At 62.2% G+C, this 56770-nt stretch carries 56 protein-coding genes, 2 pseudogenes and 1 other annotated feature (1 of these 59 cut by a window edge); of the genes and pseudogenes, 32 read left to right on the top strand and 26 right to left on the bottom strand.

Annotation, left to right across the window (positions count from 1 at the left end):
• From GGR03_RS11125 to GGR03_RS11140, 4 genes are all read left to right on the top strand, one after another.
• A partial coding sequence (locus GGR03_RS11125; RefSeq protein WP_183208040.1) for a diguanylate cyclase occupies window positions 1-579 on the top strand: 579 nt, incomplete at its 5' end.
• Window positions 576-842: a hypothetical protein gene (locus tag GGR03_RS11130; RefSeq protein WP_183208042.1), complete on the top strand. Its 267-nt coding sequence runs from the start codon at window positions 576-578 to the stop codon at window positions 840-842. The genes GGR03_RS11125 and GGR03_RS11130, both read left to right, overlap by 4 nt.
• 214 nt (window positions 843-1056) lie before the next feature.
• On the top strand, window positions 1057-1494 hold the full coding sequence (locus GGR03_RS11135; protein WP_183208044.1) for a transporter substrate-binding domain-containing protein: 438 nt from the start codon (window positions 1057-1059) through the stop codon (window positions 1492-1494).
• A 56-nt stretch (window positions 1495-1550) separates the two neighbouring features.
• Window positions 1551-2453: a cation efflux transmembrane domain-containing protein gene (locus tag GGR03_RS11140; protein WP_210292112.1), complete on the top strand. Its 903-nt coding sequence runs from the start codon at window positions 1551-1553 to the stop codon at window positions 2451-2453.
• 170 nt (window positions 2454-2623) lie between these two features.
• Here GGR03_RS11140 and GGR03_RS11145 read toward each other — a convergent pair whose 3' ends face one another.
• A complete protein-coding gene (locus GGR03_RS11145) occupies window positions 2624-3259 on the bottom strand; it encodes a hypothetical protein (RefSeq protein WP_183208046.1) in 636 nt (211 codons plus the stop codon).
• Window positions 3260-3516: 257 nt separating this feature from the next.
• On the opposite strand from GGR03_RS11145, the gene GGR03_RS11150 reads away from it, so the two are divergent.
• Both GGR03_RS11150 and GGR03_RS11155 read left to right on the top strand, forming a co-directional pair.
• A complete protein-coding gene (locus GGR03_RS11150) occupies window positions 3517-3852 on the top strand; it encodes a hypothetical protein (protein WP_246367902.1) in 336 nt (111 codons plus the stop codon).
• 236 nt (window positions 3853-4088) lie between these two features.
• Window positions 4089-4322 carry a DUF6894 family protein gene (locus tag GGR03_RS11155; protein WP_183208048.1) on the top strand — a complete coding sequence of 78 codons (234 nt, stop codon included), beginning with the start codon at window positions 4089-4091 and terminating at the stop codon, window positions 4320-4322.
• A gap of 379 nt (window positions 4323-4701) precedes the next feature.
• Here the strand turns inward: GGR03_RS11155 and GGR03_RS11160 are convergent, their stop codons facing one another.
• The 4 genes from GGR03_RS11160 to GGR03_RS11175 form a co-directional block, all read right to left on the bottom strand.
• Window positions 4702-5190 carry a pseudoazurin gene (locus GGR03_RS11160; protein ID WP_183208050.1) on the bottom strand — a complete coding sequence of 163 codons (489 nt, stop codon included), beginning with the start codon at window positions 5188-5190 and terminating at the stop codon, window positions 4702-4704.
• A complete protein-coding gene (locus GGR03_RS11165; protein ID WP_183208052.1) occupies window positions 5187-6239 on the bottom strand; it encodes a cytochrome-c peroxidase in 1053 nt (350 codons plus the stop codon). The genes GGR03_RS11160 and GGR03_RS11165 overlap by 4 nt, the downstream gene beginning before the upstream one ends.
• A gap of 1091 nt (window positions 6240-7330) precedes the next feature.
• Complete coding sequence (locus GGR03_RS11170) at window positions 7331-9652, bottom strand: P-loop ATPase, Sll1717 family (RefSeq protein ID WP_183208055.1); 2322 nt, start codon at window positions 9650-9652, stop codon at window positions 7331-7333.
• Between the two features lie 110 nt (window positions 9653-9762).
• A complete protein-coding gene (locus GGR03_RS11175) occupies window positions 9763-10425 on the bottom strand; it encodes an SOS response-associated peptidase (protein ID WP_183208057.1) in 663 nt (220 codons plus the stop codon).
• Between the two features lie 190 nt (window positions 10426-10615).
• Here GGR03_RS11175 and GGR03_RS11180 point away from each other — a divergent pair, with 190 nt between their 5' ends.
• The 3 genes from GGR03_RS11180 to GGR03_RS11190 all read left to right on the top strand — a co-directional run bounded on the left by GGR03_RS11180 (window position 10616) and on the right by GGR03_RS11190 (window position 11898).
• Window positions 10616-11350 (top strand): Crp/Fnr family transcriptional regulator, encoded by a 735-nt coding sequence (locus GGR03_RS11180; protein ID WP_183208059.1) that lies wholly within the window; start codon window positions 10616-10618, stop codon window positions 11348-11350.
• Between the two features lie 91 nt (window positions 11351-11441).
• The gene (locus GGR03_RS11185) at window positions 11442-11675 is read left to right on the top strand and encodes a DUF6894 family protein (protein ID WP_183208061.1); all 234 of its coding nucleotides are present in this window, start codon (window positions 11442-11444) and stop codon (window positions 11673-11675) included.
• A gap of 16 nt (window positions 11676-11691) precedes the next feature.
• The gene (locus tag GGR03_RS11190) at window positions 11692-11898 is read left to right on the top strand and encodes a hypothetical protein (protein WP_183208062.1); all 207 of its coding nucleotides are present in this window, start codon (window positions 11692-11694) and stop codon (window positions 11896-11898) included.
• Between the two features lie 593 nt (window positions 11899-12491).
• Here the strand turns inward: GGR03_RS11190 and GGR03_RS24280 are convergent.
• Together GGR03_RS24280 and GGR03_RS11200 are read right to left on the bottom strand one after the other, a co-directional pair.
• Window positions 12492-12746, bottom strand: a complete 255-nt coding sequence (locus tag GGR03_RS24280; protein ID WP_183209168.1) for a WGxxGxxG family protein — start codon at window positions 12744-12746, stop codon at window positions 12492-12494.
• Window positions 12747-12891: 145 nt separating this feature from the next.
• Window positions 12892-13116: a hypothetical protein gene (locus tag GGR03_RS11200; RefSeq protein WP_183208064.1), complete on the bottom strand. Its 225-nt coding sequence runs from the start codon at window positions 13114-13116 to the stop codon at window positions 12892-12894.
• Window positions 13117-13577: 461 nt separating this feature from the next.
• Between GGR03_RS11200 and GGR03_RS11205 the strand changes: the two genes are divergently transcribed.
• The 3 genes from GGR03_RS11205 (at window position 13578) to GGR03_RS11215 (ending at window position 15836) form a co-directional block, all read left to right on the top strand.
• Entirely contained in the window at window positions 13578-13982 is a 405-nt protein-coding gene (locus GGR03_RS11205; RefSeq protein WP_183208066.1) for a lysozyme inhibitor LprI family protein, read from the top strand.
• Between the two features lie 105 nt (window positions 13983-14087).
• Window positions 14088-14645: a hypothetical protein gene (locus tag GGR03_RS11210; protein WP_183208068.1), complete on the top strand. Its 558-nt coding sequence runs from the start codon at window positions 14088-14090 to the stop codon at window positions 14643-14645.
• A 792-nt stretch (window positions 14646-15437) separates the two neighbouring features.
• Window positions 15438-15836, top strand: a complete 399-nt coding sequence (locus GGR03_RS11215; protein WP_183208070.1) for a response regulator — start codon at window positions 15438-15440, stop codon at window positions 15834-15836.
• Between the two features lie 45 nt (window positions 15837-15881).
• Here GGR03_RS11215 and GGR03_RS11220 read toward each other — a convergent pair whose 3' ends face one another.
• On the bottom strand, window positions 15882-16391 hold the full coding sequence (locus tag GGR03_RS11220; RefSeq protein ID WP_252920218.1) for a MarR family transcriptional regulator: 510 nt from the start codon (window positions 16389-16391) through the stop codon (window positions 15882-15884).
• 91 nt (window positions 16392-16482) lie between these two features.
• Window positions 16483-17511, bottom strand: a complete 1029-nt coding sequence (gene lov, locus GGR03_RS11225) for a blue-light-activated histidine kinase (protein ID WP_183208072.1) — start codon at window positions 17509-17511, stop codon at window positions 16483-16485.
• Between the two features lie 161 nt (window positions 17512-17672).
• Between lov and GGR03_RS11230 the strand changes: the two are divergent.
• The 3 genes and pseudogenes from GGR03_RS11230 to GGR03_RS11240 form a co-directional block, all read left to right on the top strand.
• A pseudogene (locus GGR03_RS11230) lies at window positions 17673-18138 on the top strand (transposase); the annotation flags it as partial.
• Window positions 17945-18060: a sequence feature (AL1L pseudoknot), on the top strand. Its footprint overlaps the pseudogene before it by 116 nt.
• 174 nt (window positions 18139-18312) lie before the next feature.
• Window positions 18313-19827 carry a CopM family metallochaperone gene (gene copM, locus GGR03_RS24750; protein ID WP_252920219.1) on the top strand — a complete coding sequence of 505 codons (1515 nt, stop codon included), beginning with the start codon at window positions 18313-18315 and terminating at the stop codon, window positions 19825-19827.
• A 1361-nt stretch (window positions 19828-21188) separates the two neighbouring features.
• Window positions 21189-21740, top strand: a complete 552-nt coding sequence (locus tag GGR03_RS11240; protein WP_183208074.1) for a DUF2380 domain-containing protein — start codon at window positions 21189-21191, stop codon at window positions 21738-21740.
• Between the two features lie 37 nt (window positions 21741-21777).
• On the opposite strand, the gene GGR03_RS11245 is transcribed toward GGR03_RS11240, so the two are convergent.
• From GGR03_RS11245 to GGR03_RS11255, 3 genes are all read right to left on the bottom strand, one after another.
• On the bottom strand, window positions 21778-22455 hold the full coding sequence (locus GGR03_RS11245; RefSeq protein ID WP_183208076.1) for a response regulator: 678 nt from the start codon (window positions 22453-22455) through the stop codon (window positions 21778-21780).
• On the bottom strand, window positions 22452-23813 hold the full coding sequence (locus tag GGR03_RS11250) for an ATP-binding protein (RefSeq protein WP_183208078.1): 1362 nt from the start codon (window positions 23811-23813) through the stop codon (window positions 22452-22454). The genes GGR03_RS11245 and GGR03_RS11250 overlap by 4 nt, the downstream gene beginning before the upstream one ends.
• Before the next feature lie 83 nt (window positions 23814-23896).
• Complete coding sequence (locus GGR03_RS11255) at window positions 23897-24559, bottom strand: pyridoxamine 5'-phosphate oxidase family protein (protein WP_252920220.1); 663 nt, start codon at window positions 24557-24559, stop codon at window positions 23897-23899.
• 222 nt (window positions 24560-24781) lie between these two features.
• Between GGR03_RS11255 and GGR03_RS11260 the strand changes: the two genes are divergently transcribed.
• The 3 genes from GGR03_RS11260 to GGR03_RS11270 are packed head-to-tail and all read left to right on the top strand — an operon-like array spanning window position 24782 to window position 28229.
• Window positions 24782-26305 (top strand): ABC transporter substrate-binding protein, encoded by a 1524-nt coding sequence (locus GGR03_RS11260; RefSeq protein ID WP_183208082.1) that lies wholly within the window; start codon window positions 24782-24784, stop codon window positions 26303-26305.
• A gap of 47 nt (window positions 26306-26352) precedes the next feature.
• On the top strand, window positions 26353-27339 hold the full coding sequence (locus tag GGR03_RS11265; RefSeq protein WP_183208084.1) for an ABC transporter permease: 987 nt from the start codon (window positions 26353-26355) through the stop codon (window positions 27337-27339).
• Window positions 27340-27398: 59 nt separating this feature from the next.
• Entirely contained in the window at window positions 27399-28229 is an 831-nt protein-coding gene (locus GGR03_RS11270; RefSeq protein ID WP_246367904.1) for an ABC transporter permease, read from the top strand.
• 182 nt (window positions 28230-28411) lie between these two features.
• Here GGR03_RS11270 and GGR03_RS11275 read toward each other — a convergent pair whose 3' ends face one another.
• From GGR03_RS11275 to GGR03_RS24895, 8 genes and pseudogenes are all read right to left on the bottom strand, one after another.
• Entirely contained in the window at window positions 28412-28720 is a 309-nt protein-coding gene (locus tag GGR03_RS11275) for a hypothetical protein (protein ID WP_183208088.1), read from the bottom strand.
• 48 nt (window positions 28721-28768) lie between these two features.
• Complete coding sequence (locus GGR03_RS11280) at window positions 28769-29404, bottom strand: SGNH/GDSL hydrolase family protein (protein ID WP_183208090.1); 636 nt, start codon at window positions 29402-29404, stop codon at window positions 28769-28771.
• 71 nt (window positions 29405-29475) lie between these two features.
• Window positions 29476-30333, bottom strand: a complete 858-nt coding sequence (locus tag GGR03_RS11285; protein WP_183208092.1) for an alpha/beta fold hydrolase — start codon at window positions 30331-30333, stop codon at window positions 29476-29478.
• A gap of 272 nt (window positions 30334-30605) precedes the next feature.
• Window positions 30606-32288 carry an SMI1/KNR4 family protein gene (locus tag GGR03_RS11290; RefSeq protein ID WP_183208094.1) on the bottom strand — a complete coding sequence of 561 codons (1683 nt, stop codon included), beginning with the start codon at window positions 32286-32288 and terminating at the stop codon, window positions 30606-30608.
• Window positions 32289-32404: 116 nt separating this feature from the next.
• On the bottom strand, window positions 32405-33070 hold the full coding sequence (locus GGR03_RS11295; protein WP_183208095.1) for a GAD-like domain-containing protein: 666 nt from the start codon (window positions 33068-33070) through the stop codon (window positions 32405-32407).
• 47 nt (window positions 33071-33117) lie between these two features.
• The gene (locus GGR03_RS11300; RefSeq protein WP_183208097.1) at window positions 33118-34143 is read right to left on the bottom strand and encodes a DUF1963 domain-containing protein; all 1026 of its coding nucleotides are present in this window, start codon (window positions 34141-34143) and stop codon (window positions 33118-33120) included.
• 248 nt (window positions 34144-34391) lie between these two features.
• On the bottom strand, window positions 34392-42281 hold the full coding sequence (locus tag GGR03_RS24290; protein WP_252920221.1) for an autotransporter domain-containing protein: 7890 nt from the start codon (window positions 42279-42281) through the stop codon (window positions 34392-34394).
• Window positions 42282-42638, bottom strand: a pseudogene (locus GGR03_RS24895) (hypothetical protein); the annotation flags it as partial.
• 299 nt (window positions 42639-42937) lie between these two features.
• On the opposite strand from GGR03_RS24895, the gene GGR03_RS11310 reads away from it, so the two are divergent.
• The 11 genes from GGR03_RS11310 (at window position 42938) to GGR03_RS11360 (ending at window position 50374) form a co-directional block, all read left to right on the top strand.
• Window positions 42938-43876 carry an AraC-like ligand-binding domain-containing protein gene (locus GGR03_RS11310; protein WP_183208101.1) on the top strand — a complete coding sequence of 313 codons (939 nt, stop codon included), beginning with the start codon at window positions 42938-42940 and terminating at the stop codon, window positions 43874-43876.
• A 320-nt stretch (window positions 43877-44196) separates the two neighbouring features.
• Complete coding sequence (locus GGR03_RS11315; protein ID WP_183208104.1) at window positions 44197-44466, top strand: ankyrin repeat domain-containing protein; 270 nt, start codon at window positions 44197-44199, stop codon at window positions 44464-44466.
• 600 nt (window positions 44467-45066) lie between these two features.
• Window positions 45067-45492, top strand: coding sequence for a DoxX family protein (locus GGR03_RS11320; RefSeq protein ID WP_183208106.1), 426 nt, complete (start codon window positions 45067-45069; stop codon window positions 45490-45492).
• A 322-nt stretch (window positions 45493-45814) separates the two neighbouring features.
• Window positions 45815-46174 carry a hypothetical protein gene (locus GGR03_RS11325; RefSeq protein WP_183208108.1) on the top strand — a complete coding sequence of 120 codons (360 nt, stop codon included), beginning with the start codon at window positions 45815-45817 and terminating at the stop codon, window positions 46172-46174.
• Window positions 46175-46651: 477 nt separating this feature from the next.
• The gene (locus GGR03_RS11330; protein WP_183208110.1) at window positions 46652-47077 is read left to right on the top strand and encodes a hypothetical protein; all 426 of its coding nucleotides are present in this window, start codon (window positions 46652-46654) and stop codon (window positions 47075-47077) included.
• 305 nt (window positions 47078-47382) lie between these two features.
• Entirely contained in the window at window positions 47383-47775 is a 393-nt protein-coding gene (locus GGR03_RS11335; RefSeq protein ID WP_183208112.1) for a hypothetical protein, read from the top strand.
• Between the two features lie 131 nt (window positions 47776-47906).
• Window positions 47907-48440 carry an SH3 domain-containing protein gene (locus tag GGR03_RS11340; RefSeq protein WP_183208114.1) on the top strand — a complete coding sequence of 178 codons (534 nt, stop codon included), beginning with the start codon at window positions 47907-47909 and terminating at the stop codon, window positions 48438-48440.
• 350 nt (window positions 48441-48790) lie between these two features.
• On the top strand, window positions 48791-48976 hold the full coding sequence (locus tag GGR03_RS11345; protein WP_183208116.1) for a hypothetical protein: 186 nt from the start codon (window positions 48791-48793) through the stop codon (window positions 48974-48976).
• A gap of 87 nt (window positions 48977-49063) precedes the next feature.
• The gene (locus GGR03_RS11350; RefSeq protein ID WP_183208118.1) at window positions 49064-49249 is read left to right on the top strand and encodes a DUF3606 domain-containing protein; all 186 of its coding nucleotides are present in this window, start codon (window positions 49064-49066) and stop codon (window positions 49247-49249) included.
• Window positions 49250-49327: 78 nt separating this feature from the next.
• A complete protein-coding gene (locus GGR03_RS11355; protein ID WP_183208120.1) occupies window positions 49328-49546 on the top strand; it encodes a hypothetical protein in 219 nt (72 codons plus the stop codon).
• Window positions 49547-50185: 639 nt separating this feature from the next.
• Window positions 50186-50374, top strand: a complete 189-nt coding sequence (locus GGR03_RS11360; RefSeq protein WP_183208122.1) for a hypothetical protein — start codon at window positions 50186-50188, stop codon at window positions 50372-50374.
• 1437 nt (window positions 50375-51811) lie between these two features.
• Here the strand turns inward: GGR03_RS11360 and GGR03_RS11365 are convergent.
• From GGR03_RS11365 to GGR03_RS11390, 6 genes are all read right to left on the bottom strand, one after another.
• On the bottom strand, window positions 51812-52036 hold the full coding sequence (locus tag GGR03_RS11365; protein WP_183208123.1) for a hypothetical protein: 225 nt from the start codon (window positions 52034-52036) through the stop codon (window positions 51812-51814).
• Window positions 52033-52344, bottom strand: coding sequence for a DUF6074 family protein (locus GGR03_RS11370; protein ID WP_183208124.1), 312 nt, complete (start codon window positions 52342-52344; stop codon window positions 52033-52035). Before GGR03_RS11370 ends, GGR03_RS11365 begins: the two co-directional genes overlap by 4 nt.
• On the bottom strand, window positions 52337-53554 hold the full coding sequence (locus GGR03_RS11375; RefSeq protein WP_183208125.1) for an AAA family ATPase: 1218 nt from the start codon (window positions 53552-53554) through the stop codon (window positions 52337-52339). The genes GGR03_RS11370 and GGR03_RS11375 overlap by 8 nt, the downstream gene beginning before the upstream one ends.
• On the bottom strand, window positions 53551-53799 hold the full coding sequence (locus GGR03_RS11380) for a hypothetical protein (RefSeq protein ID WP_183208126.1): 249 nt from the start codon (window positions 53797-53799) through the stop codon (window positions 53551-53553). The genes GGR03_RS11375 and GGR03_RS11380 overlap by 4 nt, the downstream gene beginning before the upstream one ends.
• Window positions 53796-54104, bottom strand: a complete 309-nt coding sequence (locus GGR03_RS11385) for a hypothetical protein (RefSeq protein ID WP_183208127.1) — start codon at window positions 54102-54104, stop codon at window positions 53796-53798. The genes GGR03_RS11380 and GGR03_RS11385 overlap by 4 nt, the downstream gene beginning before the upstream one ends.
• 80 nt (window positions 54105-54184) lie before the next feature.
• Window positions 54185-54376: a DNA-binding protein gene (locus GGR03_RS11390; RefSeq protein WP_183208128.1), complete on the bottom strand. Its 192-nt coding sequence runs from the start codon at window positions 54374-54376 to the stop codon at window positions 54185-54187.
• An 83-nt stretch (window positions 54377-54459) separates the two neighbouring features.
• Here GGR03_RS11390 and GGR03_RS11395 point away from each other — a divergent pair, with 83 nt between their 5' ends.
• From GGR03_RS11395 to GGR03_RS11405, 3 genes are all read left to right on the top strand, one after another.
• Window positions 54460-54858, top strand: coding sequence for an Arc family DNA-binding protein (locus GGR03_RS11395; protein WP_210292114.1), 399 nt, complete (start codon window positions 54460-54462; stop codon window positions 54856-54858).
• A 1-nt stretch (window position 54859) separates the two neighbouring features.
• Window positions 54860-56050, top strand: a complete 1191-nt coding sequence (locus GGR03_RS11400; RefSeq protein ID WP_183208129.1) for a tyrosine-type recombinase/integrase — start codon at window positions 54860-54862, stop codon at window positions 56048-56050.
• A gap of 322 nt (window positions 56051-56372) precedes the next feature.
• Window positions 56373-56770, top strand: partial view of a Panacea domain-containing protein gene (locus GGR03_RS11405; RefSeq protein WP_246367908.1) — the 5' portion only. 151 nt of this gene lie beyond the right edge of the window; 398 of the gene's 549 nt are visible here — the first part of the coding sequence; it begins with the start codon at window positions 56373-56375; the stop codon falls past the right edge of the window.

Below are 56770 nucleotides of genomic sequence, written 5' to 3' on the forward strand. Positions count from 1 at the left end.
CTCGAGCGGCTGGCGAGAACCGACCCGCTGACCGGAGTAGCCAACCGGCGCGGGATGAAGGAACTGCTGGAGCGTATCTGGGACGATAAAAACGCCTGCCCCTCAGGTGCCGCCATACTCATGCTTGATATCGACCACTTCAAGCACCTGAACGACAACCTCGGCCATGCGGAAGGTGATCGTTGTCTGATCAAGGTGGCGGGGATCATCCGGGAGAGTCTGCGGCGCGACAGTGATCAGGTGGCCCGCTATGGCGGTGAGGAATTCCTGATCCTCCTTCCCGAAACGGATGTGATCGGGGCCCTTAAAGTGGCTGAACGCATTCGCCGAAGCGTTGAGACCGCCTCGGTGTCCAACCCGGTGTCCGGCGTTTCTGGCCACGTTACCGTTAGCATCGGAATTGCGGTCACTGCGCCGGGCGCAAATGTTTCGTCGGAACAGCTTCAGCATCAGGCAGATGCTGCGCTGTATCGCGCCAAGCGGGCCGGTCGCAACCGGACCGTCCTCCATCAGCCTGGCGAGGCCGGCAATCAGGCGCTGTCCCCGACATCAGCTGTATGGAATGCAGCCTCAACATGATCCGCCGGCTGCTCTCCCGCCTCTTCAGACCCTCCGCCCAGATCCGGCAAGAGGTGACGGTGCTCCTGGCGATGTACGGCACCAAGGGTGCATGGCTGGAGGCGCGCGATCGCATGCGTGCAGCGCAGAAGGATGCGCGCTGGGTGGATGACGGGGTGGTCCGCCACCGCCGCCGCTACTGGAACAGCGTCATGCGCGAGATCGAGCGGCAGACGGGCTACCGGCATCAATCTGAGACGGCGAGACGATATTTGGATCCTTAGCTTTCGGCCGTGAAGCGAACGGCCTCGTGGCCGGGCCAATGCTATTCTTCCTGCTCGTCCTATGTCCTGCGGAGCAACGGCCTAATAGGGCCGGCACTCTGAACCGGGCGGCACATTAGTGACGGCATCAGGCGCTATGGCTTTGGCGAAATGTTCGAGGATTTCCGATGTTCGCGCTGGAGCCGTGACCCGCGCTGCACGGTCCGCAATTGCCATGGCAATTTTTTCGGCCGTTGCGGCCTGTGACCTGCCGCGCGATCCGGACGGCACTGCGGAGAGGGTACGCGGGGGCAATATGGTCGTGGGGATCATTGAAGGCTCCCCCTATGCGGCCCTCCCCGACCAGGCTGCGCAGGGCGAGGAGGCCACCCTCGCTCTGGCAGTTGCCCGTGCATTGGACGCCAAGCCCGTATGGATCCGCGGCACGGGCGAGAGCATTTTTGCTGCACTGGAGTCGGGAGACGTCGATCTGGCTATCGGCGGCATCGCGGCATCCACCCCATGGTCGAGCCACGCGGCGCTGAGCACATCGATTGGCACAATGGAATTGGCTGGGGAGACGGAAGATCGAGTCTTTGCCCTGCCACTCGGGGAGAACCGCTGGCTGCTCGAGGTCAACCGGGTCGTTCGCAAGGCACAGTCGGACCGATGAGGCCGCACGAACGCCTGCCTGACGAACAGCGGAAGGCCTTGCACCGGGCGATACGCTTGGAATGGTGGACGCTGGCTTGGATGGCCTCGATCATTGCGCTCCTCGCTTTCGTGCTCGGCTCGTCGCAGGCGATGCGGACGGCGTGGATCGAGGACATTCTGAGCCTTCTTCCGCCTGCGGCTTTCCTGATCGCCGAGAAGTTCTCGCGGCGCACGCCGAGCCGGCGCTTTCCCTACGGGCTGCAGCGCTTCAACTCGATCGCGTTCTTGGCCAGTGCCGTTGCGCTTACCGTTCTCGGCGCCCTGCTCCTTGCAGAATCCGCATTGAAGCTGGTGACGGCCGAACATCCGACCATCGGCTCGGTCGCCATTTTCGGCGAGGAGATCTGGCTCGGTTGGCTGATGATCGCGGCGCTAATTTACAGCTGTGTGCCTCCGGTGATCCTCGGCCGGATGAAGCTGCCGCTGGCGAAGCAGTTGCAGGACAAGACACTGCACACCGACGCCGACATGAACAAGGCGGACTGGATGACGGGCGCGGCCGCGATTGGGGGCATCGTCGGCGTAAGCCTAGGCTTCTGGTGGGCGGACGCGGTTGCGGCACTGATCATTTCATTCGACGTCCTGCGGGACGGCCTGCGAGCTCTGCGCATTTCCACCGTCGAACTGGCCGATGGCGCACCGCGCAGGATCGACGCGCCCGACTTGGCGCCCGTCGTCGACACCCTCACCGCTCAACTCGATCTGTGGGGACTGCGCGTTCAGCGGCATTTGCGTACCACCGGCCGCTTTGTCACCGGCGAGATCGTGGGACCGGACGCCGGTCTGGTGACCGCCGAGATGCTCGCAACGCTGGAGGAGATAGACTGGCGCCTAATCGACCTTTCACTGCGCCCGACGGACGATTCCGCCTACCCGATCTTCGATGAGGAGGAGCATTTCTTGACCTCCCGCCTGTAGCAATCGCAGCGACTGCGGCCTGCCGGAAACCTCCGTCCTAAACCGCCACGTCCCCGTCCTTCCGCTCCCCCCGCGCTACGATCCGCAGCACATCGTCTGGCAGCGGCCGCTGCAGCGCCGAGGCCTCTGCCCAATCCGCCACATCCACACGTCGATCTCCTCCGGCTCCGTCACTCCTGAACCTCGGCATTCAGCATCTTCGCGATCTTCCTGCGCTCGCGATGGGAGCGGATCTGCACAGTATCTGCGGTCTCGGGCCGCATGGTTGCGTTCCCTCCTTCCCAAGATAGCTTGAACCATCGGTTCGCTCCCACGGGGAGATCTTCAGATCCATAAGTGGCGATCACACGGACATCGAAGCGCTTCAGCCGCTCCCACTGGTCCGTCCCAAGCTCCGGAGTCTGAGAGCTCGCCCGTAGTGCGTGCTCAATGATGCCCCGGAACGTCCCCATGTTCCTGACTTTGCCTGCATCAAGAGGACCTTGCCGGGTCCGCAGGTTCAAGTCCGTGGGCTCTTCCCACTCCTCGATCCCGTCGAGTTCTGTCACCGGGCACATCCGTCGCTCGTCGGCTGTTTCGAGCACCACAATGATGCTCTGCACATAAATGGCGTCGCTGCTCATGTTGCTGACAAGGCATGGAGCATCGAGGGTGGCGCCCCCGCCCCGGTTGATCAGGATCTTCGGGCGGGTCTGCCGGACATAACTGCGGACCAAAATCTGCAGGTAGCCGATCCAGACGATCAGCATGGCCCCGCTGATCGCGATGCTGATCATCTCATGGTTGGATTTGATCCACTCGATCACTTGCCGTTCTCCACCTGAGGTCGGGGAGAACACGCAGGAGAAGCCGTTACCGAACCTCAGCCGAACTGCGCTGGCTTGCCTCCCCCACAGCGGGGATAGAAAGCGCAACGGCGTCCGTTCGGTTCCTCGCCACTTCGGCACCGTCGCGCCACCCTGGGCTTCCTTCACTGACGGCTATTCACTTTCCCGATGCTCCGTAAACAGAGTGGGGTCTGGAGCCGTTGTCGACCTGCTATCGGGCTTTGGAGAACCCTCGGATGAGTAGAAAGCGAAAGAAGATCTATGCGGCACTGGTCGATGGTGCGACGGAAGGTCTTGCTGGCAGGGACCTCTACGACTTCGTCCAGAAGCGTTGTCCGAAGACGTCGGGGAAGAAGATCGTCCGGGCCTCCCTTTTCGGGTTGACCGACCCGCACCTCAAAGACCGCAACATCCTCAACGTGATCTACGACCTGGCAATCAGGCATCGAATGGATGAGGTTCGGCCAGACGAGGATCATGATGATGATGACCCTAACCAGGCATTTCCGCCGGGTAAAAAGCTCGGCACGCGCAAGGATAAAGAATCCTCCGCCGTACCGGCGGCAATTTGATCCGCAGCGGAAGGGACGGACAGAAATGATCACGCGTGACACGCTTGCCGGCCTCGAAGCCGGTGTCATTACGGATGCCGAGGCTCTGGAGCAGACCGGGGCCCAGCATGTCGACGAAGTCTACGAGCAGTCGGGGGAACCCCCACAGGCCACCGATCAAAGTGGCGCCGAACTGCTCGCACAGAAGTTGGTCGACGATTGGGTACCTTTGAATTGGATCCGCTCCGGAGGGTCGCATGGCGCGATACTATTTCGACATCGACGATAGCGGTCTCGCCGTCCCTGACGAGGAAGGCGTCGAGCTCCAGACTCTCGATGCGGTGCGAGAAGCCGCTATCGATGCTCTCCCCAAGATGGCTTGCGACGCTTCGCCTGAAGGGGACCACCACGTGATCAGCATCAGCGTGCGTGATCGGGCTGACCAGCCGGTCTTCCACGCGTCGCTGACGCTCGACGCGGGGTGGCGATGAGCAGCAATCCCGGAACGCGAGATGGATGACACGGGGAAAGACCTTGCCGCCAAGATTGCTGCCGCCGAACGAGAGCGGGCGGTGTGGGCGGAGGGACGGAAAGCGTTTCGCGCCCGCGGCGCGGCGGCTCTCAATCCGCACTCACCGCGCTCACCTGATCACACTCTATGGACAGAAGGATTCGATGCCGCGCGGGAGACCACGACGGAGCCGGAGTGGTAGTATTTCCAGAAGACAATCTGCCAGCGCAGAAAGCCCGCCCGGGATCCGGGCGAGCCAAGTCTGCTAGCCGCCCTGAGAAATCCTTACGCCTGGGCGAGCATCGGGCAGTGTTGGACGCAACTCGTCGCTCAGCGCGGTGATGTGCCGGAGGCGTGTGTCACTCGCCGGCCTGAACTTCTTCGAAGAGCTTCGCAAAGACAGTCTTCGCTCGGCCGGGCGCCTTGGCCGCGGCTTCCCTCGCCTCGTCGAGATTCGACAGATCGTCGCCGACCTGGATCAGCGCGACCATCCCCATCGCGTAATGCGGCGTGCAGTGGATGCCGTACACGCCCTGCTGCTCGACGGTGTAGACGACCTCCTCGTTCATCCCGCCTTCCAGCGTCTCGGCTTCCGCCGGCATCATGCCCTCGACGCTCACCGCGTTGTGGCTGGGGTCGACCGGCACGAACCGTACCGTGTCGCCCGGCATGGCTCGGACCAGTGCGGGCTCGAACACCATGATGCCGCTCTCGCCGCGATTGAGCATCTCGACCACGTGCTCCTCGGCGGACGCGGTGGCCGGGCTCGTCGCGAGTCCGGCGAGCGCGATGAAGCCCGCGGCGAGAACGTGTCTCCCGGCGGAGACGATTGCGTGGGCCGCGGTCATTGGGGCGCTCCCATGTATTCCGGCTTCGGCGTGTCGATCGTGCTCGGCGGCAGGATCGGATACTCGATCGTCGGCTGCTCGCCGGTGAGAGTGCGCAGGAAGGCCGCGACCGCCGTCACGTCGTCGGCCGCCATCTCGGTTCCGAGCTGGCTGGTGCTCATGATCGCGACGGCCTGCTCGAGATCCCAGGACTGCCCGCTGTGGAAGTAAGGGGCGGTCAGCTCGACGTTCCGGAGCGGAGCGGCGCGGAAGACATACTCGTCGTCGGCGGTCTGGGTGACAGCGAACCGGCCCTTGTCGTCCAGCGGCAGCATGCTGGCGCCGGGGCGTTCGACAACGCCGAACGGGAAGTAGTCCTGACCGCCGAAATTCGAGCCGCTGTGACAGGCGCCGCAGCCGCTGTCGATGAACACCTGCAGACCGTGGGTCTCCTGGTCGTCGAGCGCATCGTCGCTGCCGGCCAGGAACTGGTCGAAGCGCGAGTTCGGAGTAATCAGTTGCGACTCGAAGGCCTCGATGGCGACCGCCATGTTGTCGAAGGTGACTGGATCGTCTTCGCCGGGGAACGCCGTCTGGAAAGCGCTCACGTAGTCGGGCATGCTCTTCAGCGTGGCGACGACGCGATCCGGCGTGCTTGCCATCTCGACACCGGCCTGCACGGGGCCCTTTGCCTGTTCGCGAAGATCGGGGGCCCGCCCGTCCCAGAACTGCGCGATGTTGAAGATGGAATTAAGGACGGTCGGGGAGTTCCGCGGCCCCTTCTGCCAGCCGTGCCCGATCGAGGTCGGCACGTTGTCGGCGCCCCCCGTCCCGATACTGTGGCAGGTGTTGCAACTGATGATGTGGCTGCTCGACAGGCGCGGATCGAAGAACAGCATCCGTCCGAGTTCAACTCTCTCCGGCGTCACGGCCTCGCCGCGTACTTCGGTAACCTCAGCCGGCACCGCTCCGAAGAGCATGGCAGCCGTCTCGCGTAATTCGTTGGCGCCGGCAGCGGTTGCCAAGGCGGCAAGTCCTACGCCCAGTAGGACGGTCCTGCTGTTTAACATCGTATCACTCCTTCTATCTCGCATCTGCGAGTGCAGCGTACGGAACTCCGCTACGCATTGACCTAGATCAAAAACCGCAGGGGTTGCGCCAACCACTATGCTGACGTCGCCGACGCGTGGAACGCGGTGCATCGGGAATGGGCGTGAAGAAGGTGCCGATCGCATCTCCACACTCGGCGACCTGGTCGACAAGGGCTGGGCCTGACGTGGATTTGCGAGGGCTGTGGCCGCGATCTTGACCTGACACTCGCCCGCGCGATCAAGTTATGGGGCCGCGATCAGCGATACGTTGGGCGGCACCCGCCGGTGAAGTGCGCTCGCTGCGGCAGCCGGGATATCAGTTGCCGCGTCCGGGCGAACACGACCATCAAGCAGAGCACCGGGAGGCCTTTCGAACCGTCATGATCCGCCGGCTGCTCTCCCACCTCTTCAGACCCTCCGCCCAGATCCGGCAGGAGGTGACCGTGCTCCTGGCGATGTACGGCACCAAGGGCGCATGGCTGGAGGCGCGCGATCGCCGGCGAGCGGCGGAGAAGGATGCGCGGTGGCTCGATGACGATGTCGTCCGCAACCGCCGCTGCTACTGGAACAGCGTCATGGGCGAGAACGAGCGGCAGACCGGCTATAGGCATCGGCCGGACCCTGAGACCGGGTATCGGGTCCGACAGAGCGTAGCCGTCTTTCATGGCTGCATGCGACCGGGTCCGACCTACATTCTTGCGTCCGCGCGTTCGAGCGCCCCAAGAACCAGGCAGAGCGCCTTGAGACAGTGTTCTCTGCGACAGCCAGGAGCCGCTGGTGGCTGTGAGGGTGCCGACTCCGATCGGAGCGACTTGCGCCGGACCTTGCCAAGCCTCGCCTCTGGGAGGCCTTTTCCAACCTCGTGTCCTGTGCTAAGACTCCGCCATTGACCTCTTCCCGTGCGGTAGAGCAACTTCCTGGATAGCGAGGATGCCATGTAACGGGTTATAAAGCGGGCGAAAGTCGGTTTTAGCAACCAGCTCCCTGACAGGGATACGTCGCAGAAAATAAAAGGGTCGCCCGCGCGACCCTTTTTCGTATCTTACGCCAGGTACCGGGCCGAGCGGCCTCTACTCAAAAGCCACGAACAGGGCCGGGTTGATCACGTAGTTTGCATCCGGGCCTGCTAGGCGCACCTCGGCGTCGAGACGGCGCTGGTTGTAGTCGTAGTCATAAATATACCGCTCGTGGTCATGCCGATCTACCAGTCCGACCACGCCGTACCACAATAGAAGGTTGAACGCCCGCCCCACGTCGGCTTCGTTTATCCCAAAGTCTCGCAACTTCCCGATTATGTCGTCGCGGCCGGTGTGCCGACTGGATCCAATTAGAGCATAGAACAGCTCGGATGTGATGCCCGACACGTCCCTGACCTCGTAGCCAAAATCATCGACGAGATAATTGCTGTGCTGCTTGACAGCGTCGACGCAGTCCTCTTCCGTAACGGTGTTATGCCCCCTGTTAATGGCATTCGATATCGCAAAGTCAATGATATTGATGAGAAAACGCGGGCGCATAAGACAGTGGTCTACAAAATACTCAAAACTGTCTTGGCCGCCTACAGTAGCGACGAATGATTTTCGCCACAGCGCCTCAAATGTCGCGCTGACCTCGCCCGATGATGACTTCAGTCGTAGATAGATGACTTGCTTAAGTTTCGCGCGGTCGGTCCAATCGATGCGCACACTGCCTGCCTTGCCCTTGTCAGGAGTATTTGAGAGAAGAAGCTCAAATATATCATTTCTTAAAAAGACGACAGACTGAAAGTTTCTGTCAACCGTCGCGAAATCCCTTTTGATCTTATCAAGAGTCTCCACAAGTATCCGAACCAGCCGAACGTCAAATTCGCTGACCCCGTCTGCTGGCCAACCTTTGTCGATGTTATCGAACAGCAGGTACAGCTCGCTATGGGTTTTAGTATACTTCGAAATTAAGCCCTTAAGCTGTGGTATGCCGCCCCGAAAAACGATGTTCGTTAGTCGATCCGGCGTAAGGCTCTGGGATCGGCGTTTCGCGTCTGCGATCTCGTTTATAACAAAGGTTCCTAATCGGTTTATCCGGGACGTGAAGTCGCCGCTGTCCTCGATTTTGAATTCTTCGAGTGTACGCGCAATTTCGATAGACGCCTGCATTGCCTCGGTGTCGAACTTCGATCTGTAATCGAGATTTCTCTTTATAGAATGAAGAACTTCCGAAAGGATGATGAAATACCAGAACGCTGCGAGCGTATGATCAAAAGCTCCAACATCAACGATTTTAACTAGCTGCTCCCGGAACAGGCTGAGCTGATGCGACTCGGGCTTTAGGTCTGTGACCACAGCGTCTCGACCTGGACGAACCCGATCTCTGACCATGAAGAAGATGGCCGTCTTCCCCGACCCCTTCCGACCTGCTACCACATTGATTTCACCCCGAAGAGTTCTAATAAACTCGGACGTTTCAACAAAATACTCCTCCAGCGTTCTGAATTCGTTTTCCGCCGCCGAGCTTCCGAGTTTAATTCGCTGAAGCGACGACTTCTTTACTGACGATTTCCTACCCCCAAAACTTTGAGCTGCAATGCTGGCTTGTTGGGCAAACTCTTTTACAACTTCGCTTGTGTTTTGTTCACTGCTGACAGTTTTAATAAATTCTCGGAAATCGGCAGGTCGGGCCTCCTGACGTGCCCCGTGTTGAATAATGAGAGTCTGTCGCCCTAGTCCGTGACCAAGCCCGGCCAAGAAAGCGGCTCGCAGGTTATGTTGATCCGCGTCCTCGATGTGGCTGGCAAGAATGGGAATTATTATACCGGATGAGGCTGTCGTCTCCCCAATGGCCCAAACAGTCGAAAACCGTGCAACCTCGGCGGGATCGTAGCTTCTGAAGAAGGCCCTAGATTCCTTCACCGAGGAAACGATCTCCATTATGAAATCTGTTTTACGGAGGGAGTTCAGGAAGAATAATGGCTGCTGATGATTGATCGGTTTGGAGTACAAATCCACCAAATTATTTTTTGGAAGTATCTCTAATTTAGAAGATAATTCTTGGCTGTTTTCATAACTTTGATACCCGATGTTGTCGAATATGCCCTGCCGCTGCACATTATGCTGCGCGTTCGCAAAGGACGCATTGACTACAGGGGCTAGGGACTTGCCGCTTCCAATGGCGAAACCGGCCTCGTAGTAAACATTCGCGTTTGGAACGGTAACATCGACAATCGTGACGTCTGTAGTGAGGATGCCTTTTCGCACCTCCTCAGGAATCTCGGCTCCGAAGATCTCCAGCTGCGGCCAGATGGAGATATTTAGTCGTCCGGCTCCGTTCACAGACTGCGCCGCCGCAGCAATGGGGCCAACGAGGTCGTGTGGCTGTCCCGGATACGCGAAGAAAGCGGTCTTGTGAAAGCTGGCCATTAATCTTCGTCCATCGAATCTGTGTTCAATGAACAAAGCACTTTACCCGCTCGGCTTCTAGCCCGGCTTGCGGGTGAAAAAATCGACCTCGCCTCGGCTCCGCCGCCGTTCTAGGCAGCCGCCTCCCCGTCCTTCCTCTCCCCCCGCGCCACGATCCGCAGCACGTCGTCCGGCAGCGGCCGCTGCAGCGCCGACGCCTCTGCCCAATCTGCGCGCATCCAGATGTCGATCTCCTCCGGCTCCGTCAGGATGACTGGCATCGCCTTCGGGTGGATCGAACCGACAACCGCGTTCGGCTCTGTCGTCAGGAAGCCGTAGAGGTCGGCGTTGACCTCCCCCTCCTTCATCTTCCGCACGCTGGTCCAGTTCGTCCAGATGCCGGCGAACACCATCAGGGGGCGGCTCTCGTCGCCGGCAAACCAGGTCGGCACCTTCTTGCCGTCGATCGTGTCGTACTCGCAGAAGGAGGTCAGCGGCACGACACAGCGGTTTGCCGGACCGAGCCAGCGGCGCCAGTGCGGGCTGTTGGTCCGCCGGATGTTCGTAACCCCGGGGTCGGTCTTCTTGCCCTCGAGCGCGAACTTCGGTGACGGCATGCCCCAGCGCGCCATCGTCATCTCCCGTTCGCCGTCCTCGCCGTTCCGGACGACCGGCGCCGTCGTGTCGGGAAAGACACCCGGCAGCGGCGGCATGTTGCCGGTCCGGTCCCGCATGGCGCGGGTGAACTCGATGATGGCCGTCTGACCCTTGGTGATGGAGTAGAGGTTGCACATTCCAGAATGAGAGCACGACCCACAGCTATCGTCGAGGCGAGCCCGGCTAGCTACCGTTATCAGCCTGGCCGTACCAACGGAGGATGGAGAGGCAGAACAGATTAGCGGCCCGGTCCACTTAACATCCGGTCGGTATTTGAACACCCTTGGATGCTATGGTGGTCTTCACACCTTCCCGATTGGACACACCATGCTCTCGAGTTCGGCTCCTGCCGAAATTCTCATTAAACGACTTCATCGCTCGACGGGCCTGGACGAGACGGAACTGGCGGACCTGCGAACACTGCCGGCGACGCTCCGTGAGATTGGCAAGAACGAGACGATCAGCCGGGAGGGCGACCGCGTCCATCAATGCGTGCTGATCATCGACGGCTTCCTTGCCAGGTTCCTGGACACGCGTGAGGGCAAGCGCCAGATCCTGTCGTTCTACGTGCCCGGCGATATTCCGGACCTGCAGTCACTGCATCTGCCAACCATGGATCACAGTCTCGGCAGCATCGCACCTTCCAGGATCGCGATGATCCCGCACCAAGCGCTTGCAGAGGTCAGCGGGCGCAATCCTCGTATCGCTTCGGCCCTTTGGCGGGAGACGCTGATCGACGGATCTGTCACCCGCCGATGGGTGCGTTGTCTCGGCCGACTGAACGCACGCCAGCGCGTCGCCCACATGCTGTGCGAGCTCTACGTCCGGCTCGAAGCAGTCGGGCTGGCGGACCGGCCGATCCGCCTGATGACGCAGCAGGACATCGGAGACGCGATGGGGCTCACCGTCGTGCAGATCAACCGGACCCTTCGCGATCTGCGCAGCGAGGGGTTGATCAGGGTCGAGAAGCGACACCTGACGATCGTGCACCGGGAACGCCTGCAGAAGATCGCGGAGTTCGACCCCTTCTATCTGCACCTCGACCCGGAGGCTCGAAGCTAGGCGGCCAAGGACATTCCGGGGCACTGGCGGGATCAAATGGAAGAGCGGGAGCGTCTATTGGCTGAACAGGCGATTTCGCCCGGAGGTTCGAGTGGCCCGCTACTACTTCGACATCGATGACAATGGCGTCTTCGTCCCCGACGACGAAGGCATCGAGTGCGAGACGAAGGACGCGGTGCGGGAAGCCGCTATCGATGCGCTTCCCAAGATGGCGTGCGACGCGTTGCCGGACGGAGATCACCACGTGATCAGCATCAGCGTGCGTGATCAGGCCGACAGGCCGGTCTTCCACGCCTCGCTGACGCTCGAGGCAGGGTGGCGGTGAGCAGAAATCGGAAACGATGAACGACGCCGCCAAAGACCTTGCCGCTAAAATTGCCGCCGCCGAACGAGAGCGGACGGTGTGGGCGGAGGGACGGAAAGTCTTTCGCGCCGGCGGGCCGGCGGCGCTCAATCCGCACTCGCTGCGATCGCCTGATCACGCCCTGTGGGCCGAAGGGTTCGAGGCCGAGCGGGAGGCTACGAAGGCTCCGGTCTGGTCCGAGTAGTTCCGGCAGACAATCCCTCAACGCAAGAAGGCCGCCACGGCAGACCGGGCGAGCCAGTTGTGCAAGCTACTCTGGAAGACCGCCCTTCCGAGCATTCTGGAGGGAGAGCGCAATCCGCCGATGGCCCTCCCCTTTGCCCGGTCAACCGCTTCTCCGGAACAAGCTCCGCTAGTTGCCCCAGGCGTGCGCTGCTACGGTTTCGAAGAAACGAAAAACGACACCGACACCGACATGGATTGACAGGCCCGTGCGTAAGAGTGCCAACCGCAGCCGTTCCAGAACCCGAAGCCGGGGACGCCCCCCGCTGACGGACCCCCACGCTGAGGCACCATCAGCCGAAGTCGAAGAGAGAGAACGGCTCTGGAGAGCCATCTTCGGCGACGATCCGATGCCAGATACTGCCTCGGTCGATCTCGCCGAGAACAAGAGAGCCGCATGGTGGAGGCGGATCAAAGATGTGGTGATGACCGGGCTCGGGGGCCTGCAACGAGCCAGATGACAGAGACGTTTCGCGTCGAGAAACGACGAAAGCCGCCGCCCCGGTGAAGGGACGGCGGCTCTGGCATGACAGCGATGTGGATGGCGTGCGCCTGTTAGACGTGCGGGCGGTCGGTCCTGTCGACCACATGGGTCTCGCGCTTCGGCTTCTTCAATCCGGCAAGGCCAGCAAGGCCGAGAAGCCCGAGCCAGCCGAGGTCGAAGCCCTCGTCATCATCGTTCCGTTCGACTTCGACCGTCGGCTGCACTGTCTCAGTGTCTGGCGCTGTAGCCTGAGCTAGAGCACCAGTGCCTGCAGCAGCAAGTAATCCGATGGCGAAAACTGAGACGATGAGTGGGTGGGCGTGCATATGAATTCCCCAATGATCATGATGATCCGAAATGACAGCGCGTCGAAAACGTTCCTGTGAAGTCACCGTGAAGTGCGGTGGCGGCCACGGTTCCGGGCGTCTCAGGGACTGAACCGATCCTCTCGCGCCGCGTTGCCTACAGCGATCAACAGCGGGTGCGACGGATGTTCTTGTTCTTCTCCAATGGCATCGGCTGCCTGAGCTCCGTTGTTATATCCATCATCCTGAGCCTTGTGGTGATGACCATTCTCGGAATGTTCTGATTGGAAGCGCCGGTGCGCTGCGGTAGCCGTAACGTGAGCAACCGCGTCATCGCCAACACCGTGATCAAGCCGAACCCCGGTATGCCCTTCGCGTTGTCATGATCCACCGACGTGACGTCCGCTCCGTCCAACCTCTTCCGAGATGCGCCAGGAAGTGGCAGTACTAATCGCGCTGCATGGGGCCCAAGCAGCCCTACTCATTGCACGCGACCGCCAGCAGGACGCTTTAGATAATCAGCACTGGCTCGACGGGACGGAGGTGCGCTGCCGCAGCCGCTACTGGAGTAGCGTATTATGGGAGATTGAGCGCAAGTCCGGATACTCGCACCAGCCGGACACGGCCACGCCATATCTGGATATTGCTGAAGAGGAGCGGCGCTCCCGGAAGAAGGCGGCGGCGGCGGAGCGGCGGAGACGATCACGTCAGACGCAGATTTCCCGTCTTTCCGCTCCCCCGCACGTTCTAGATGTCTGCCCGCAACCGCGGACCAATACCCTCTGCGCGTCGTAGCCTCCCTTCCGCGTGGCGGGGGCGCAGCTGCATCACGCGGTTCGAAGGAGACGACGGATGCGCTTGCTAGTGCCGCTTATCATCCTGCTCCAACTGCCTGCACTACCGGCGCACGCCGAAGCAGAATCGGACGCGGAATATGATGCTTGTGTCGAACGGGCCGACACCGTCATGCCGGATTACGGCGAGTGCGGCGGCGCTTTCCTGGAGCGTGAAGACGCGCGCCTCAATCAAATTTGGCACGCGGTCATGGAATCCATCGGCGAAATCAGCAAAGAGCCCCTGCGGGATGAACAGCGGGCATGGCTGGCCTTCCGCGACAAGACCTGCCTCTTCTATCTGAATGAGATGGAATACGGCCAGAACGGCCGCTATCTCTTGTACTATGCGTGCCGCGCAGCTGTCATTCATTCGCGCATCGATGCGCTCGAAGACATCCGGGCAACGACCGCGCCGCAATAATACATGCGTATCGGCGTAGCTCGAATCGTCCCTCCGCCGCGCTGATGTCGACGCAGCTGCAGCGCCGCCCAGGCGACGAGCAGGCGCAACGCTGGAGAGCCCGCCATGATGCTGCGACTTCTTTTCCTGTTGATCTTGCCGCTGAGTACCGCACCGTTACCGGGACAAGCGCAGGACATCCTGTCAGACCGGATGACGATGCCGCTCGCTGACCTGGAACGGGCCGTCAAGAACGATCACCCCTACGGCTACATCATCCTGGCGGTCCGCAAGTTCCAAGCCGGCGATAAGGAGGAAGCCGTACGCTGGTTCTACGTAGGGCAACTCCGATGGCGGTTCCACATCGCCGCCAATCCTGACCTGCCGCCCGATGGCGACCCGGCCCTTCTAGCTTCGATGTTGGACGGCTTCGGGCGCCCCATTAACGAATGGGTCGGAGGAGACGTCGATGGGTGGATCGCGTTCATGCAGGCTGCGCTGGATTGGGACGAAGCAAACCACAACGGTTTCACGGCGAAGGAGGATCATCCGACGGAGTATCGGAGGGTACGGAACGGGCTCGTAGAGCTGATCACCTCGATCCGAGAGCGGCGCGAGGAAATTCCCGGGGAACGTGAACGCAACGGATTGGAGAACCGGGTACCTACCGGGTCTTCCCGTTGAGCCAAGTGAGATCACAGCGATGAGCCGGTTACCACTTCCCCGATGTCACCTTTCGTAACAGACTCCGGCAACTCCCCCGCTGTGAGGCGAACCGAGACATCGTTCCGCACGAGCTAGCCGGCCCATCCATCCGCTCCCCACGCGCCACGATCCCCAGCACGTCATCCGGCAGCGGCCGCTGCAGCATAACGCCTCCGTCCAGTCCGCCCGCATCCACACGTCGATCTGCGGCTTTCCAGCTCTCCAAGTGTGGAAACGCAACCATCGCCTCGCCTCCGCCTAGACGATCTTCCAAGAGGTTATCGCGGACAGACATGTCCTGCCGCTATCGCGCCTCTATCGCCATCGTTTCAAGAGTACGCGCAGAACTATTGACTTAGTGACGCCGAATTACGACCGGCTGTTCCTTCGTCGGTACCGATCGCAAGATGATCCGCTACCAGTCTGCCGTCCGCCGGAGGCCGAACTGCGCGGCCGGCTACGGGATCTCGTTAATGGGCGCCGCAGGTTTAGCTATCGCGGTTGTTCGTCCTGCTGCGGCAGGAGACCCCGGCGGCCTACGCCGGGGTCCTCACCGCAACCGGCTCCAAAGCTCCGCTCGATGAAGGCTCCGCGCCTGCGCCGGTTGCTACCCCCGCGCTCTACGGCGTAACAGGAACGGGCGAGGCTCTAATAGCCACTGGATGACAATTCAGTGGCAGGTCAGCCTGACCAGCGCCTAGAGTTCGGCGCCCACGTCAGCAGGAAGTCACGTACATCGTCTTCCGAATGATCACTAAGAGAACACCATCGATGTCATCCATGCTTGTTGAAGCCTCCGTTGATTTTTCCGGACGATCCATTCTGATTATCGAGGACGAAGCTCTCATCGCGATGGAGATGCAGGAAGCTATCGAAGCGGCAGGCGGCACCGTCATAGGCCCTGCACCAAGCGTCCGGGAGGCGATGGCGCTGATTGACGCAGGCCATGCCATCGATGCTGCCATCCTCGACATCCGCCTCAGCGACGGCATCTCTATCGAGGTCGCGCAGAGGCTCAAGTCCAGCGGCGTCCCTTTGATCTTCGTCACCGGATACGACGGCTGGCACATGCCAGGCGACCTGGAGGACGTGCCCGTCCACCGAAAGCCCAACGATCCAGAAAACGTCGTTCGCGTGCTCTTCGACACATGGCGCCGGGTGCGCGAGTAGAGCAACGATGATCGTCCTACGGCCCCGCGGGACACGCCCGTGTGTTTAGCGTAGGCGCCTCAGCTTGGCGTTGAGGATCTGCTGGAGTGCCTGAAGGCTCTGCGTCGCCGCACCTTGATCGGGAATATCCTGAAGTTCATTCTCCAACCCCTGCCATACCTCCCGGATCCGGCCCTGCATCTCCACCCCGGAGGATGTCATCCGAACGACGGTACGGCGCCCGTCGCGTGGATCTTCAGCGCGCTCAACAAGTCCCGCAGTTACAAGACGGTCGAGCATCTTCGAAACTGTCGAAGGGCGGACGACCAGAGTGTCAGCCAAACGGGAGACGGATACCGTCCCCTCTGGGACCAGAGCCAGGAGCAGTTCGTCTTGCCCAGCATGCAGGCCCAGCTCAGCCAGCTTGAGGCCCATCATCGCGCGAATGGATCTGGCGATCGAGAGCAGCTTCAGGACAAGGGCTACCTCAGCCGCGTCCACGCCGAGGGCATTCACCGCCTCCTCGGTTGGCATCTTCGATTTAGCACCACGAATAACGATTGGATCCTGTAACACCGAGCATCTCCCCAAATCAGAACACGCAATCGACGTCGGCCCTGGTGCTCCTGGTACAAGAGAAGAGTGACCTTTACCCCCGCTGTCCAGTCTATTCGGCGGCTTCCATCGGCACTTCCAACTCCAGGCAAAGACCGCTACGTGGCCAGGACCACTTCACGCCTCCACCAAGCTGGCGCGTCACGACACCCTCGAGCATCCGAATACCGACGCCAGCCTGAGTCGGTTCAGCTACATCATGCGCTCCTGTCTCGCGCCACCTGATGAGGAGGGACTGCGACCGGCGAAGCCATTCGACTGCCACGGCTCCGGAGGGATCCCGAAGGGATCCGTGACGCGTTGCGTTCGTCATGAGCTCGTGGAGCACCAGCGCCATGGGCTGGACCAGCGGAGTGGGAAGTTGAACGGACGTCCCGCTCGCGCCGACGCATTCCCTGAGTTCCTCCGGCGTCTCCGCCGCCAGCAGGCGGGCAAGATCAACCCCGGACCATCCAGCTTCGCCGAGCAGGCGATGCGCACGAGCGAGCGTCTCCACTCTTTCCCGAATTGCTGTGGCATAGCCAGTGGCAGTATCGGCCTTGCTGAGGTTGACAAAGCTCTGAACGAGGGCGAGAGCATTCATCGCCCGGTGGTCCACTTCCATCAGGAGAAGGCGCTCCGTCGCCTCCATCTGCTCGGCTCGTCTGCGAGCGGTGACGTCTTTTTGAGATGCGAAGTAGTAGATCACCTCCCCCGTCTCATCGGTGACAGGGCTGATGGCGAGCTGGTTCCAGAAGGCGCTGCCGTCCTTGCGGTAGTTCAGGAGTTCCACCTCGACATCCTCGGTTCCCCCCGTCAAACCCTGACGAATAGCTTCGACATCGGACGGATCGGTGTCCGGCCCTTGAAGAAAACGGCAGTTCTTCCCGATCACCTCTTCAGCCGAATACCCCGTCAAGGCAAGGAATGCGTGGTTGGCGAGTACGATCGGGCAGTCCCGCTGCCTTGCATCGCTGACCACCATCGGCATGCGGGTCCGCTCGACGGCCACCAGCGCCAATTCCCGGCGATCCGGAAGCACGACCGCTTGCGATGCCGCGGGTGCATCTCCCTTGATTGCTGCTCCGACCGCCGCGTCCATCTACATCTCCCGAGTTCGACGGGGTAACGCTCCCTGGCGAAGAAGTTTCCCGGAGTAGCAACCGGGGCTACCGACTGGCGAGATTCTGTTCACCAACATTGGGCCCGAATGAAGCGCCCCGGGATTCCGGAGACCTCCTTTCCTGAGAGAATGGTGTCATCATGACGAAATCGGCATCGAAGAGACATTCGCCGGAGGTTCGTGAGCGGGCTGTCCGGATGGTGCGAGAGCATCGAGCCGATCACGCGTCGCATTGGGAGGCGATTTCTTCCATTGCGGCCTCGGGGGAGACGCTGCGAAAGTGGTTGCAGCAGGCTGAACGCGATCAAGGCGTTCGCGCTGGATAGACGAGCGAGGAACGGGACCGGATCAAGGCTCTCGAACGCGAGGTCCGCGAACTTCGCCAGGCCAACTAGATCCTGCGCAAGGCGTCGGCGTGTTTCGCCAGGCGGAGCTCGACCGCCCGTTCGGACGATAATGGCGTTCATCGACGATCATCGTGATGTCTATGGGGTCGAGCCGATCTGCCGGGTTCTGCCGAGCGCCCCGTAGACCTAGCACGAACACGCCGCTCGCAAACGGGATCCGTCTCGCAGGCCCGCTCGGGAGCGCCGCGATGGCGAGCTCCCAGCATGCGATCAGAGTTGCTGGGCGACCGCCGAGCGGTAAGCAAATGCTCGCTGTCATTGTGTTGGGTCAATGAAAGCAATGATGACCATGACGTAATGGAAGTCGCTTTTCGCTCCGCCTGCCCCCCTCTATCCGGGCAGGGCGAGAGCCCTCACCTTCGGACGAATCCGAGTGTCCGACGCCGCTCACGAGCGAGACAACGATGAACAACCAGAATGCCCGTCCGAGGGCCTTGCATGCCACGCCCGGGCACATCACGGTTGTGCTCGCACTGATCCCATCGAGTGCGAAGCCCACGTAAAGTGGTTCGCCCCTTACATCGTGGGCGCCCCTCCTGCGCCGATCGGTACCACGCTGACGAACGTCTGGTTCTGGCTCGCATTTGTCCTCGTGCTGTTCTTCTTCGTCGCGACGCGAGCTGTCGAGCGCGCTCCGGTTGGAGAGCGCGTGCTCACCGGCATGGACAAGCTGTCGGACTCGCTCTGGCGGCGTCTGGACGACTTCGTGCGGGTTGTCATTGCAGCCTTCTTTGTCGCTATCTTCGCCGTCGGCGGCGTCTACCTCACCCCTGATCTGAAGACCCCCAACGAATGGGTCTCCTGGCTCCAGCTCCTGATTGCCGCTGGTATCTTCTCGCGTAGGACCATGCCCTTTTCCGCGGCAGGCATCATTCTCCTCTGGGTGCTGGCGCTAACCGACTACGACATCTTCCACCTGCTGGATTACCTCGCTCTCGGCGTGGCGGTGGCTGCCTACTTAGTGCTCGAGGCCTCCCGAAAGCCGGAGTGGCGCAAGCACCGCTTCGAGGTCTTGCGCTGGGGCGTTGCGATCGCGCTGATGTGGTCGAGTCTCGAGAAATTTGCCTATCCGGACTGGTTCTATCCGCTTGTCGAGGAGAAGCCCTTCCTGACCTTCGGCCTGCCGCGAGACGTATTCGTCCCGATGGCGGGGGTGGCAGAGTTTACTATGGGGTTCGGACTCCTTTGGACGCCGCTTGTCCGCCGGCTCTCGGCGATCACCCTCTTTGTGATCTTCAACGCCGCTGTGTACCCGTTTGGGCGGATCGACTTGGTGGGACATGCTCTGATCATGGCGATCATCGTCGCCATCGCTGCCGATCACACACGCGAGGTGCACTTCCTGCCCGCATTTAAGAGACGATTGACGGGCGTACCCGCAGGACTGGCTGCGGCGCTCGTGATCTTCGTGACGAGCTACTGGGGAATTCATCTCGCCATCTATGGCGCAGGTGGCAGCGTTGGCACCCAAGCCGAAGAGATGACCACCCACTCCTTCAGTCCGGAGCATCCGCACGGCCCTCGGGCGGATGGTGGCATCGGCGCCCCGCCGGAAGGCCCGCCGGGCGTAAGAGGCGCAGTACATTCCGGCCCCACGGCACCTGCAGCCTCCGCGTCGCGCGATGTCTCGGCTGCCTATGAGGAAACTATGGCGAAGATGCACCCGCCGATGACGGAGGGAATGGCGCACCCAGACCCGGATGTCGCCTTCGTGCTCGGCATGATCCCGCATCACCAGGGAGCAATCGACATGGCCGGGGTGCAACTCAGGTATGGCACTGACCCTGCGAACCGCCAGCTTGCTGCTGAAATCATCGAGCATCAAAAGATGGAGATTGCGCGGATGCGGGCCTGGCCTATGCAGCATGGTGTGGCAGCGCCCGAATGAACGCCTTCCCGAGCGCGCCCGCCTTGGTCCTGCCACTTGTGCGCTCGCCCCCGCTTGCCTTCCCGCGGGGGCAAGACGGAGTTCGTCGGTCGAGGGTAGAACTCGAAAACGCCGGCGAAAGGCCTGCTACTCGTCTGAGCCGGAATATTCCTCCGTTTCCTCGAGAACCTGCGCCGAGACCAACCGCTCAGCCTCAAACTCCAGATTTGGGAAGCCGCTTCGTGGGAGCGACACGAAGTGAAACGGGCGCCCAGCAACGCTGCGCTGGATTCACCCGCCGCTGCTGCCTGCTCTTCTGATCGCACCAAGATCGCGCTGACGGTAATTGCTCGATGAACAGAATGGACCAGCCTTCTCCCGCGAGCGTGATCAGGTCCGAACCTGCAGCGGCGCGCAACTCAGTCCATGCGACACGAGAAATGCTAAGGCGTTCCTTCGTTGTTCACCATTTTCACGGGATATGATTCCGACTGCAACTCCACCTCGGAACGATCTTGTCTTATGGAGCAGCGAAACGTGCACGAATGTTCATTGGCAGGAAGAGGAATTCATCCTCTGCAAATGAGTAGCTGCATTAATGCAAGGCAGCTACCGCCCCTGAAGGACTCGGACAACCGTTGGCGTCAGCTGACCCCTCGCGCCTGCATTAAGGTCAGCGTGCTTTAAGCGACCAGAGATAATACCACGCGTTATCCGCTGACAATACACATTAGGCGCCCTCCGAGTGGTGACGCTCATGACCTTAGCTATAGCCTGGCGGGTGGATATAGATTTTTGACTTATTCGAGAGATGCAGTCCTGGACGAACTCGCTCCGAATGGCGGAACTTCCTTTCAACATTTCTCGATTGGCGGCATAACTATTAGCACTTATACCACATCCAGAAACAAAACAAGCCACAATAAACAAGAGAATTACCTTACGGCCAAGCATCTTCTACTCCATTTCGAGTGCAGCGCGGCTCCAATACGTCGAGGGCGCATTTAGCAGCGCCACGGCAAAGGCATGGTGAGATCAATGCGGTTCAGATCAGACATCACAGGTACATCATAGCTTCCTGCTGACTGTTGACAAGAAGAGTCGGCTGACACGAGGCGCTCCACGACCTCGATTTCCGGCAGATGGCTCCGCGGCGAGTACTGTAGCCAGACACTTTCGAGGCGACAACAGCGCAGCCGAAGAAGCTCTGAACCTGCTGAGGGACATGAACGTGGAAGGTCGACTAGATTTTGACCCGACAGGGAGACGGATGTCTTGATCGGCCCGCATCTGTGACGCTGCATCCGGCTCGCGGATCCCGATGTGAAGCAAACTACCTGCCGATCGAACAATGAGAACCACAACCACACTGGGAGGAACCAGTGGAATCAATCAATCGTTTCAGAGCCGCGGTCGTGATGGCATCCATCGTGATGCCCGGCAGCATTGCCGCAGCCATTGACGCCGAACGAGTGGCGGTTATCAATTTCGACTACTCCGACTCCTCCGGCGAGCCGGAGGATCAGACGGCGGAACATGCTGCGCGTCTCGTCCTTTTTCGCGAAACCCTGGAAGCAGACCTCGAAAAAGTGGCCTCAATGGCCACGACCACTATCCCCTGCATGGCGAACGGGTGCAGGGTTTCGATGATCCGTGCCGACGATCTGCTTCAAGAGAGTCGAGCAGCTGGCGTGGGCTTGCTGGTGTTCGGGGGCGTCCACAAGATGAGTACGCTCGTGGAAGGCGGCCGCGTCATGGTGCTCGACGTGGCGGAGAACAGGTTCGTCTTCGACCGCGTTATGTCCTTCCGAGGCGACGATGATGAAGCCTTCGTTCGCGCCGCCCGGTTGAGCGCACGAGACATCGCAGGCACTGTCCTACGGAGGAACAGAGCTCCGGAAGGCCGTCTAGAAACACGCAAGGGGATCCGCTAGCCTGGCGGAGCTTCGCCGTTTGTCCGTTGGTCGTGTCTCAACCCTCTCTGGCAGAGGTACCAGTCGCCACCTCAGAAACCTTTGTCTCGAGGATGCCGGCCTTGACTGCGATCCACACGAGCTGCGCGTCGGTGTTTGCGCCGGTCTTGGTCTTGATGATGTAGTGATAGTTCTGAACCGTCTTGAGGCTTAGCGAGAGGCGGTCAGCAATTTCGACCTTCGTCGTCCCGAGCGCCAGGAGGCGCAGGATTTCCGTCTCGCGCGTGCTCAGGTCGCTCAGTTGCGGCTCCCCGTTCAACCTGTCCTCAGCAAGTTCCCGAGCAATATCGGCACTGATAGCACGGCCACCTGCCACGACAGTGTCCACCGCTTGTAGAAGCTCCTCCGGCGGGCTGCTTTTCGTGACGAATCCGCGCGCGCCCGCGGCGAACGCTTTCAAAGCGTAAGCTGCGCCGGTATGCATGGTGAAGACGAGAATGCGTGCCCGCCCATCCCACTGCCGGATATGCCGCAGCGCCTCCAGCCCTCCCGGTCCGGGCAGCGACAGATCCATGATCACCAGGCTCGGAGCGGTGTCTCGGTACAGCCTGTAAGCCTCGGCCGCGTCGGTAGCCTCTGCGACGACTCGGGCACCTGATCGGCGCTCGAGCAGCCGGCGATACCCCTCGCGCACGATGGGATGGTCGTCGACCAGCATGATGGAGAGGGCAGTCATGCCAGCGCACCGCCCGCAGTTGCAGGAAGAACGGCGGCGACGCGCATGCCGCCGTTCGCTCCGCCGATCGACAGCGAACCGCCGAGCGAACCGATGCGCTCCTTGATCCCGAGGATACCGAACCCCGTCTTGCTGATTTCCTGTGGGCAGCCTCCGCCGTCGTCTGACACGACAACGGTCACATCGGCGGCCCCAGCGCGGCGGCAGACCTGCACGGTCACCTGCTGGGGCTGACCATGGCGGGCCGCGTTCGTCAGGCACTCCTGCACGATCCGGTAGATGTCGAGCGCCGCCTTTCCAGAGACATCCGCCAGATCACCGTCGACCTCCAGCGTAAAGCTGGTCCGACTTCCTTGAGTGACCGCCCAGCCCTGCACCATCAGCTGGAGGCTCGCCTCAAGCCCCAGCTCTTCTAGATCCGGCGGGCGAAGTTTGGCGAAGGCGCCGCGCAAGGTGGCCATCATCTTGGCGTTGATGCGTCCAATCGCCCGAGCCTCCTCCGCCAGGTCCGGCCGATCCGGCATTGCTCCTGCCTCGACGGACAGGGACAGGGCGCCGGCGGCTGTGAGGCATTGGCCAAACTCGTCATGAAGGTCCCGCGCAAGCGCCTTGCGCTCGTCCTCCTGAACCACGAACAGCTGTCGCATCAGCGCGGCTCGCTCGTCGGTGCGCTGCTGCAGCCGCTCGGCGAGGTCGTTGAAAGCAACGCCGATGCGTCGAAACTCCAAGGTCGAGAAGTGGGGCAACCTGCTTGTTTCGTCACCGCTCTCCAAGCGTTTAAGCCCGGAGATGATCGTCTGGACCGGCGAGAGCGCGTGTAAGACCGCCAGGGCGGCGAGGACAGACATGCCCAGGGCCATGCTGGCAGCAAGCGCCACAGCCATACGGAAACGATTCCAAGCGCGGGCCGCGGCTGCGACGGGATCGAAGGAAGCGCGGACCGGCCGGCTCGCCTCGCCATGCACTGAGGCCGAGACCTCAACAGGGGGGTTCGTCGGCGTGACCGCAGCATAGAAGCGGCGGAACCATTCGGGAGCCAAGGGTCCAAGCGTCGTCCAGCCGCTGCAAAGCCGGCGCCGCACACCTTGCCTGTCCTCCGCGGAGACGCAGACACCTGGAGACATCACAGAGACGATGTTGCTGGAAGCGCCGGACGGTTCTCTTGTGAAATCGAGAGGGCGACCCACACTGCCTGTCATGTAGGACCGCTCGATCACATGGCTGGCACGCTCAGCGGATTGTCGTGTCTCGACCCGGACGCCGTTTTGCGCCTCAACCAGGATCCAGGTTACGGCAGCTGCGAAGCAGATTATCGCGACGGTCAGAAGCCGCACCATCAAGCCGACAAGAAGCGACATCGAGAACTCTCCCGTTTGCTTTCTTCGCCGCCTCCCCACAGGCGCGGATGCCTAGTTGCCACCCCCAAAACATAGCGGCTCGATCAGATCCGGCCCGATCGGAGGTTCGCCCCGTACTCGTCCTGACTGATGATCTCGCCTTCGGCGGCCACGCGTTCCTGATCATCCTGCCGCAGTGAGTTCTGGAGGAAGTCGATCTTCTTCCAGCCAGGCACAGGCGCCTCGCCGGAAGCGTCTGGCACGTATCGCGATGTCCCTGCCCGCTCATGAGGATGGATGTAGCGGGGGCAGTTCACGAAGACATGCTCTACCCTTGCCCTGACGATCAACTCGGCCCCCGGGTAGGCCATCATCAGCGGATCGTCAGTAGTGATCGTCGCCGTTGCTTGCACCCTCAGACGATGCGGCTGCTGAAAGTCGATGAACAACATGCCGATCCGCGCTGTCGAACGGATATTGCCCATCGAGAGGTACATCCCATTCCCGTCAAAGCTCGGGAATGCAAGCGTGGTCTCGTCGAGGACGCGGACGAAGCCACGCCCGCCACCCTTGTAGGAGACGGTCGGCCAGCCGTCGGCGCTCAGGGTGGAGAGAAAGAAGAAGTCGCTGGCTTCAATGAAGGCGCGATGGTCGTCGTCGACACGCTGCCGGATGATCGCGCTATCCAGTGCATCAGCGAGTCGTCGCGTGCCGAACTGATCCTGAAGCTCCCTCTGATCTTCGGTATAAAAATTCACAACGCTCACCTTTGCTTTCCTGACCGGATACATCGTGGCTGCTTACGGTCGCCGTCGGCAAGTGCCGGGGCCACGATCGGGAAAATTGCCCGACGTTTCTCGGGAACGGTTCCCTGTCGTGGAGCGCACCGGCTCGCCATCTTGCCAGGTGAAGTACCTCCTGCGGCTACGGGACGGACGTGCGGTCCTGCCTTGGGCGCTGGGCAGGTGCGGTCATGAACGGAGAGAAAGATGATTCAGATCAGCATCCCTGCCCTTCTTGTCGCTATACCTCTGCTGGCAGCCGCGCCGGCGGCGCAGGCGCAGACAATCCGGGCCGTGATGCAGACCAGTGACCACGGTCATATGATCTACGACACGCTGTTTTCCCTCGACGAGACAGGGGCGCCGCAGCCGCAGATGGTGGGCGAGCATACGATTTCGACAGACAAGCTCGTTCACACCTTCACCCTGCGGGAGAACCTCGCATGGCACGACGGAAGACCCGTCACGGCCCAGGATGCAGTCTCATCAATCAAGCGATGGCTCGGCCGTGATGCGCTTGGTCTCCAGCTTGCAACGCTAATCCACGCCGTGGATGTGATGGACGAGCGAACGTTCGAGGTGCACCTTCACCGGCCGACCGAACTGCTCATCCAAGGTCTTGCCAAGCCGATCGACACGGCTCTGTACATCCTACCCACCGGGATTGCCGAAGCCGATCCCCAGGAAGCGATAACCGACTTTACAGGATCGGGACCTTTCGTGTTCCAGGAGACCGAGTGGCGCCCCGGCACGATCATGGTGTTCGAGAAAAACGAGGCTTACGTGCCGCGCCTCGAAGACGCATCGGGACTGGCGGGCGGAAAGGTCGTGAAGGTTGACCGGGTTGAGTGGATCACCATGCCGGACCCGCAACAGCAGGTGAACGCGCTCCTGAACGGCGAAATCGATTACGTCCAGATGCCGCTCATCGACCTCTTCCCGTTGCTGGAGCCCGATCCAGATGTCCAGCTGATCGAGACAGGCTGGCTTGCGGGGCAGTTGGCCTTTCGCTTCAACTGGCTGACGGAGCCGTTCGACGATCCCCAGATCCGCCAGGCGGCCTGGTACGCTCTGAACCAGTCGGACTTCCTGACATCTGCTATCGGCAATCCGGCGTACTACCGGGAGTGCAGATCCGTCTTCGCCTGCGGCACACCGTACGAGACAGAGGTCGGAATGGGCGGCCGCCTGCAGTCTGACTACGATAAGTCGAAGGAGCTCCTGGACCAGGCGGGCTACGACGGCACACCGGTCATCATTCCGCAATTCACCGGTCTCGGGTCGAACGTCGGTCCGGTCGCTGAACTGTTGCTGGAGCGCGGCGGGTTCAACGTCGAGCTTGAATGGATGCAGGGAGAAGCATGGAGCGAGCGCGTGACACGAAAGCAGCCGGCGAGTGCGGGCGGCTGGAGCGCCGTGGTGCGCACGCAGCGGGGGTCCAACATGCTGAACCCTCTGGACATCCCCATGCTCGACGCGAGCTGCGAGACCGCGCAGCCCGGCTGGCCCTGCGACAAGACCATCGAAGACCTGCGGACGCAGTTCCTTCAGGCGAGCAGCTTCGAGGAACGCAAGGCGCGGAGCGAGGCGCTGCAGCAGCGGGCAATCGAGATCTCCCCTTACGTTCCTCTTGGCCAGTACCACGTTCCAATCGGTGTCCGCACCTCATTGGAAGGCATCCTGCCTGCTCCGGTGCCGGTCTTCTGGAATATCTCGAAGAGCGAGGGTTGAGCGATGTCGGCCGCTAAGAGGGTCCACATCCGGTGCTTGGCCGGTTCATGCTGACCCATGTCGTTCGTGGTGTGATGGCTGCCGTTCCCGTCGTGCTTGTCGTCGTCATCCTTGTTTTTCTTTTGGTGCGGATTGCCCCTGGTGATCCAGCCGAGCGTCTTGCGGCCCGTGACAGCTTCAGTCTCAGCGACAGCGCCGACGTGACCTCCCGCGCCTCGGCCAGCTCCGAGCGAGCTGCCGACGCGCGCGCGCGCATGGGGATCGACCAACCGGTCCATGTTCAGTTCGGGGAATGGGTCAGTTTGGTCATTCGCGGCGAGTTCGGCGAGAGCTTTGTCTATCGCCAGCCCGTCGCGACACTGGTTTGGCAGAGACTCGAGCCGAGCCTGTCGATTGCGCTATTCACGACCGTGCTATCGGTGGCAGTGGGGATTCCATTGGGTGCCATAGCAGCCTGGCAGGCGGGCAGACTGGTCGATCGCGCCGTGCTCGGCTTTTGCGCTCTTGGCCTCTCTCTGCCTGCGTTCGTCGCCGGTTATCTCCTGATTTACCTCTTCGCGATCAAGCTCGCTTGGCTGCCCGTGCAGGGTTACCGTCCACTCTCCGAAGGCGTGGGCACCTGGGCGTCCCACCTCTTGCTGCCCAGCCTGTCGCTAACGTTCCTGTTCGCGGCTCTTGCAGCCAGCATGACCCGGATGGCTGTTCTGGGAGTTCTTCATGAAGACTATATCCGGACGGCCCGAGCGAAGGGACTGCCGGAATCGCTCGTGCTCTTTCGCCACGCGTTACCGAACGCAGCCAATCCGGTTCTGACGGTCATCGGAATCGGAATCGCGGTGCTGCTGGGTGGAGTCGTGGTTACCGAAAGCGTTTTCAACATTCCGGGCATCGGACGATTGACGACCGATGCGGTACTTGCCGGCGACTACCCGGTCGTACAAGCCGTGGTCCTGCTCGCCGCGCTCGTCAATGTCGGCGTCAACCTTGCTATCGACTTGGCGTACGGTCTCTTCGACCCTCGACTGCGCACATGACGGCGTCAGCAGGCGAGAGGCGCTTCCGGCGCTTCCGGTCCGTTGGGCTCGGCGCGGGGATGAGTGCCGTGTGGATCGCCCTCTTGATCCTGATTGCTGTCACCGCGCCCTGGCTGGGCACGAGTGACCCCCTGGCGATCAACCCCGCTATCCGCAATGTTGCTCCGGCAACCTGGGTGACTATCGCCGGTGTCGATGGCTCGCCAGTTTCTCGTTTGGCGCTTCTGGGCACAGACACGCTTGGCCGCGACCTCTTCAGCCGTGTCCTCTATGGCGCGAGGGTATCGCTCGCTGTGGGATTTTCAGTTGCCGCTCTAGCCTGCGCCGGAGGGCTCGCCATCGGCCTCCTCACTGGATGCGCCCGATGGGCTGACGCCCTGATCATGCGGATGATGGACGGCATCATGGCGATTCCTGGCGTACTCCTGGCGATTGCCTTCGTCGCCGCGTGGAGGCCGGGATTGGTGACCGTCATCGTCGCTATCCTTATTCCAGAGATCCCACGCGTGGTTCGCCTCGTGCGGTCGGTCGTGCTGAAGGTTCAGGGGGAGCCCTATGTGGAGGCGGCGATCGCATCGGGAACCCGACCGCTCAAGATCATGACGCGGCACGTGATGCCGAGCACTGTGGCGCCACTGATCACTCAGGGCACCTTCGCCTGCGTCTCCGCCGTTCTTCTCGAAGCCACCCTCAGCTTTCTCGGCATCGGAGTACCGAGCGACATCCCCAGCTGGGGCAATATTATGGCAGACGGTCGGCAGTGGTTCCGGCTCCAGCCGCACGTAATCCTGTTTCCCGGGCTCCTCATCACGGCAACAGTGCTCGCGATCAGCAATCTGGGCGACGCTCTGCGCCACGCGTCGAGCCAAAACCTTCGGCGGCGAGGCTGATGTTATTTCTGGATCATTACGAGTGGCTGAACCCGGGGGTCGTACGGGCTCGATGTCCGCTCTCGCCGAGATATCATCCTGCCGTTGCGATCATTGCCGCCGGGTGAGCGAAGATATTACAATCAGTGCGGTTCGTAGTCGACCTGATCTGGCGCTCGACAGTGGTCACGCCAAAAGGCTGGCTATAGAAGCTGGACGGGCTGGGCGCGGATGACGATGCTCTCCTGCCGAAACCGGTGTTCCGAGTCGCGGCGATAGTTGTGCCACCACGCTTCGTCGAGCTCGCGCACCATGACTTCGAGGATGACAATCTCGTCCCGGCTGGTTGGGTCGCCCTCTTGCTTCCACCAACCTTCGGCGGGAGCGCGCGTATACGCTGTCAGCCCGCCGAAGCGGCGGGTGAGCTCTTGGCTGACTGCCTGGAAGCTGTCTTGCGGCAGAGCGAACCCGTCATTGTCGTAGAGGGGAAGGAGAAGTTGAACGAGGTGCATTTGCCTAGAAGGTCCTTCCCGTAAGCCAATCAGGGTGGAGACGGCAGCTCAACGGGCGAACACTTGCGACCGCCGCCGCGCGAAATCATGGTCCGCAACAAGAGCCGCAACCGCCCTTGCGATCTTCGCACCACCTCTAAAGGAGGGCTCGATCGGACTGGCGAAATTGGCGTCCTCATTGCAGAGCAGGCGCAGATCGATCAGCGGCAGGCCGTGCCTGAAGGCTGCTCGAGTGATGACGTCGTTAAAGATCGTCAAGGCAGTGGCGGCGAGCCTGCGACGCTGTTGATCGGGAAAGCGCGCATCGTAAATCGTGCAGACAGATGTGAGCAGGTCCAGGCGCAGCACCGCGTGGAGCATTGCCCGGTAGTCCTGCTCAAACTGCTCCCGAACGTCGCTGATCCTGTCGAGAACCTCGGCCACTGAACGTGCGCCCTCATCAAGAAGCCCCGCTTGACTGAGGGCGTCGTTTCCCCCGACGCTGACGACGGGGTGGCTTGTATCCGGCTGGAGCCTTTGAAGCTGCCGCTCGACACCGGCCGTGACGGCGCCGTCGACGGCATTCAGTGTAGCACCCCAACCCTGCGGCAGGTGCTCCCGCAACTGCTGCACGACGTCGGGTCCGCCCGCGACATAGGCGGCGTTGTCGAAGATGGAGTCGCCGAGAAGAACGACATGCTGCATGGCGAGCTCCGTTGATGCGTCAGCCGCCGAGGATCGATCGAGGGCCGTGACCCAAAGATCGTGTTCTCATCTCAGCCGTCCAGGAATGACACAAGCGCCGCGTTGACCGCTGCGGCCTCCTCCCGATGGACCCAGTGGGTCGCTATGTCGAAAGTCTCCAGATAGCCGTGGTCGCAGAAAGCTAGGCTGCGTTGGGCAAGGCCGAACTCCAGCGCCTGATCCTGCATGCCCCACAAGACTAGGGTCGGGGTCCCGATCCGCTCCTTCATGATCGGGCGGAAACGGAGGGCCCGGTACCAGTTCAGCATGGCCGTGAGTGCACCCTGCTGCTCCCACGCACGCCGATAATCGGCCAGATCCTCGTTCGTGAAGGCATCCTGCCTGCTGGACCTCTCCAGCGCTCGGACCAGAATCGCAGAGCGACGCGCGCCTAAGATGATCTCGGGAAGCAATGGGAACTGGAAGAAGCCGGCATAGCTGCTGCGCAGCAACTGCGTCGGCGATCGCAATGCATAGGGGAACAGCGCCTCAGGATGCGGCGCATTCAGGATCACGAGTTTGTCGACCCGGTGAGGTAGTTTCGCCCCGGCCGCCCAGCCGACGATACCGCCCCAGTCATGGCCGACGAGGTGAAAGCGCTCATAGCCCAGTGCGTCAGCGAGACCGGCAACGTCGCCCACGAGCTTAGACAACCTGTACTCGCCAATGCCCTTGGGCTTGTCGCTGGTGTTGTAGCCTCTCTGGTCAGGGACAATGATCCGGAATCCGGCACAGGCAAGAGCCTCGAACTGATGGCGCCAGCCGAACCAGAAATCGGGAAAGCCGTGCAGGAGCATGACCGGCTTGCCTTTAGCCGGTCCGGCCTGGACCACGTGAAGCTGAATGCTTCCGACAGTGACAAACCGATGTTCGAGATCGAGCGAGATCATGGCCGTGCAACGCGGTTCTTGTAGAATAGATCCGATGCGACGAGCCGGGAGCTGACTCGACAGGGTCCAGACCGGGAGCCGGGGTGAGCCGTTACCCCTCCGCGCCAGGGAGCGCATTGGCGTGCCGTGGTTGGGCCGAAAGCAGAACGTCGGCTTTTAAGGCGATCCCGGTGAGAAAGCTGCCAATCGGCTTTCGACCCATGTCGGTCGATCAAGCGCAAACGGCAGATTTCCGCAAGCGGACCAGCCTGATGCCATCTTGAGGAGTTCGTTCAACGCCGATCGCGTGACGGGTCCTCGTTACCAGGCCCGCTTGGCTTGAACTTGCGCAGCGCACCGATCAGCCCATCGAACGTGTCGTAGGATCGCGCGTCATCGAGCGCGAATTCGGACAGATTGCGGACCCGTGTGACGATGGGATCGCCCGGCGCCCGGTAGTCGAGAATGATCGAGGCTTCGCGGGAGGCGTGGAGAACGACGAGCCTGTCGGCATCGTCCACGCGGTCGCGCCAGGGCGTCTCCCCGGCAGGAAAGCGGACGCGATCCGAGAGCTGGCCCAGCGTCGCGATGTATTCCGCCGGGGCCAAAGCCTGGAACAGGTGAACCTCGCCGTCCATGCCGTGTCCTTCGTCGTTGCCGTCGACGAGCGGCCAGTCCAGGAACCCGAAGGCGACCCCGCCGCCGTTCCGGGCGCAAAGGATGGCCTTCAGCGTGTCCGGCAGTGGCAGGCCGATCCGAGCTTCCGTCTCGGCGATGAGTGCATCGTCCGCCCTTGCCTTCGGCTTTGCGGCACCCTCGGTCCTGGCGGCGACGTTGGCATAGCGATGCGCCTCGCCATTCCAGAACACGGCCGGGCGCGCGTCCGGCGGCAGCGAGGACAGGGGCGCGGTGCGGAAGTCCAGTCGGACGAACGAGCCGGCCTTCTCCGGAACCGGACGACGAAGCTGCTCAAAAAAGCTGTCGAAGTCGTCGAAGGCGACGTCCTTCAGGTTGCCGTTCCCGTCGAAGTCCACGAGGAGGACGCGCGGTTCGGGGCCAGCATCGTAATCGAGAAGCGTCATGTCGCCGTAGCGGGCCTGGAGGACGATCAGCCTCGAGGCGTCCGCCGGGATCTCGTCCGGATCATCAGTCCAGTCGTTGTAGTGCTCCTCGACCGTGCGCAGCTTTTCCAACGGAGCTAGGCTAGAGTAGTCGATCGAGAAGGCGCCGCGCCAGTCGTTGTGCGGCCAGGGTCGGGGTTTCGCCGGCACGTACATCTCGCCGACATAGCCACCGTTGCTGATGCGGTAGAGCTGGCGCAACTCCTCCGGAAGGTGAACGCCGAAGCGCGTCTCGGTCTCCTCGATTTCGGCCGCCGTCGCGCCACGGGGCGGCTTCTCGAACAGGCGCCCCCTTCCCTCCATCGCCTCGTCCAGCGCATCCAACCGCCAGTGTCCGGGAGACAGGAAGAAGTTCGCCTTCGTTACAGGCGTCGGATCAACGCGAGGTGCATACTCGTCGTCGCCTGCAAAGGACTCAGCGGCCCTGGCGACGCCTTCCCGCAGCGTCGCGAGCGACGACCTTGGGCCATCCTCGCGCCGACTGATTTCGACCGAAAGGAGAAGGCAGGGCACCGTGATCGCGAGGGTTACAAGAATGTCAGTGCCAGTGAGCGGCACGATCTCCCGCGAACCGAACACGAACCGCGAGAGCCCGAGTCCGATCAGGTAAAGAACAGCAGCCACGGCCGCCTGAATGGGGAATGCGACGAGGGCGCTGAGCGTGATCGCTCGCACTCCCCCCGCGATCAAAGCGTGACGCCAGGATCGCCATCTGCCGAGCGCGTAGAGGACGGTGAGGATCGGCGCGGCGACCACGATCAGCCAAGGCGAACGGGATAACAATCCACTTGCCAGAAGAGAGGCGAGGACGAGAAGAGCCGTCCCGATCCGCAGCACGCGCGTTCGCTCGTCCATTTCACTTTCCCCGTTCGCCCGCGGAAGAAGGAAGGGCGAAGGCGGATAGGTTCAAGGTCAGCACCTTTCGGGTTCCCGAACGATGCGCGTCCGGTATCATGGAACGTGAACGCCCTTTAGCCAATCTGCCGAAGCGGCTCTACCTGGCCATCGGCGAGGATGCGGACGAAGGTCGGACGGTCGATCTGAGCCAGGATCGCGAAATGCTCGAGGGCCTTGACCCGCCGCACAGCGTCGATGTCGGCTTCGCCTCCGAGCATCAACGTGGGGAAGAAGCCATAGCACTCGTCGGTCTCCAGCGGCCCGAGGCGCGAGCGACAGCGTGCGTACAAGAGCTTGCGGTCCTTATCGAGAAAATCCATGTCGTGCTTTTCCCCGGCGAACAGGAAGGCCACAGCCCGGTCCTCATCGTCGATCCGCCGGCTCACGTCCTCCAGGACACGGCTGCGCAACCGAAGCTCCGGCAGGCTCAGGAACAACCGCTGGAATGTTTCGCTCCAGATGTAAAGTTCGCCGAACGCGCTATAGGCGACCACGTGGCAGCGGTCGGGGTCGAGTTCGGCATCCTTGCCGAAGGCAAGTTTCAGGACGCCTCGCATCTCGTCCGGCTGGCTGAGCCTGAGGAGCCCGCCCCAGAACTGACAGAGGCCGTAGCGCTCCCAGAACGTCAGGAGACCCTGCGGTACGCGACTCTGAAACGACTCGAGCTCGGAGGGCTCGAAGGGCCTTATGGACTCGGGCTCGCCAAATTTTTCGACGACGTACTGAAAGTCCTCGTGCATCGGCGGGTTCAACATTTCTGCTGTTTCACGAATGACTCCCGACGACGTCAGGTCTGCTGGTACACGGCAACGACTCGTTCGAAGTGGCGTTCCTGAAGATCGTCCTTCCGGATCACGAAATAAACGGTTCCCTCGACGAACTCGGCCTGCATCCAGTCCCCGACATCGAGCTGAAGCAGGAGCGTCCATTCTGCCGCCTCGGCCTTGATGGCCGGGTATCGCTCCTTCCAGACCTCACGGGAGAGATGCTGCACCCCGAATTTCGAGACGACGACCGCCTCCAGGCGGGGATCGTCCTGCTCGGGTTGGGGGCTGCCGAGAAGTTGTTGCCTTCGCCAAAGTTCCCTGGTGTATCCGTCGTGGTGCGCCTCCAGCGCTTCCTCGTAATCCTCGCGGAAGGTCTCGGCTTCACCGTCCTTGTCCGCAGTGCCGGAAGATAAAAGCTCTTCGGACTCCAGTGCCGCCGGATGGGGCAGTCGCCACGTCGCGGCCAAGGTCATCGGGCGCCGGGGAGCGCCGTAGTTCGTCCCGCCCTTCCCGTCCGGCCGCAGGTCGCCCAGCTCATCGAGCTCGGAGCGCGCAGCCGCGGCAAGGTCGTCAGGCACGGTTGCCTGCGAGAGGTTCCCGGTCGGCGAGGTGTCCCAGATCACTCGAGCGCTGCGCGTACCGGTGTTCCAAGGACCCGTCGGGAAGTCGTAGAAGAACAGTAGGCGCCCGTCGGAAGGAAGGTTTGCTGCGACGTCGCCGAGCTTTGCCGCTTCACCCAGGTCGACCTGCGCGACGAACGCATAGGGCAGACCCATTTCGATGTGCGCAAGCATCTCCTGCCCCATCTCTGCGTTTGCCCGTCCCGTCAACTCGCGCGCGTCGGCAAGCGGCGTCGGACGGGGCCAAACGAATCCGGCCGGGACATCGGGAGTGCCACCGATCTGGCTGCCTTCGGCAACGGGGCCCTCAGGCCCGGCAGGCTTGAAAACAATGGCTGGCACCAAGGCCTCCACCACCTGTTCGAGACGCGGCGGATCGAATGCCTTCCCAAGCGCAGCCGCAGCTTCTGCAAGTCCGTCGAACATCGTATCTCCTAGAGGTGACCGAGCTGAACCTGCTTCGACTCGTGCGGGCCAAATCGACAATCCCTTCATAAGGTAGCAGGCTGCCGAAGGGCAGGCATCCTGCGGCCCAGCATCGCCATAAAAGCGGGTTTATGAGGTTCTCGAAAGAGGGATTCATCTAGGCACCAGTCTCGGCAACAATGCGCCGATGGTTACTGGAAGAACTCGGTGCATTGGCGCCCTTTAGGCAGAATGGTCCCGACTTCTAGCTAGAACCGGAACGAGAAGTCGAGGCGGGCTCCGTGGTCTTTGGCGCCGTCCCCGAATTGTCCGTTGTACGATAGGCCGAGGGTCGCGTTTTGGCTGAAGTCAACGTCGAAGCCCGCCTCGGCGATGGCGGCATCCTCGGCGATCGGCACGCCCGCGACGGTAAAGGCGGCGCCGCTGGCGAAGGCGTTGGTGGCGAGCGGCGTCGTGTCTCCGAAGGCGTGCCGCCAGCCGACCGTGCCGCGAGCGGTGGCGTTCATGCCGCCGAGGTCGAACGCGGTGGCGGCACGCAGACCGAGTGTCGAGAAGCTCGTCTCGGTGTCGTCTCCCCGGCTCGTGAGCGCGGCCGCTCCCCCGCTCTCGCTGAAACCGTCCGTATCGAGATGGACGTAGGCGAGTCCGGCGAAGGGCTCGAAGGCGATCGCGCCGACGTCGATGCCGTAGCCGATCTCCCCGAAGACCTGCGCCGTCGCGGCGTCGGTGTCGGCTTCCAGGCCGTCGGCAAAGCCGAGGAAGTCCACCGAGCGCTGCGTCTCGATCTCGTGGAAGCTGTAGGCGGCACCGGCGCGAACACCAAAGCCGCCGAGTTCGGTGCCGCCATAGACGCCGACATGATAGCTGTCGACGTCGGCCGCGAAGGACCTGGCGCCGACATCGATGTCGGAGGCGCTGTAGCCGGCCATGAGGCCGATCCTGAAGCGCTCCCGGACAAGGCCGTCAAGTCCGACAAGGACGCCGCCGGTATCGCGATCGAGCTTGGCGGCATTGCCGTCACCCGAGCTCTCGCCCCACGAGCCGAAGCCGGAGAGCCAGACCTGCGGCCCAAGCCCCGGAGACATCGATGCCAGACCCTCTCTCTGACCCGAGGTGGAGGCGAGGTCCGACTGGGAGAAGGCGGCACGGATGCGGTTCGTGGCCGCATCGCGGACGAACCGCGATTCCTCGATCAGCGCCGTCTTCACCGAGGCATGACCCTCTCCGGAGAGTTGGTCGAAGGCGGCGCGGGCGTTGGTTGCGTCGAGCTGCACCACGGCGTCGAACACGGCGTTGCCGGAGTTCAGGCTCTCGACGCCCTCGGCGGCGGCGATCTGGTTGCGGGTCTCGCCCACCTCGCCGAAGCCGACGTCGTTGCGCTCCAGGGTGAGCGTCACGTCGTTGGCGCCATAGCCGAGCATCGGGTCGAGGAAGGCAAAGCGCGAGGAGACGGCGTCGAAGGTTCCGGCAACACCAGCCCCAGCAGTGAGGATCGTGTATGTCGAGGTCGGATCGTAGGCACCGGTCATCCCGACATGGACCACCGAGCCTCCCTCGAGGAAGGCGGTGCCGGTGACGGCGATCCGGTCGCTGTCGGTGCCTGCCGGGTTCACTTCGACCTCGTAAGCCGAGCCGGCCAGGAAGGTCAGGTCGCCGGCGACGCTCAACGTGCCGATGGAGTTGCCGGGGGCGACCGTGGAGCCGGAGGCGAGTGTCGTTGACCCTACGGTGCCGCTGCCCTGGAGGCGTCCGCCGTCGCCAACCAGGAGCACGCCTCCGAGCATGTCGTCCACGACCAGCGTGGAGCTGGTAACCGTAGAAAGGCCGGCAAAGCCGGAGCTGTCGCCGGTCAGCCGCACCGCGCCGCCGCCCGTGAAGGAAAGCTGTCCCGCACCCGAGAGAGAGCCGGCATAGGAGCCGCCTACGGCTTGGTCGAAGATGAAGCTGCCTCCCGTGCCGATGGCGACATCACCGCGGAAACGGTCCGAGGCGGAGACCAGACGGCCGGCCTCGACGCTCCAGTCCAGCGAAGAGATGCCGGCGAGCGTCAGCGTGCCGGTACCAAGCTTCACCAGCGTGCCGTCGGTGCCGAATGCATTGGCGACGGAGCCGGAGAGCAAGGCGTCGTATCCGTTGGTGTCGATCCTGCCCTCCAAGGAGGCCAGCAGGACGGAGCGGGCGCTGGCAAATCCGCCGCCGTAGCGCATAGCGCCGCCCGCCAGCGTCAGGCCGCCGGCGGCTGTGCCGAGATTGCTGTCGGAGGATACTTGCAGGACACCGCCCTGGATCTGCGTCCCGCCGCCGTAGCTGTTGTCCCCGGTCAATACCAGAGTGCCCTGATCGCTCTTCACCAGGGCACCTTCGCCGGTGAGGCTGGAGGAGATCGTCGCGGTCATCGTCGCGCTTGCCGCCGAACCGTCGCCTACCCGAATGGCGGTCGCGCCATTGGCGCCGACCAGCTCCAGCGAGCCACCGGTGAGCTGGTATCCCCCTGAGGCGAACTGCAAGCCGGTAGCCGCGAGGCCATCGGCATCGAGGACGACGGTTCCGGCAGCGCCGCCAAAGACGGCGAGGCTTGGGTTTGGCTTGTAGGGTCCGTTGACCGCCCCGTCCATGCCCGTCCAGTTGCGCCCGCCGAGCGTCCAGGCCCCGGAGCCGCCATCTATCGCATCGTTGTCGTGCAGAACCGCATTGCCGCCGTCCCAGAAGGAGAGCGCCGCGCCAGCCGTCGAGACGAGGTTTACCTGCGCAGCAAGCGCGGTCTGCACGGAGAGGTCCGACGCCTGGACATCGCCGGGCGTCCCGCCGAGGGTCAGACCGTTGTCGGTCAGGACACCGCCATAGTCGAACAGCCGATAGATCCCGGCACCGAAGCCACCGGCATCCATGACGTTCAGCGTGCCGTCAAGCGTCAGGTCGCCAGCGACGTCGAACAGCGTCGGATCGCCCGCGGCCCTCAGCGAGACGTCGAGGGTCGATCCTTCGGCGAGGGAGAGCGAACCCATCTCCAGCGTCCCGCCCGCCACACCCGCGAGGGTGCTGTCGCCAGCCACCGTCACCGCGCCGCTGATCGTTCCGGATCCGGCCAGCGTCCCCGCGTCGTCGATCGCCGCATCACCGCCAAGCGTGCCGTTCACCGTAAGGACGGCGCCGGAGACCGTCGTATCCCCTCCGAGGATCCCCGCAATCGTCAGCGTCCCGCCGGTAACAGCAGTGTCGCCGGCATAGCCCGACGAGTCGCCGGTGAGGCTCAGCGCTCCGCTCCCGGTCTTGAGGAACTGTCCGGATCCGGAAAGAGCGCCCGCATAGAAGCCGCCTACGGCTTGGTCGAAGGTGAGGCGCCCGTTCGTGCCGATGGCGACGTCACCGCCGAAACGGTTCGCAGCCGTTGACAGCCCGCCATCGTCGATCGCCCAGTCCAGCGAAGAGATGCCGCCGAGTGTCAGCGTACCCGCGCCGCGCTTCACCATGCCACCGTCGGTGCCCGAGAGACCTCCGATGGAGCCGGCCAAGGTCGCGTTCACCGCCTGATCGAACACCACCGTCCCCGCGTTGGAGACGTCGCCGGAGGTCGCGACGGCATCGCCGATCAAGGTGCCAGCCTCGACGATCGTGTCGCGATAGGCGTTAGCCCCACCAAGCGTCAGCGTACCGGTGCCCAGCTTCACCAGATCGCCGACGCCGGAGACCACGCCGTCGAGACCAAGAACCACGCCGCTCGAGACGTCGAAGACGCCGTCCGACGCAAGCGAGACGGCACGCAAGGTGTCGAAGCTTCCCGTCGCCGCCAGCGCGCCGCCGCTGAACGTCAGCCCGCCGGAGGAGGCGCCGAGATTAGCGTCGGCCTCGACCCGCAACGTTCCGTCAGCGATAGTCGTGCCGCCCGTGTAGCTGTTGCTGCCCGACAGAACCAGCGTGCCGAGATCGCGCTTCACCAGCGCGCTTGCGCCGGTGAGGCTGGAGGCGATCGTCGCAGTGACGCCGCCGCCCTGTGCCGTCCCGTCGCCGACCCGGACGATGCTCTCGCCGCCCGCGCCCTCCAGCTCGATCGGGCCACCCTGGATCCGGTAGCCATCGGCCGCGAACTGCATGCCGGTCGCGGCAAGCGCGCCGGCGCCCGTGTCCACGGTGACCGTTCCGGCCGATCCCTGGAACACCGCGAATGTGGGATTGGGCATATACGGCCCGTTGATCGCTCCATCCGACCCAGTCCAGGCGCGCCCGGCGGCCCGCCAGGTGCCCGAGCCGCCGTCGACGGTGCCGTTGTCGTGCAGCGTCGTGGCGTCGCCGTCCCAGAACGACAACGTGGATCCAGCCGCCGACACCAGGTTCACCACTCCCGCGACGGCGGTCTGCACCACCAACGCGTCCGCGGGGACACCGGTCGGCGTCGCGCCGACCTCCAGCCCCAGGTCGGTGAGGTCGCCGCCATATTCGATCAGGCGGTAGATACCCGTTCCGAAACCGCCCGCGTCGGTGACGTTCAGCGTGCCGTCCAGCGTCAGGTCCCCGACGATGTCGAACAGGGCCGTATCGCCCGGCACCCCCAGCGTCACATCGACGATCGAGGTCGCGCCGAACGCCACGGTGTTCATCGACAGGGTCCGGCCCTGCACGCCGATCAGCGAACCGTCATCTATCGTGACCGCGCCGCCGATCGTGCCTGCGCCGCCGAGTCCGCCGCCATTGGTGACACTGACCGTGCTGGAGCCGTCGCCAAGGCTGCCTTCGACGCGCAATGCACCGCCCGTAACCGACGTCGCGCCGGAAAACCCGGAACTGTTTCCGGAAAAGACCTGTACGGCGGTGCCCCGCTTCGTCAGCGTGCCGGAACCGGTGAACGCGCCCGCATAGGTGCGGCTTGTCCGATCGCCGCCGAAGGTGAGGCTGCCCGTGCCGGTGTCGATCGTGGCGGTGCTCGACGAACCTGCGAGACCGGCGACCGTCAAGGCGCTGTCGCCGAGGTTCGCCGCGCCATCGTTGGTCAACAGGCCGATGCCGCCGAGCGTGTCCCGTACCGTGAAGAGCGCCCCGTCGGTGTTGAGGACATCGCCGTCGATGGTGCCCGCGGCTAGAACACTTCCGGCGTTGGTAAGATTCCCGGTGAGTATCCCGGAGCTTTCGAACGTGGCGTTGTTGATCACGTCGCCGGTGACGGTCCCGCCATTGACGAATGTGGCGTCATTGGTGACGTCGGACGTGATGCTGCCGGTCCCGGAGATCGACAGTCCGCCCGCGAATATCGTGGTTGGGCCCGTATAGGTGTTGGCGCCGGACAGCGTGAGGGTGTTCGTACCCTCCTTCGTGAGCGAGAGCGGGCCCGCGCCGTCGGTGATGACACCGGAAAACTCAGTAGCGTCGATCCCGGAAACCTCCAGCCTCGCGGCGGCCGCGCCGCTGGTGACCGTTCCGCTGCCGAAAAGGTTCGCGATCCTCGTCGCGAAGCCGTTCAGGTCGAGCGTGGCGTCCGCCGCGACCGTCCAGGTGGCGCCGTCGTTCCCGAAGAAGCTCGACCCGATGCGGCCGCTGCCGACGCGCAGCGTCCCCGCATCGACGGAGAACTGCGCCCCCGGACGGTGTCTGATGGAGGAAAACTCCGGGTTGTGGCCGATAACGACCGCTCCCCCAGCACCTGCCACACCGAAGCGGATGGTTGCGTTGTCGCCGAAGTCGTAACCCTCGGCGGGTGTGAGCGTCAGCACCGTCCCGTTCGCTGCGGCGATCGTGCCGGCCGCGTCGTTTCCCCAGACGATGTTGGGGTTGGCGAGCATCAACGTGTTGTCGGCGACGAGGATACCGGCGCCCGTGAAGTTGATGTCGCCCGTGCCAAGGGCGTCGGCGTTGTCGATGCGCAGCGTCCCCCCGTCAATCGAGGTCCCGCCGGTGTAGCCGTTGCGGCCGGCAAGGTTGAGGGTACCGAGATCTGCCTTCACCAGGCGGCTGCTTCCGACGAGTTCGGAGGCCACGGTTGCCGTCATGGCCGCACCGTCGACCGAGCCGTCGCCGACGCGTACGACCGTCTCGCCGTTCGCGCCGGCCAAGCCGACTGGGTCGCCCTGGATTTGGTAACCGTCGGCGGCGAACTGCATGCCGGACACGGAGATCGGCCCCGCATTGTCATCGACAGCAACTGTCCCGCCAGTGCCCTGGAATACCGCGAAGGTGGGGTTTGGGCGGTAGGGGCCGTTGACCGCCCCGGTCGTGTCGGTCCAGTTGCGCCCATCCGCCCGCCAGTCGCCGGAGCCGCCGTCGATCGCGCCGTTGTCGTGACGGGCCGCATCGGCGCCATCCCAAAAGCCGAGATCTTGCCCCGCAGAGAAGACGAGGTTGACGCGCCCTGGCACGGAGGTCTGGAGCGAGAGATCAGCCGCGGCGACTCCGGTCGGCGTCGTGCCGATCTCCATTCCCTCATCGGTGAGGGTTCCGCCGTAATCGAACAGCCGATAGACGCCCGCGCCGAAGCCGCCGGCATCGGTGACGGAGAGCGTTCCGTCGAGCGTGAGATCGCGGCCCACGTCGAAGAGCGCCGATGATGACGGGGTGCCCAGCAGCACGTTCGTCGTCGAGCCGGAGCCGAGAACGAGATCGCCGTCCACCGTCAGGGTCTGACCGCGCGTCCCCAGCAGAATCCCGCCGCCGTCAACGTTTAGCGAGCCGGCGATCGTGCCGACGCCGCCAAGGGCGCCGAACTGGGAGACGTTTACTTGGGCGCGGTTGTCGACCGTGTCGCCGAGGGTGCCGTTCACCCACAACGTGCCGCCCAAGTGGTCGAGCGTACCGGTGAAGCTCTCTGCGGCGGTGTTCGTGCCGGTCAGGGTGGTGGTTCCCGCCAGATGACGAATGGAGCCCGGACCCATGATCGTCGGCGCAAAATCGAGCGGCGTGCCGTCTCCGTTGTTGTTGTGGTTGAACACAAGCGTGCCGCCTTGACCAAGGTTTACGGTCGCCGTGTCTAGCATGCCCGCCGCCGCCGCCGTCTCCACTGCCGCCGCACCGATGTTTAACGTGCCGTTGCCAAACGCGCCGATCACCGCCTCGGCCGCCGATATCCGGCCTCCCTCGGCTACGGTCACCGTGCCCTCTCGGCCGTTGCCGACATAGAGGATGCCGGAATTGGTCCAGGTGGAGCCCGCGCCCGTCACCGTCGCCACGCCCGTCGAGTTAGTGCCGACAAAAGCGTCCGCGTTGCTGACGGCTCCGCCATCCGCCACGGTCAGTGTTCCGTCGCCACTAACTCCCAGAAACAGGCGCCCGTAGTTTGTCCACGTGGACCCGACACCCGAAACGGTGACGGCGCCGGCCCCGCCTGGACCGGTGCCGACATAGCCGGCCGTATTGCTGACCACGCCGCCATCGGCGACGGTCAGCGTGCCGCGCCCGCTGTTCCCGACATAAAGTAAGCCGCTGTTCGTCCAGCTCGAGCCGTCGCCCGCGACCGTCACCGCACCCGTGGAATCCGTAAGACGGCCGACATAACCGTCGGTGTTGCTCACCGCCCCGCCGTCCGTGACGATCAGCGCGCCGCTGCTTGCCTCGCCCACCGAAAGAAAGCGGCTGTTTCTCCAAGCCGAACCAACGCCCGTGACTGTCGCGATCGACGTGCCGGTCGAGTTACGAAGAGAGCCGATGTAGCCGGCCGTGTTGCTGATCGTCCCGCCGTCGGCGACCAACAGCGCACCGTTTCCGGACGAACCGTCATCGACGCCGACCCTGACATTTTCGCCGTTGACCAAGTTGGAAATGAGCCCGGAGACCGTCAGGGTGCCGCCCGCGATATCGGTTCCGCCGGCGTAGTTACCCCCTTCCCGGAGAGCCAGCGTGCCGTCGCCGAGCTTCAACAGGCCGCCCGAACCCGAGAGCGCGACACCCGTGGAGACATCGAATCCATTGGTGTCGATCCGCGCACCGAACGTATCGAGCACGACCCTCCCGGATAGAATGGTCGACCCTGGTGAAAGGTACGAGAACAGGTCGTTCTGGTCACCGGTCAGGCGAAGTGTGCCGCCGTTGAAGGTGAATGTGCCCTCGCCGCTACCAATGGCAACTTGTCCGGTCTCCAGCACCCCGCCGAAATCGAGGACGACTGCGCCCCTCGAAAGCCCACCCCCGGCGATCCAGGTCTCATCCGATCTGACCACCCCACCGTTCGCCACGGTGAGCCTGCCGTCGCCGCCAGACCCAACCACGAGTAAGCCACTGTTCGTCCACGTGGAGCCTGCACCCGTTACTGTTACCGTGCCGGTTGTAGAAAAGCGTCCGGCGATAGCGCCGTCGCCGTTGCTGACGGTGCCCCCGGCCTGAATGCTCAGCGTGCCGTCGCTGGAGTCGCCGACAACCAGGAACCCGTTTCCCAAGTCCCACGTGGGCGAAGTTGCCTGGGCCGGTCTGACGTCGCCGGTTGTGACGACGCTCTGGGCTGGGGCTGTTCCTCCCGATGCCAACAGCGCCGCCACCGAAACCCCGGCCAGCCATCGGGCCCGCGTGCGCTGTCCCATCACCCCTCGTCCCCCTGCCGTGCGGAAAGGGCGCCCGTCCTGCCCCGGACTTCGCAGCCGACACGCCCCGGCGCTCGGTGTTCCCCAGAACCTTGATCGATACGGAATATAACGTACCGTCAATCGAGATTCGTACGACCGGGCAAGGTGATCGGATGTTTCGAGAGTTCTGGGATGATTTGCCCGGCTGCCTCGGCTAGTATCGATCCATGGGGACTTCCGGTTCGTCGACACTCGATCTTCGTCTTGAGCGCGACGCGAAGACGGTTTACGAGCGTCTCGCTCTTTGGCGCGATGTCATGGGCTTGGCCGGCCGCGTCCATGTGCCGGACGAGAATGCCTTTACCGGGCGCCTGTTCTCGCGCGATCTAGGCGACATGCGCACCATGCGCATCGCGGCCGGGACGTTCCGGCTCGTACGCGACCAGGACATGGCGAGGCGGGTGCAACTCGACCATGTGATGGTCAACCTCGTCGAGCGCGGGCGCTTCGTGGGCAGGATCGGGAGGCGGCGGATCGAGGTCACGCCGGGAACGCTTTTGCTGTCGCGTCTCGCCAGCCCGCTGGACCTCCTGATAGAGGACGCCGAATGGCTCGGCTTGTTCCTGCCACGCCCGGTCGTGGAGAGGCACATGGCTTGGTGGCCGGCGCTCGACGGCCGCGTATTCGCGCCTGACACGGCGCAGGCGATCATACTCGGCGGCCTTCTGCGATCGCTCGACAAGCTGCCCGATTCCCTGACCCCTCGGGATGCCAGATGCGTCGTAAAATCCAGTCTCGCCCTGCTCCCGAGCTGCCTTTGTGGTTCGATGCCCGCGCGGCACGACACGGCCCAGACCGAGGATGATCCAACTAGGACAATCCGCCGCTTCATAGCCGAACGCCTATCGGAACCTGATCTTGGGCCGGACCTCGTCTGCCGAGAGTTTGAGATCTCGCGGTCGCGCCTCTACCGCATCATGGGCGAGAGCGCGGACATCGCCACCATGATACGGCGAATGCGCCTGCGGGCCGTGCAGCGGGACATAGCCTCCAATCGATATTCGCGCATGTCATTGGCCGACATCGGCAGGCGATGGGGCCTTACCGACGAACGCAACTTCCGACGCGCCTTCGTGCGAGAGTTCGGCTATCCGCCGTCCGCGCTGCGCGAGAAGGTCCGGGACAGGTCGGTCGAGGGTCCCGTCGATCCCCTCATGGTCGGCACCGACCTCGAAAGATGGTTCCTTGGGTTGTAGGTTGCAGCAACATTAGGTAGCAAACAGCCACGCGGCCCGGCAGCTTTCGCCCCCATCTCTGCCGTAGCAGGGCGGCATTGGCAGTCGCAAAAGCGGAATAACAAGCGATGGTAAGCACGTTCGGCACGTCGTGCTTTCTGAAGAAGGGTTTGCTATGGTAGAGGCATGTTGCACGGCATTCCAAGTTACGTACGAGCCCGGCGGAGCGCAATGAAAGTCATGAGTGCGGCGGCAGTGGTCGCTACTGCTGCCTTGGTCTCGCCCCATCTGCCGAAGACCCACTCTCTCGCCCGATCGCCCAGACGATCCTTTATCGCGATGTGTCAGCTGTACGCAGACTTGTGGAAGGCGGTGAGGATGTCGATCAACGCCTCTTCAATCGCGACACCCCGGCGATCATGGCGGCCAGCAGCCAGTCCTGGGATATCGTCTTGTATCTGTTGCAGGCCGGCGCGGATCCGGCGCTGGGGAATCGCAAGGGTCTCACGGTCGCGACTTTAGCCAAGACTTCACGTGTCGCTTCTCATACCAAGGCGCTTCAGGATCTTGCCAAGGTAAAGAAGATACTTGCATCCAAGGGCTTGCTGTAGTGAATCCCCGGCCCAGACTTCACGGGTGGGGCGGCACCCACAACCCTACATAGACCTTCCCGAGGTTACGAACGCCGACTTATATAGCGAATTGCAACCGACGTCGTCAGAAGTTGGAGAAGGTCATGACCGAGCTTTTCGCGGGCAATGTCGAGGTAAATTACGGACAGCCCTATATTGAACTGGATAGTGCGTTTCAAGGCGCGACGGACGAATGCTCCCTGGGCCAGAGCAACGGGCTTTGCGGCGCACAAGCACCTGCAATATTGTTTCTGATGACGGGCCTCCACACTGGCGCTGTCGGCCTCACCATACACATGTTCGATACCGATCCGGGCGCGGATGAAGACTGGGAGGAGATCGTGGAAGTCTCTTTTCAAGCCCCCAACGGCGAAATCACGCTGATGGAGTGGGTCGCCGATCAAGGTGCGAGGATAGCCCTGCCTAGAGGCACATACAGGGCGCGCTACAATGGGCGGTCGATGCAGGCTGCCAACGAGCTTGACACAATTATCGAAGAAGATCCTGTCGATCACTATCGGCTGGATCTGTGGCCCACTTTAACGCGCCCTGAACCGCTTCCTCCAAAGGAGAACACCTATGACACAGATCAACTTCATCGATCGCTACAGCGCCTATGCCCTCGCTTTGCTGCGCATCGTGACGGCCCTGATCTTCATGGAGCACGGAACGCAGAAGCTCTTCGGTTTTCCGGCCGCTCCCGAGCGCGGCCTGCCGGAGCTGCTTTCCCTGTCGGGAATCGGCGGTCTCATGGAGTTTGTCGGCGGCCTGTTCATCCTGTTCGGTTTGTTCACCCGCCCCGTGGCCTTCCTGTTGGCCGGCGAGATGGCCGTGGCCTACTGGATGTTCCACGCACCACAGAGCTTCTACCCGGTCCTGAATGGCGGAGACGCCTCCATTCTCTACTGCTTCGTCTTCCTGCTCCTCGTCTTCACCGGCCCCGGCGCATGGAGCATTGACGCTGCTCGCGAAAAGAACCGCGGGGGTTCACCGACCGCGCAGTGAAGTCGGGTGCGGGCGAATACGACCATCAAGCAGAGCACCGGGACACCTTTCGAGCCCTAAAACGACAAAAGCCATCGCGCGTTTCGTCCAGCACCCACGGCACCAGTTATGCTCGCTCCGTATGCTTTTCTTACAGCGAGGGCGCCATGGCCAAACTGCCTCGAAGGAACAGCATCCCGATCATGAGGGCGGATGAGGAACTGGCCGCCGTGGACGCCAGGCGCCTTACCAACCAAGTAGCGACCCGATCAGACCCGATCCGCCGTCAGTGCCAAATGGGGCTGCAATCAGATAATCCCGATGCAGCTCAGGACACCGGATCATGATCCGCCGGCTGCTTGCCCGCCTCTTCCGTCATCCGCTCCGTCGTCCGCCCGGAGTCCGGCAGGAGGTAACCATGCTCCTGGGCGTGCACGGCACCAGGGGGGCTTGGCTCGAAGCGCGCAATCGCTGGCGGATGGCGCGGAAGGAAGCGCGATGGAACGACAGCCTTGTGCGTAGCCACGGTCGATACTGGAACAGCGTCATGCGTGAGATCGAGCGGCAGACGGGCTACCGGCACCAGCTAGACGCCGAAAGCGAAGACCTGACGCCAAAAGGCCGCCGCCCCGGTAAAGGGACGGCGGCTTTTGTCAGTTACTCTGAAGGGGAAGGGTCATCTTTCGCATCTGCTTGCGTGTGATGAGACTGTCTTTAAAGCCCCGCATCACGATGTATGGACGCAGAAGCGCGCTGGTAAAACGATATCGAATTCGTCTCTTCTCACCTGTCCGTGAAACGAGGCCGCCCCGGCTCTCTTCGCTGAAGTTTTCGCCGGTTGCGACCCCTTCACGCCGCCTCTTCTGCGGCACGTGTGGCGGTAAGCGCTTCCTGATCAACAGTCTGTCGGTTTTATTCGACCGCGACAGGCGCGAAGCTCTGTCGGGAAAAGCGATGGGCTTTCTGCGGCAGTCGGAGAGTTTTTCGGGCGGGCGGAATTTGACCTCACCAGACGGTCCCGCCCTCTCATGCCAGAGTTAACCGAAGCCCCCGTGGGGTGCCCTACATGCTCGTGGCATAGACCGGATGGGCCCTATGTAGAGGCTACCACCCGTGCGACCCGCTTGCCGTCGAAGGGCAATGCTAGTTACCTCGGCCGAACCATTCAGGAGGAGTGTTTATGAACGACTGGTATTGGGCCGCACGCAGAGATGGCCCTTCGGGGGACGCATTCGTAATCGCCGAGGGAAAAGAGGCTCTATGGCCACGGGTGCGTGCAGAGATCGACGCGAACGAGCAGTGCATGTGGATGCCTATCCACGAGGGCCGCGCGCAGCCAGAACTGTCTCACATATTGGATCTAGCTCTGACAGTTGTGCCGACGTACCGCGTCAATCATAACCGGTTCGTCTTTGAAGCCGCGAAGATCCCTTCATTCGCTCATTTCCTGCGGGAATCCCGAAGAGAGATCTCCGAGTACGTCTCAAACAGCGCTTACGCTGACGAGCTCGTTCGGCTCGAACCGTACACCGAAGAAGCGAGGAAACGCCTCGGTGACATTGTCAGTGAAACCCTCGGCATCAACGACGACTGGTTCCAAGGATGACGGGGAAACAGGAGCAACCAGCAACCGCTGCCCTCCGGCGCTCCACTTCCCGCCCAAGTATCCTCGCTGGATTGCGCTTTTTCCTAGGCTTCTGCGGCACGTTGAAGCTCGGCGAGCCCGCTGGTGATCGGCTTCACTTGGGTCATAGCGCAGGCAGTCGCTTTTCGCGGAACTGTCTCGTGGTTCTGCCATTCCCTGTGCTCGTTTGCTGCTTGGGGGCAGAATGACCGTGTGCGTCAAGGCAAGAAGACCCGGACCGCTTGAGCCACCGGAAGGCTCCCCCTTTTTACATGGATGGAATCCGTATGAACACCGCAAACCTGCAGCTTGAAGGCCTCTACGTTGCGGTCTCCGCCCTGATGACCGCGCTCCGGCAGAACCACGTTTTGACAGAGGGGGAAATCGATGATGCTCTAGCCCGTGCCGAAACAGCACTGCTCTCAGATCCTGGACGCCCGACCGAACTTAGCCCGGCTCATGTCGATGCAATCGCTTTCCCGCTCCGCTACCTCCGCCTCGCCAACAACCGCTCGGCCAATGGGGAGTTTCCGACATTCACCGAGCTTGCTGCCCAGGTCGGGCGAGAGAAGCCGCAGCAAGCTGACATCCTGGCGCAAGAGCGCGAAGACATCGAAGCTTCCGAGGATGCAGACGTTCTGCGGCTTGAGGCTGTGGAAGCCCAAGCCCGCAATCAGTGATGGCCAGACCGGCAATCCTTGAAACCTCCATTGAACCCCTCGCCTTCAAGACGGTGCGAGGAACGCAACCGAGGTGGCTGAGCGCGTATACGCCTGCAACAGGGGTAGACCCCGGGGAGGAATGGCGACAAATGCATGCAGTCATCTCTGCAGTTCCGGCTCGCCTCGCACCGATGCGGCTCCTCGGTTTGGCTTTGCTGGCCGGGGCCGCGCTGGCATCCTCTTCCGCTCTAGCCGCATCTCCTATCCCCGGCGAGGAGCACTGTGTTGTCAACGTCGCCTCGGATGACGTGCTTAACCTTCGGGATGGCCGAGGCACCTCGGCACGAGTGCTGACGGGAAAGCGGTACGGATCCTGCGGCATCATCGTAACCGACGCTTGCCAGGGAAGTTGGTGCCCGGTGGATGACGGCCACTATCAGGGCTGGGTGAGCGGACGCTTCATCGCGATGGTGTCCCCTGCCCGCTACTGCGTTACAGGCGTCGCCGCCGGTGATACGTTGAACCTCCGAGCATATCCGTCCGCGCAAAGCCGTGTGCTGCGTCGCCTCGGTCGAAACCAGAGCTCCATAGCCTTCCTGCCCTATGCGACTGGCGGGTGGCAGAAGATCCGCGTCGAGGGATGGGAAGGCTGGGTTAACGGTCGGTTCCTGAGCGGGCAGTAGGGGACATAGGTACGGTGTCGGTGCTGGATTGGTGCCGCCTATTCCGTCTGCCCGCGATCTAGAATACGCCCACCGCAAGGTGAGCCCATATCGCCAATGTGATGGCGAAAACGACCCCGGCCAAGAGAACCCGCGGCAGGAGGCCGACCACGGATTCAAAGACAAGAACTAAAGCGACGCCGGTCCCGCCCAAAAGCGCTGCTGCCGCCGCGAAATCCTCGAAACCCCAGTTTATGACGGTAACGCTCCTAGCAGCGGCGAGATGTAGCCGCGAGAGCAGCGGCGCCATCCTTCTTTACCGCGACGACGCGTTGAGTTCTAAGAGCCGCTCAGCTGGAAAAGGACTCAACATGGCCGCTTCGCCCGGGCGACAGCATTTTGTCGACACCAACAATCAGAAGATCATCGTGGTGGTCCAGATGATCACTCACCTGAAGCAGGCGGGAGCGGAACGGACCGAGGTCTTCTTCGTCGGCGGAAACAGCGTGGTGGTCCAAGGGGCGATCGACGAGGTCTTCGGGCGCCTTTGGCCGTGAGCCGCGCCACGCAGTCCGCTGCCCCCCTTACCCCTCGACACTCGGACGGGCTGCCGCATCTCTACAGCGCCACCAGCGGAGGACATCATGGCAGACGATAAGAGCAAGAAAGATGGGCGAGACTGGGCGAAGGTGTCAGCCAGCGAGCCCTACGAGGTCAGCTACTTTGCGAAGAAGCATGGGCTGACGTCGGAGCAGGCTCGCGAGATCATCAAGAAGCACGGGCCAACCCGGTCTGATGCAGATGCCGCGGCAGAGCGAATGAAGAAGTAGGCTCACTCCTACCGTCGCAGCAATGCCACCTTCTTGCGGCTATAGCTGGGACAGTGTCCACACGTCCGAGGTTCCACAATGTCGATTGAGATCAACGAAGCCGATCGGTTCCTCGCCAAAGGCTCCGATGGCAAAGCCTACGATGTTCATCAGGTTCTGGTGCCAGAGTCAGAGGGAAGTCCTGAAAGAACCGAGTGGCTCCTTTCGTCAGGGGTAAAGCTCACGACCAGCGATGGCATCTCGTTTACGGTGCCGTGGGAAGATCTCACGCTGACGAAGGTCGGCGGACAAACCTAGATTTATCCATCCTGGATGTAAGGTCGCAGAAGCAGCCATTTCGAAGCGATTGGAGTTGAACAATCCCGCCGACCAGCAGCCTGGCGGGCTTGTCTCAGACACGATGCTGCACGCTCGAGTGAAGCAATGGGCCGCCCGAGACCGAGCCCTGGACTACCATCACCAGATCATCGAGATAGACCGGGCCATTGATGGTCCCCCGATCCCCCGTAGCATTCGCCAACTAACCGGCCTGCACTGCAGCTCCTCAATCATCGCCTGCCGGATCTCGCCCTCTACGCTCATCTCGAGCGCTCCCTCGCCGGATCATCGCGATCTCCGAGCCCGCGGCGGCCGTCTCATAGAAGTCTTCGTCAGACGCTTCATCCGCGTCCCCGGCCGGAGCCTCGTTGACGGTTTTAAGGTCTGCCGCTTCACGATCTTCTAAGCCGCGGTTCTCCCGAGAGACGCGCTTCCGTTGTTCGACATGATCTCATCCTCCGTTTTAGAGGATGAACGTAGCGGACGGACTCAGCGGTTCCATTTTGATCGGCGAGCCGGCGAGGTGGAGGATATGCTTCATGTCCTGCTTCCCGCTTGTGGTAGCGCTCGACTTAGGGGCAGTCTGCAATCAGCCGGATCGTTCGATGGGACAGAGCTATGCCTGACGACCGCTACACCCTTCGCAAAGCTGCAGACGGCACGTGGTCCGTCGTCGACATCTTCTCGGACTATCCCGCTGAGTTCGGCGACCGCATCATGATCCGCATGAACAAGGAGGAAGCGGACGACATGGTTGATCTTCTGAACATCTTGGATCGGCACAGGCGGTCCGCGCAAAAGCAGTAGGTGTTCTGCAGCTACTCCGCGAAGAAGCTCAGGACCGCGATCGCCCCCATCGAGAGATAGAGCAGCCACGAGCCGCCGAAGCTGAAATGGGTCGTTAGAAACTCAGGCAATGTCATCGCTGCCTCCCTGCCAGGCCGGCTTGATGCCGGCCGCACATTGTGGTGCGGAGACAGGCCGAAGGCCGCGATGTCTGTTCCTCACGCGAACGAGCGACCTCCTCCGCTTATCCAACAATAGTACCGTTTCCTTACGGGGCAAGCGCCGCTGGACTTGCTAAGAGGAACTATGCCCGGATGTCGTCGAAGCTCGTGGCCCTGCTGCTGGTCGTGCGGTTCGTTGGCGAAGATGTTCGTGTCGATGCCACGAGTGGCGACTGCGCAGTGGCGGCCGGCGCAGGACAGGACGCGGGAACGCCGACTCGAGTATACACTTCCGCCACCTAGATGGCGGAGGCTAAGGCACACCCCACGCGGCGAGCGTCTTCCGATCAAAGCCACCCTTCACCGATATTCCTGCGCTGATCTCGTCGTCCGTAGGCCGCATAGCGGGCGCTGCATTGACCCTCGACTTGCCGGGATCGGCCCGCTCCCTCAGCGATGGCTTTCGAGGGCTCAGGTACCCGATGGGATACCCGCACGCCCAGCCATGCGGCATGCTCCGCGAAGCAGACCTGGCGCACCGGCGATGCCGGCCCAAACTCCCGAAGCGATAGTCGCTTTCGAGCGACGACGCCTTCGCGATTGCCGCTCGCTTCGGCTCCAGCCCCAGCTTCCGCTGGATCTCCTGCAATTTGGCAAGCACGATTGCCCGTCTATCGGAAACGCGTCGACTTCCCGCTGACTTTCTTTGCGAAGAACAAGGCTTGTCTGTCGGTTTTAAGCGACGTCACATCAACGCCCTGCCCTTCAGCCAATGGGGCAACGGATGTAGCTCTGGCGGAAACTTGTAGCTCACGGCCGGCCTCCCCGCACGACGCTGAATCGCTGCTTAGGTTTGCCTGATCTCGAGCTGCGGCCGGTATCGGCCCGGGCTATCGATGCGACCGACGGGTGATCTTGCACCGCCGCCGGAAGCATGTGGTCTTTCGGGATCGCGAACGGAAGGTAATCATCATTGCGTCGGCTGAGGAAAACCGGACTGCTCGGCTCGTTCAGATCGCGCGGAACAATATGCCGAGACTGGAACCGCACGATTTCCCGAAAGCGTTCCAGCCACAGATCTGCAACATCATCCCCGGCTTCCAGAGCCGCTTGAATTGCCTCGAGGCACGGTTGTGTCACCCTTATGTCACCCCACAGGAACACCGCGCGGTTAGTTCTGAGAACGACCTGCCATCCGGATAAACGGCTCTGTAGGAACTCGTATAGGCCCAGAAGTCGTTCTCGCTCCATGGCCCTGTCGGCAGCGACGCTGCGACCCCGTGGTCATTCTGGTCAATCATGCTGCACCTCTCATGCCTTCGTGGCCACGCCGAATTGCTGCCTTGATCTCATCAGTCTGTGGAAGCTTCTCGGCGTCGAAGATCGCCGCATCAAGGTCCATCAGGCGACGCGACATGTCCTTCAAATCTGCCTGCGAGCGATTGCCTCGCCTCACGACCTCGCAGGCCCGGCGCGACCGGTCGAGCGAACGGTCGATGGCTAAAACTGCGTCGGTTGTCATGCTGCACCTCCGCAGTCGGGTGCCACCGCAGCGGCCTCATATCTCAGCCGGTTCACGTCGTTTGAGACAGCCTGGCGGAACGCCTCGATCTCTTTCTCGATCGCCTTCGGCCCAAAGGCACCCGACGCCAGGTGGCGACGGATACCGTCCTCGATCACCTTTAAACACGCTGCGGCCCTATCGCGATCGTTCTCGACCACCAGAAAGGCAGCATGGCGGACCTTCGGCCTGCACTGGTGGAACGGGAAAGGCTCCACCTTCGCCGAGGGCTGCCAATCGAAGAGGGGGAGACCGGTTGTTTCATTCATCGAAACCGTTTCCCGCTAACGGGTTACCCATCTCGTTACCAACCCCTCTTACAGAGGGGGTGGGGGTAACGGTAACGGTAACTGGATCCGTCGGCTGAGTTACCGAAGTGCAGTTACCGTCATTTCCGGTAACAGTAACGGTAACCATGTCACCCTCGATCGCTATGCGGCCCTCTTCCAGTAGGGTCTTCTGCGCTTTCGTAAACGCCGTTTTCTTGGCCCCTTCCGACGGCTTTTCGGCCCAGCCTTCGATCGTTCTAGCCTTCCAAGTCTTGAAGCTGGCCTTGCCGTCGACTGCGATGTCCAGAAGCTTCAGTCTCGCGACATCGACGTCTCGCTGGCGATAGCTATCTGCCTTCGAATGTTCGCCCTTCAGATCGTCACCCGTCATGGGGCGAACGTTCTGGATCACCTGAACGTCAATCGTTCCCTTCGATGTCTGGAACGGATGGCCGGTGATCTCATATTGGAAAGAAGCTCCGTCCCGACCATCACGGCGCTTGTCGACGGTCAGCTTTGTGAAGCCCGCGCACTGATCCGCCCGCAGCACCATATCTGATCGGTTCCAGAATACGCCGCTACCGGTCGGACGATTGCCCCCGCCTTTGCCTGTGTGATGAATGACCAGCACGGCACACTTGTGCCGTTCCTGGATCACTTGCAGGCGCCGCATGATCTTGGTCGCCCCGGCGGCTCGATCCTGATCTTCGTCGACGAAGGCGGCGCTCAACGTGTCGACCACGACGAGGCGAAGATCGAAACCGGTCTCCTGCTTCAGGTTCTTCGCATCCTCGTAGAGCGATAGCGCTTCCTCGCTGAAGCGCTTCACCCACAGGGGTGCGCCGTTATGATCAATCCCAGCAGCTTCAGAAGCAGCCGCGAGACGGTCGCATACGCCCGTGTAATCTTCAGCAGGAAGATAGAGGACGCCGCCCTGCTTCACCGGGATACCGGCCCACGACGAGCCCGACGCCACGGCCAGGGCGAGGTTGATCGCGATGCCGGTCTTTCCGCAGCCGGATGGCCCAAACAGCATAGTGAGGCCATTTGCGATAACGCCATCGATGATGTGGCGATCTCGAGCATCTGGCGGATTGCGGACGTCTTCCACGATCTTACCCAGGTCCACCGTATCGGAACTGCGGGTGATGTTTTCCCGCCGTTTTACCGGCAGGGGCACAGGTTCATTCGTCTCGCTGACGGCACTCATGCACGCCTCCCGCGGATCGCCTTGTCGATCGCGTCGTCACCGGCTGCGCTGTGCATGCGCTGCCACCATGATTCAGGTGTCCCGCACTCGGCATCGCGGACCCGACGCTCCGCTTCGCTCGCGATGTCCGACGGGATCCCCTTGTCCATAAGAGCGAAAAGCGGGTCACCACAGAGAGGATCGACTCGAGCGTCGCGGTACATCTCCACGAGCTCGGTCATGACCTCGTCGCGGGCGGAGGTCATGCCGCCACCTCGTCGCGCTCGGTGTCGGCGTCAACACGGGCATCTTCCACGGCGGCCGCGAGGTGGACAAGCATGTCCAGCAGGTCGGCCAGCACCTCGCCGCCACGGTTGGCACCGGGGCGTTCAGAACTGGAGAAGCCGTTCTGGCAGGCGAAGGCGGCTGTGACGTCGTAGACGGTACGCACGACCTTCTCCAGCGCGCAGAGTTCGGCCAGGGGGATGGTCGCCAGCGTAGCCTTGTCGATGGTGCCAATGATGGCGAGTGGCGTGGCAGCGGGCTGGCTGCTATCGGTATTCGTGATCATGGTTTTATCCTGGTGAGGGTTGGCTGTGGTCTGTGGCCCGGCGGGATGGCAGTCCCGGCCGGGCCGCTCTGCTTTGGCGCTCACGCAGCGGCCTCTTCGAAGAAACGCTCCAGTGCATCACGCTTGGCGACCCACCGGCCGCAAACCTTCTTGGCTGGCAGCGCACCCGTTGCGCACATGTGAAACGTTTGCCGGGGCGTTCGCCCGATCTTCTCCGCGATCGCCTCGACACCCCAAACGAGGCCAAGATCGCCATCCTTCTTTTCGGTCATTTCCCGTAATCCTTTGTTCACCGATGACACCATATTGGTGTGACACCATTTCGATGTCAATACATGGTGTCAGAATGGTGCTAATGGAAATCGATATTGGGGGGGTTTTGGTAATGGCTGCCGAAGACGATGAAGTGCGCGTTACGCTCCGATTGCCGGCACGGCTAAGGGATCGCATCAAGGCTTTCGCCGATCGTCACAATCGGTCACTGAACGGACAGATCGTGGATTCTCTCACACAGCAGTTCCCGGAGCCTTGGCCGCTCGAAAACCGGATTGACGAGATGATCAGACTTGCCGTCGTGATCCGTCAGACCACGGATTCTGCGATGGTCGACAAGTTGGCAGACGAGATGAAGGAGACGCTGAAGGAGATGGCGTCCGGACGCGTCACCGGCATCAGCCAGCGGGCGCAAGAGATTGCTCGGGAGCGGTTGAAGGAAATTTACACCTCAGATCTGACCAGCGACCTGGAGGACTAGGATGTCCGTCCGTAAGCGCACATGGTCGACCAAGGGCGCCGAGCGCAGCGCGTGGGTGGTCGATTACGTCGACAGCGCCGGCAAGCGCCGGCTGAAGTCCTTCAAGCTGAAGAAGGACGCCGATCGGTTTTCTGCGACAGCGAGCGTGGAAGTCCGCGAGGGGACGCATGTCGCTGACTCGGCGAGCGTTACGGTCGCAGTGGCCGGCGACCTGTGGATCGCTACAGCAGAGGCCAACGGCCTCGAGCGAACGACTGTCGCGAATTACCGATCGCACGTTGATCTGCACATTGTTCCGTTCATCGGTACGATGAAGCTGACGGCGTTGACGGTCCCTGCCTTACGCGCCTTCGAGGACCAGCTTCGCCGGGAGGGCCGCTCGGTGCTCACGGTGCGCAAAGTGGTGGTGAGCGTTGGCTCCCTCCTTGCAGATGCGCAGGAGAGAGGCCTCGTCGCAAGAAATGTGGTGCGCGACATGCGCGGCCGGCGGTCGAGCGACAGGCGCCAGGAACAGCGGCAGAAGGGGCGGCTGAAGATCGGCCTCGACATCCCTACCAGGGAAGAAATCAAAGCCGTGGTCGGCGCGGCGGAAGGCCGATGGCGGCCGCTGCTGCTGACGGCGATCTTCTGCGGCCTTCGACCTTCGGAGCTCCGCGGCCTGCGATGGCAGGACGTCGACCTCCAGAAGAGCGAGATTCGCGTTCACCAGCGTGCCGACAGGTTCAACGCGATCGGCAAGCCGAAGTCGATTTCAGGCGAGCGCTCGATCCCGGCGCCGCCGATCGTCGTCAACATACTAAGGGAGTGGCGGCTCGCATGTCCGAAGGGCAAGCTTGACCTGGTCTTCCCGAACGGGGCCGGGAATGTCGAGAGCCTGAAGAACATCGCCACCCGGGGTTTGCACCCAACAATGATCCGGGCCGGTGTGGCGGTTGAAACGGGGAAAGTTGACGCGGAGGGCAAGGCGATCCTGGCAGCACGCTACACCGGAATGCACTGCCTCCGGCACTTCAACGCGAGCTGGCTGATCAACCGAAAGGAGGATGGCGGACTGGCATTGCCGCCGAAGGTCGTCCAGGAGCGCTTGGGTCACTCGACGATCACCATGACGATGGACACCTACGGACACCTGTTCCCACGGGGCGATGACGCCGATGAATTGGCAGCAGCTGAGCTGGCGCTGTTGGGCTAAGTTCTATCAGCCTCGGTGCCACCGTGGAGCGACACGTAGAATGTATTCGCGACGTGCGGACCGACAGAGGCATTCAGAGAAGACGAAAAGGATCGCATGCTGGCAAATGGAATAGACCAAGCAGTTTTGCTGCCCTTGTCATCATGCGCATGAACACCTTACGGGCTCACCTAGGGCGGTAGCAGAATTTGGATTATCATGCCCGGTGCCCTATAGCTGTCCCAGCTACGAATCCCTGAGGCGCGGAAACATGCTACGATGGTTCGCGCCGGCATTCAGGGGAAGGACGACCGGAATGATGATATCCCGTGACCGAGAGAAGATGATCCAAGCGATCGTCTTCTTCGCGCATAACACCCGAAAGCTGGGGAAAACGAAGCTCTGCAAGCTGTTATACTTTTTGGATTTCGAGCATTTTAAGCAGTCCGGGCGTAGCGTCACCGGACTAAAGTACAATGCTTGGCCTATGGGGCCTGTTCCCGTCGTACTTTATAACGAGATCGAGGATCCGTCTCCGGAGCTCTCCAACGCAGTCGATTTTAAATCGATCGAAATCAAGAATGGTCAGATGATGACTGTCCGGCCGAAGTCGGATTTTTCGTCACACCTATTTTCGAAGCGAGAATTGAAAATTCTCGCATCTCTTGCTCGCGAGCATCGAGACGCAACCGCAGACGAGATGGTCGAGGCAACCCATTTGGAAAACCTGCCTTGGCATCA

Source organism: Aurantimonas endophytica (assembly GCF_014196845.1).
GTDB lineage: Bacteria > Pseudomonadota > Alphaproteobacteria > Rhizobiales > Rhizobiaceae > Aurantimonas > Aurantimonas endophytica.

Excerpts from the sequence above, each read along its gene's own strand:
- GGR03_RS11130 (WP_183208042.1), top strand. The coding sequence starts at position 576 with ATGATCCGCCGGCTGCTCTCCCGCCTCTTCAGACCCTCCGCCCAGATC.
- GGR03_RS11135 (WP_183208044.1), top strand. The coding sequence starts at position 1,057 with ATGGCAATTTTTTCGGCCGTTGCGGCCTGTGACCTGCCGCGCGATCCG.
- GGR03_RS11150 (WP_246367902.1), top strand. The coding sequence starts at position 3,517 with ATGAGTAGAAAGCGAAAGAAGATCTATGCGGCACTGGTCGATGGTGCG.
- GGR03_RS11155 (WP_183208048.1), top strand. The coding sequence starts at position 4,089 with ATGGCGCGATACTATTTCGACATCGACGATAGCGGTCTCGCCGTCCCT.
- GGR03_RS11160 (WP_183208050.1), bottom strand. The coding sequence starts at position 5,190 with ATGACCGCGGCCCACGCAATCGTCTCCGCCGGGAGACACGTTCTCGCC.
- GGR03_RS11165 (WP_183208052.1), bottom strand. The coding sequence starts at position 6,239 with ATGTTAAACAGCAGGACCGTCCTACTGGGCGTAGGACTTGCCGCCTTG.
- GGR03_RS11170 (WP_183208055.1), bottom strand. The coding sequence starts at position 9,652 with ATGGCCAGCTTTCACAAGACCGCTTTCTTCGCGTATCCGGGACAGCCA.
- GGR03_RS11175 (WP_183208057.1), bottom strand. The coding sequence starts at position 10,425 with ATGTGCAACCTCTACTCCATCACCAAGGGTCAGACGGCCATCATCGAG.
- GGR03_RS11180 (WP_183208059.1), top strand. The coding sequence starts at position 10,616 with ATGCTCTCGAGTTCGGCTCCTGCCGAAATTCTCATTAAACGACTTCAT.
- GGR03_RS11190 (WP_183208062.1), top strand. The coding sequence starts at position 11,692 with ATGAACGACGCCGCCAAAGACCTTGCCGCTAAAATTGCCGCCGCCGAA.
- GGR03_RS24280 (WP_183209168.1), bottom strand. The coding sequence starts at position 12,746 with ATGCACGCCCACCCACTCATCGTCTCAGTTTTCGCCATCGGATTACTT.
- GGR03_RS11205 (WP_183208066.1), top strand. The coding sequence starts at position 13,578 with ATGCGCTTGCTAGTGCCGCTTATCATCCTGCTCCAACTGCCTGCACTA.
- GGR03_RS11210 (WP_183208068.1), top strand. The coding sequence starts at position 14,088 with ATGATGCTGCGACTTCTTTTCCTGTTGATCTTGCCGCTGAGTACCGCA.
- GGR03_RS11215 (WP_183208070.1), top strand. The coding sequence starts at position 15,438 with ATGTCATCCATGCTTGTTGAAGCCTCCGTTGATTTTTCCGGACGATCC.
- lov (WP_183208072.1), bottom strand. The coding sequence starts at position 17,511 with ATGGACGCGGCGGTCGGAGCAGCAATCAAGGGAGATGCACCCGCGGCA.
- GGR03_RS11245 (WP_183208076.1), bottom strand. The coding sequence starts at position 22,455 with ATGACTGCCCTCTCCATCATGCTGGTCGACGACCATCCCATCGTGCGC.
- GGR03_RS11250 (WP_183208078.1), bottom strand. The coding sequence starts at position 23,813 with ATGTCGCTTCTTGTCGGCTTGATGGTGCGGCTTCTGACCGTCGCGATA.
- GGR03_RS11260 (WP_183208082.1), top strand. The coding sequence starts at position 24,782 with ATGATTCAGATCAGCATCCCTGCCCTTCTTGTCGCTATACCTCTGCTG.
- GGR03_RS11265 (WP_183208084.1), top strand. The coding sequence starts at position 26,353 with ATGCTGACCCATGTCGTTCGTGGTGTGATGGCTGCCGTTCCCGTCGTG.
- GGR03_RS11270 (WP_246367904.1), top strand. The coding sequence starts at position 27,399 with ATGAGTGCCGTGTGGATCGCCCTCTTGATCCTGATTGCTGTCACCGCG.
- GGR03_RS11275 (WP_183208088.1), bottom strand. The coding sequence starts at position 28,720 with ATGCACCTCGTTCAACTTCTCCTTCCCCTCTACGACAATGACGGGTTC.
- GGR03_RS11280 (WP_183208090.1), bottom strand. The coding sequence starts at position 29,404 with ATGCAGCATGTCGTTCTTCTCGGCGACTCCATCTTCGACAACGCCGCC.
- GGR03_RS11285 (WP_183208092.1), bottom strand. The coding sequence starts at position 30,333 with ATGATCTCGCTCGATCTCGAACATCGGTTTGTCACTGTCGGAAGCATT.
- GGR03_RS11290 (WP_183208094.1), bottom strand. The coding sequence starts at position 32,288 with ATGGACGAGCGAACGCGCGTGCTGCGGATCGGGACGGCTCTTCTCGTC.
- GGR03_RS11295 (WP_183208095.1), bottom strand. The coding sequence starts at position 33,070 with ATGCACGAGGACTTTCAGTACGTCGTCGAAAAATTTGGCGAGCCCGAG.
- GGR03_RS11300 (WP_183208097.1), bottom strand. The coding sequence starts at position 34,143 with ATGTTCGACGGACTTGCAGAAGCTGCGGCTGCGCTTGGGAAGGCATTC.
- GGR03_RS11310 (WP_183208101.1), top strand. The coding sequence starts at position 42,938 with ATGGGCTTGGCCGGCCGCGTCCATGTGCCGGACGAGAATGCCTTTACC.
- GGR03_RS11320 (WP_183208106.1), top strand. The coding sequence starts at position 45,067 with ATGACACAGATCAACTTCATCGATCGCTACAGCGCCTATGCCCTCGCT.
- GGR03_RS11325 (WP_183208108.1), top strand. The coding sequence starts at position 45,815 with ATGATCCGCCGGCTGCTTGCCCGCCTCTTCCGTCATCCGCTCCGTCGT.
- GGR03_RS11330 (WP_183208110.1), top strand. The coding sequence starts at position 46,652 with ATGAACGACTGGTATTGGGCCGCACGCAGAGATGGCCCTTCGGGGGAC.
- GGR03_RS11335 (WP_183208112.1), top strand. The coding sequence starts at position 47,383 with ATGAACACCGCAAACCTGCAGCTTGAAGGCCTCTACGTTGCGGTCTCC.
- GGR03_RS11340 (WP_183208114.1), top strand. The coding sequence starts at position 47,907 with ATGCATGCAGTCATCTCTGCAGTTCCGGCTCGCCTCGCACCGATGCGG.
- GGR03_RS11345 (WP_183208116.1), top strand. The coding sequence starts at position 48,791 with ATGGCCGCTTCGCCCGGGCGACAGCATTTTGTCGACACCAACAATCAG.
- GGR03_RS11350 (WP_183208118.1), top strand. The coding sequence starts at position 49,064 with ATGGCAGACGATAAGAGCAAGAAAGATGGGCGAGACTGGGCGAAGGTG.
- GGR03_RS11355 (WP_183208120.1), top strand. The coding sequence starts at position 49,328 with ATGTCGATTGAGATCAACGAAGCCGATCGGTTCCTCGCCAAAGGCTCC.
- GGR03_RS11360 (WP_183208122.1), top strand. The coding sequence starts at position 50,186 with ATGCCTGACGACCGCTACACCCTTCGCAAAGCTGCAGACGGCACGTGG.
- GGR03_RS11365 (WP_183208123.1), bottom strand. The coding sequence starts at position 52,036 with ATGACAACCGACGCAGTTTTAGCCATCGACCGTTCGCTCGACCGGTCG.
- GGR03_RS11370 (WP_183208124.1), bottom strand. The coding sequence starts at position 52,344 with ATGAATGAAACAACCGGTCTCCCCCTCTTCGATTGGCAGCCCTCGGCG.
- GGR03_RS11375 (WP_183208125.1), bottom strand. The coding sequence starts at position 53,554 with ATGAGTGCCGTCAGCGAGACGAATGAACCTGTGCCCCTGCCGGTAAAA.
- GGR03_RS11380 (WP_183208126.1), bottom strand. The coding sequence starts at position 53,799 with ATGACCTCCGCCCGCGACGAGGTCATGACCGAGCTCGTGGAGATGTAC.
- GGR03_RS11385 (WP_183208127.1), bottom strand. The coding sequence starts at position 54,104 with ATGATCACGAATACCGATAGCAGCCAGCCCGCTGCCACGCCACTCGCC.
- GGR03_RS11390 (WP_183208128.1), bottom strand. The coding sequence starts at position 54,376 with ATGACCGAAAAGAAGGATGGCGATCTTGGCCTCGTTTGGGGTGTCGAG.
- GGR03_RS11395 (WP_210292114.1), top strand. The coding sequence starts at position 54,460 with ATGGAAATCGATATTGGGGGGGTTTTGGTAATGGCTGCCGAAGACGAT.
- GGR03_RS11400 (WP_183208129.1), top strand. The coding sequence starts at position 54,860 with ATGTCCGTCCGTAAGCGCACATGGTCGACCAAGGGCGCCGAGCGCAGC.